Origin of the sequence: Streptacidiphilus melanogenes, from assembly GCF_000787835.1 — a bacterium.
Taxonomy (GTDB): domain Bacteria; phylum Actinomycetota; class Actinomycetes; order Streptomycetales; family Streptomycetaceae; genus Streptacidiphilus; species Streptacidiphilus melanogenes.
This window is the reverse complement of the sequence record NZ_BBPP01000049.1, coordinates 18,258-59,510: the sequence shown is the minus strand read 5'-3', so window position 1 is coordinate 59,510 and position 41,253 is coordinate 18,258. Positions and strand designations below refer to the sequence as shown.

The 41,253-nt window shown below is 73.3% G+C and carries 36 protein-coding genes and 2 pseudogenes; 27 read left to right on the top strand and 11 right to left on the bottom strand.

Going from position 1 to position 41,253, the window contains the following annotated elements; all coding sequences use genetic code 11:
• Positions 1 to 153: 153 nt before the first annotated feature.
• Positions 154 to 1,074, top strand: coding sequence for a tetratricopeptide repeat protein (locus TR49_RS34065; protein WP_236653649.1), 921 nt, complete (start codon positions 154 to 156; stop codon positions 1,072 to 1,074).
• A 133-nt stretch (positions 1,075 to 1,207) separates the two neighbouring features.
• On the opposite strand, the gene TR49_RS34060 is transcribed toward TR49_RS34065, so the two are convergent.
• The gene (locus tag TR49_RS34060) at positions 1,208 to 2,563 is read right to left on the bottom strand and encodes a DUF1015 family protein (protein WP_152627597.1); all 1,356 of its coding nucleotides are present in this window, start codon (positions 2,561 to 2,563) and stop codon (positions 1,208 to 1,210) included.
• 149 nt (positions 2,564 to 2,712) lie between these two features.
• Here TR49_RS34060 and TR49_RS34055 point away from each other — a divergent pair, with 149 nt between their 5' ends.
• Both TR49_RS34055 and TR49_RS34050 read left to right on the top strand, forming a co-directional pair.
• A complete protein-coding gene (locus tag TR49_RS34055; protein WP_152627596.1) occupies positions 2,713 to 3,246 on the top strand; it encodes a tetratricopeptide repeat protein in 534 nt (177 codons plus the stop codon).
• Positions 3,236 to 4,288 (top strand): HAD-IIA family hydrolase, encoded by a 1,053-nt coding sequence (locus tag TR49_RS34050; protein ID WP_042388772.1) that lies wholly within the window; start codon positions 3,236 to 3,238, stop codon positions 4,286 to 4,288. Before TR49_RS34055 ends, TR49_RS34050 begins: the two co-directional genes overlap by 11 nt.
• A 73-nt stretch (positions 4,289 to 4,361) precedes the next feature.
• Here the strand turns inward: TR49_RS34050 and TR49_RS34045 are convergent, their stop codons facing one another.
• Entirely contained in the window at positions 4,362 to 4,709 is a 348-nt protein-coding gene (locus TR49_RS34045; RefSeq protein WP_042388770.1) for a sterol-binding protein, read from the bottom strand.
• A gap of 119 nt (positions 4,710 to 4,828) precedes the next feature.
• On the opposite strand from TR49_RS34045, the gene TR49_RS40590 reads away from it, so the two are divergent.
• The 7 genes from TR49_RS40590 (at position 4,829) to TR49_RS34010 (ending at position 11,835) form a co-directional block, all read left to right on the top strand.
• A complete protein-coding gene (locus TR49_RS40590) occupies positions 4,829 to 5,704 on the top strand; it encodes a hypothetical protein (protein ID WP_052434892.1) in 876 nt (291 codons plus the stop codon).
• Between the two features lie 193 nt (positions 5,705 to 5,897).
• Positions 5,898 to 6,230, top strand: a complete 333-nt coding sequence (locus TR49_RS34035) for a hypothetical protein (protein WP_052434891.1) — start codon at positions 5,898 to 5,900, stop codon at positions 6,228 to 6,230.
• A 41-nt stretch (positions 6,231 to 6,271) separates the two neighbouring features.
• Entirely contained in the window at positions 6,272 to 7,084 is an 813-nt protein-coding gene (locus tag TR49_RS34030) for a TlyA family RNA methyltransferase (RefSeq protein WP_042388766.1), read from the top strand.
• A gap of 226 nt (positions 7,085 to 7,310) precedes the next feature.
• Positions 7,311 to 8,237 carry an NAD kinase gene (locus TR49_RS34025; protein WP_042388763.1) on the top strand — a complete coding sequence of 309 codons (927 nt, stop codon included), beginning with the start codon at positions 7,311 to 7,313 and terminating at the stop codon, positions 8,235 to 8,237.
• A 119-nt stretch (positions 8,238 to 8,356) separates the two neighbouring features.
• Positions 8,357 to 10,090 carry a DNA repair protein RecN gene (gene recN, locus TR49_RS34020; RefSeq protein WP_042388829.1) on the top strand — a complete coding sequence of 578 codons (1,734 nt, stop codon included), beginning with the start codon at positions 8,357 to 8,359 and terminating at the stop codon, positions 10,088 to 10,090.
• Between the two features lie 91 nt (positions 10,091 to 10,181).
• Complete coding sequence (locus tag TR49_RS34015) at positions 10,182 to 11,384, top strand: glycosyltransferase family 4 protein (RefSeq protein WP_052434890.1); 1,203 nt, start codon at positions 10,182 to 10,184, stop codon at positions 11,382 to 11,384.
• A 37-nt stretch (positions 11,385 to 11,421) separates the two neighbouring features.
• Positions 11,422 to 11,835, top strand: a complete 414-nt coding sequence (locus TR49_RS34010; protein ID WP_042388823.1) for a VOC family protein — start codon at positions 11,422 to 11,424, stop codon at positions 11,833 to 11,835.
• 22 nt (positions 11,836 to 11,857) lie between these two features.
• Here the strand turns inward: TR49_RS34010 and TR49_RS34005 are convergent, their stop codons facing one another.
• The 3 genes and pseudogenes from TR49_RS34005 to TR49_RS46885 form a co-directional block, all read right to left on the bottom strand.
• Positions 11,858 to 12,526, bottom strand: a complete 669-nt coding sequence (locus TR49_RS34005) for an HAD-IA family hydrolase (protein ID WP_042388761.1) — start codon at positions 12,524 to 12,526, stop codon at positions 11,858 to 11,860.
• 57 nt (positions 12,527 to 12,583) lie between these two features.
• Positions 12,584 to 14,224: pseudogene (locus TR49_RS34000) on the bottom strand (glycoside hydrolase family 15 protein); the annotation flags it as partial.
• Positions 14,225 to 14,389: 165 nt separating this feature from the next.
• Positions 14,390 to 14,563 (bottom strand): annotated as a pseudogene (locus TR49_RS46885) (trehalase-like domain-containing protein); the annotation flags it as partial.
• A 355-nt stretch (positions 14,564 to 14,918) separates the two neighbouring features.
• Here TR49_RS46885 and pyrG point away from each other — a divergent pair.
• From pyrG to TR49_RS33945, 11 genes are all read left to right on the top strand, one after another.
• Positions 14,919 to 16,586: a CTP synthase gene (gene pyrG, locus TR49_RS33995; RefSeq protein WP_084725705.1), complete on the top strand. Its 1,668-nt coding sequence runs from the start codon at positions 14,919 to 14,921 to the stop codon at positions 16,584 to 16,586.
• On the top strand, positions 16,583 to 17,224 hold the full coding sequence (locus TR49_RS33990; protein WP_042388754.1) for an NUDIX domain-containing protein: 642 nt from the start codon (positions 16,583 to 16,585) through the stop codon (positions 17,222 to 17,224). The genes pyrG and TR49_RS33990 overlap by 4 nt, the downstream gene beginning before the upstream one ends.
• 188 nt (positions 17,225 to 17,412) lie before the next feature.
• Complete coding sequence (locus tag TR49_RS33985; RefSeq protein WP_152627594.1) at positions 17,413 to 19,476, top strand: tetratricopeptide repeat protein; 2,064 nt, start codon at positions 17,413 to 17,415, stop codon at positions 19,474 to 19,476.
• A gap of 242 nt (positions 19,477 to 19,718) precedes the next feature.
• Positions 19,719 to 20,834, top strand: a complete 1,116-nt coding sequence (ald, locus tag TR49_RS33980; RefSeq protein ID WP_042388818.1) for an alanine dehydrogenase — start codon at positions 19,719 to 19,721, stop codon at positions 20,832 to 20,834.
• 550 nt (positions 20,835 to 21,384) lie between these two features.
• Entirely contained in the window at positions 21,385 to 22,323 is a 939-nt protein-coding gene (locus TR49_RS33975) for a ParA family protein (protein ID WP_152627599.1), read from the top strand.
• The gene (locus TR49_RS33970) at positions 22,320 to 23,021 is read left to right on the top strand and encodes a hypothetical protein (protein ID WP_042388751.1); all 702 of its coding nucleotides are present in this window, start codon (positions 22,320 to 22,322) and stop codon (positions 23,019 to 23,021) included. Before TR49_RS33975 ends, TR49_RS33970 begins: the two co-directional genes overlap by 4 nt.
• Before the next feature lie 68 nt (positions 23,022 to 23,089).
• The gene (locus tag TR49_RS33965) at positions 23,090 to 24,034 is read left to right on the top strand and encodes a segregation and condensation protein A (RefSeq protein ID WP_052434888.1); all 945 of its coding nucleotides are present in this window, start codon (positions 23,090 to 23,092) and stop codon (positions 24,032 to 24,034) included.
• Between the two features lie 953 nt (positions 24,035 to 24,987).
• A complete protein-coding gene (gene scpB, locus TR49_RS33960) occupies positions 24,988 to 25,563 on the top strand; it encodes an SMC-Scp complex subunit ScpB (protein WP_236653648.1) in 576 nt (191 codons plus the stop codon).
• Between the two features lie 70 nt (positions 25,564 to 25,633).
• Complete coding sequence (locus TR49_RS33955; protein ID WP_042388749.1) at positions 25,634 to 26,659, top strand: pseudouridine synthase; 1,026 nt, start codon at positions 25,634 to 25,636, stop codon at positions 26,657 to 26,659.
• A 4-nt stretch (positions 26,660 to 26,663) separates the two neighbouring features.
• Complete coding sequence (locus tag TR49_RS33950) at positions 26,664 to 27,266, top strand: TetR/AcrR family transcriptional regulator (protein WP_042388747.1); 603 nt, start codon at positions 26,664 to 26,666, stop codon at positions 27,264 to 27,266.
• A gap of 120 nt (positions 27,267 to 27,386) precedes the next feature.
• On the top strand, positions 27,387 to 28,883 hold the full coding sequence (locus tag TR49_RS33945; protein WP_042388734.1) for a DHA2 family efflux MFS transporter permease subunit: 1,497 nt from the start codon (positions 27,387 to 27,389) through the stop codon (positions 28,881 to 28,883).
• A 57-nt stretch (positions 28,884 to 28,940) separates the two neighbouring features.
• On the opposite strand, the gene TR49_RS33940 is transcribed toward TR49_RS33945, so the two are convergent.
• Both TR49_RS33940 and TR49_RS33935 read right to left on the bottom strand, forming a co-directional pair.
• The gene (locus TR49_RS33940) at positions 28,941 to 31,085 is read right to left on the bottom strand and encodes a hypothetical protein (RefSeq protein WP_042388731.1); all 2,145 of its coding nucleotides are present in this window, start codon (positions 31,083 to 31,085) and stop codon (positions 28,941 to 28,943) included.
• 162 nt (positions 31,086 to 31,247) lie between these two features.
• Positions 31,248 to 31,586 carry a DUF952 domain-containing protein gene (locus tag TR49_RS33935; protein ID WP_042388729.1) on the bottom strand — a complete coding sequence of 113 codons (339 nt, stop codon included), beginning with the start codon at positions 31,584 to 31,586 and terminating at the stop codon, positions 31,248 to 31,250.
• 133 nt (positions 31,587 to 31,719) lie between these two features.
• Between TR49_RS33935 and TR49_RS33930 the strand changes: the two genes are divergently transcribed.
• The 4 genes from TR49_RS33930 (at position 31,720) to der (ending at position 36,462) form a co-directional block, all read left to right on the top strand.
• Entirely contained in the window at positions 31,720 to 32,844 is a 1,125-nt protein-coding gene (locus tag TR49_RS33930; protein ID WP_042388726.1) for a M24 family metallopeptidase, read from the top strand.
• A gap of 203 nt (positions 32,845 to 33,047) precedes the next feature.
• Positions 33,048 to 34,130, top strand: coding sequence for a prephenate dehydrogenase (locus TR49_RS33925; protein WP_042388724.1), 1,083 nt, complete (start codon positions 33,048 to 33,050; stop codon positions 34,128 to 34,130).
• Between the two features lie 101 nt (positions 34,131 to 34,231).
• Positions 34,232 to 34,930 carry a (d)CMP kinase gene (cmk, locus tag TR49_RS33920; protein ID WP_042388722.1) on the top strand — a complete coding sequence of 233 codons (699 nt, stop codon included), beginning with the start codon at positions 34,232 to 34,234 and terminating at the stop codon, positions 34,928 to 34,930.
• A 68-nt stretch (positions 34,931 to 34,998) separates the two neighbouring features.
• Positions 34,999 to 36,462, top strand: a complete 1,464-nt coding sequence (gene der, locus TR49_RS33915) for a ribosome biogenesis GTPase Der (RefSeq protein ID WP_042388719.1) — start codon at positions 34,999 to 35,001, stop codon at positions 36,460 to 36,462.
• A gap of 3 nt (positions 36,463 to 36,465) precedes the next feature.
• Here der and TR49_RS33910 read toward each other — a convergent pair whose 3' ends face one another.
• Together TR49_RS33910 and TR49_RS33905 are read right to left on the bottom strand one after the other, a co-directional pair.
• Positions 36,466 to 36,750 carry a hypothetical protein gene (locus TR49_RS33910; RefSeq protein WP_052434886.1) on the bottom strand — a complete coding sequence of 95 codons (285 nt, stop codon included), beginning with the start codon at positions 36,748 to 36,750 and terminating at the stop codon, positions 36,466 to 36,468.
• A 163-nt stretch (positions 36,751 to 36,913) separates the two neighbouring features.
• Entirely contained in the window at positions 36,914 to 37,747 is an 834-nt protein-coding gene (locus TR49_RS33905) for a DUF8842 C-terminal domain-containing protein (RefSeq protein WP_042388715.1), read from the bottom strand.
• A gap of 538 nt (positions 37,748 to 38,285) precedes the next feature.
• Between TR49_RS33905 and TR49_RS33900 the strand changes: the two genes are divergently transcribed.
• The gene (locus TR49_RS33900; protein WP_042388714.1) at positions 38,286 to 38,939 is read left to right on the top strand and encodes a LysM peptidoglycan-binding domain-containing protein; all 654 of its coding nucleotides are present in this window, start codon (positions 38,286 to 38,288) and stop codon (positions 38,937 to 38,939) included.
• 189 nt (positions 38,940 to 39,128) lie between these two features.
• Complete coding sequence (locus TR49_RS46600) at positions 39,129 to 39,806, top strand: LysM peptidoglycan-binding domain-containing protein (RefSeq protein ID WP_052434885.1); 678 nt, start codon at positions 39,129 to 39,131, stop codon at positions 39,804 to 39,806.
• Here TR49_RS46600 and TR49_RS33890 read toward each other — a convergent pair.
• Together TR49_RS33890 and TR49_RS33885 are read right to left on the bottom strand one after the other, a co-directional pair.
• A complete protein-coding gene (locus TR49_RS33890; protein WP_042388711.1) occupies positions 39,793 to 40,482 on the bottom strand; it encodes an ATP-binding cassette domain-containing protein in 690 nt (229 codons plus the stop codon). The two genes, TR49_RS46600 and TR49_RS33890, sit on opposite strands and share 14 nt — an antisense overlap.
• A partial coding sequence (locus TR49_RS33885) for an ABC transporter ATP-binding protein (RefSeq protein WP_063770243.1) occupies positions 40,472 to 41,253 on the bottom strand: 782 nt, incomplete at its 5' end. The genes TR49_RS33890 and TR49_RS33885, both read right to left, overlap by 11 nt.

The window sequence follows — 41,253 nt, the reverse complement described above, 5'->3', positions numbered from 1 at the left end:
TCGTACGGTGACCGTGGCCCGCGCCGCGACGACCGTGGTGGGCGGTTCGAGCAGCGTGGTGGGTACGGCGACCGTGACCGGGGCGAGCGCAGTGCGCCGACGCGGCGGATGCCGATCGACGAGGACGTCACGGGGCAGGAGATCGACGCCGACGTGCGCCAGGAGCTGATGACGCTCCCGAAGACGCTCGCCGAGGACGTCGCCAAGCACCTCGTCATGGTCGCGCGCCTGATCGACTCGGACCCGGAGCAGGCGTACGCCTACTCCCGCGTCGCGCTGCGGCTCGCGTCCCGCGTCGCCGCCGTCCGCGAGGCGGCCGGCTTCGCCTCCTACGCGACCGAGCGCTACTCGGAGGCGCTGACCGAGTTCCGCGCCGCGCGTCGGATGACCGGATCCGCGGACCTGTGGCCGGTCATGGCCGACTGCGAGCGAGGCCTGGGCCGTCCGGAGCGGGCGCTGGAGATGGCCGGGGCGCCGGAGGTCAAGCAGCTGGACAAGGCCGGCCAGGTTGAGATGCGTCTCGTCGCCGCCGGGGCCCGCAAGGACATGGGGCAGCTCGAGGCCGCCGTGGTGACCCTGGAGTCGCCGGAGCTGGCGTCGCACTCCGTGCAGCCGTGGACGGCGCGCCTGCGCTACGCCTACGCGGACGCCCTGCTGGCTGTCGGCCGCGAGACGGACGCGCGTGAGTGGTTCGCCAAGGCCGTCGAGGTGGACCAGAACGGCACCACCGACGCCGCCGAGCGTCTGGCGAAGCTGGACGGCATCGAGTTCGTCGACGCGCTCGACGAGGACGACGAGGACGCGGACGACGCGGCCGACATCTCCGGTGACCTTCCCGCCGACGCCGCCGAGGCCGAGGTGGCGGAGGACGAAGCCGAGGCTGCGGCGGACGACGCGGACGACGACGAAGACGCCGACGAGGACGAGGCCGAGATCGGCAACGCCCTCGACATCGACGAGGCCAACGCCGAGGGCGGCAGCCTCTTCGACGGCGGCGACGGCGAGGACTACTACGAGGACGACGAGGAAGAGGACGAGGAGGAGGGCTACAGCCGCTCCGACGACCGTCGGTAAGCCCGTCGCCCTTCGCTGAGCGCAGCACGCACAGCGCAGCGCACGCAGCACGGCGCAGCACACGAGAGGGCCCGTCCCGACGCGTATTCCGCGTCGGGACGGGCCCTCTGTCGTTCCGTCAGCCCGTGCCGTCTCAGCCCAGGCGCAGGTTGCGCAGGACCAGGCCGGTGGCCGGCTTCGGTCCGAACGACGTGGACTTGCGCGGCATGGTGACGCCCTGCTCGGCGAGGCGCCGGACGACGCCCTCCTCGACAGGGTTGAGCAGGACCGCGGTGCCGCCGGAGCGGATGGCCTCGCGGATGGCGGCGCCGGTGTCGTGCAGGTAGCCGATGTGCTCGGGGTCGTCCGGGACCTGCCAGACGCGCTCCAGCAACAGCGAGTGCAGCACGGTGGCGTCGAGGCGCCGGTACTCCTCGGGCAGGTCGGCGGGGACGGCGGCGGCCAGGGCGGCTTCGTCGGGGCCGGTCAGCAGGTGGAAGCCGCCCTCCCCGGCGAGCAGGAACGCGTTGTCGGGACCGGCAGGGTCGCCGTCGGCCTTCGCGGCGGCCAGTGTCTTGAGGGCAGGCTCGGCCTCCTCGCCGAGGTCCGTCACGTGCCAGTCGCCGCCGACCGCGCGCAGACGGGCGAGGGCGTCGCGCAGGGGCAGCCGCTGCAGGACACGGTGGATGGCGCGGACCCGCAGGGGGTACGCGGCGGTGTCGACCAGCAGCACCATGCCCCGGTCCCAGGGGCTCTGGGCCAGGTGGCGGTGCTCGCTCTGGAGGCGCAGGTACATCGCCCAGCGGTGGTGCCCGTCGGCGATCAGCGCGCGGCAGGTGGCGAGGTCGGCGGAGACGTCCGCGAGGTCCCGCCGGTCGGAGACCGCCCAGAGGCGGTGCCGGGTGCCGTCGGTGGTGGTGGTCTCCAGCAGCGGGTCGCGCCGAGCGGCCCGCTCGACGACCGCGGCGGCGCGGCCGTCGCCCCGGTAGGTGAGCAGCAGCGGTTCCAGGTTGGCCTTGGTGGTGCGCATCAGGCCCACGCGGTCGGCGACGGGGCGCGGCATCACGTCCTCGTGGGGCAGCACCATGCCGGCCCTGGCGTCGCTGACAGCCAGGGCGCCGATCAGGCCGCGCTGGAGCAGGCCGCCGTCGGCCTCGGAGGTGCGCTGCTCGTAGACGTAGAGGGCGGGCTCGGGATCGGGCCGCAGCACGCCCTGGCGCTGCCAGGTCTCCAGCAGGGCCGCGGCGTGGCGGTAGCCGTCCTCCGCGGTGGGTTCGGGGCGGGGGAGGATCAGACGGACGACGTTGTGCGGGTCGCTGTCCTCCAGCCTGGTACGGCCGTCGGGGTCGACGACGTCGTACGGGGGCGACGTGACGGCGCCGAGAGAGCTGACCCGGTCGGGGTCGTAGCGCAGCCCGCGGAAGGGCGACAGGGAGAGGCCGCAGGCGGCCACCTTCCCGGCGTCGCCGTAGCGCGTCTCACTGGCGTCGTCAGCACTGACTCGTCTCATTCTGGGCATGTTAATCCGACGGATGTCGTTGTTGATCGTCAATCGACGGATGCAGTAGCCGATCGTCGAAAGTTCGCACCACGAACATGACAAAGGCGACAGAGGTCCACGGCACGGGAGGTCTTGGCCGGATGAGTGAGCAGGGCCGGATGAGTGAGCAGGGGAGACCGGGCGGCGGGGTGTACGACTGGTTCCGGCGCGGGATCGCGATGCTGGCGCAGGGCAATGCCGGCGCGGCGGTGCAGCTGCTGAGCCATGCCGTCGAGGAGGAGCCGCACTCGCGGGCCATCCGCGAGGCGCTGGCGCGGGCGCAGTTCGAGACGCGCGCCTACGCGGCGGCGCTGGAGAACTTCCGTGCTGTCGCGCTGGCGGATCCCTCGGACGACTACGCGCAGTTCGGCTGGGGCCTGGCGGCGGCGCGTCTGGGCGACTTCGAGGCGTCCGCCGAGCATCTGGCCCTGGCGGTGGCGATGCGCCCGTCGTCGGAGCCGTACCGGGCGGCGCTGCGCCAGACACGGGCCACCCTGAAGGCGCGTGCCGGGGGTTTCGGTACGGTCGGGGGTGACCGGCGCCGCCACGACGACGTGCCCGCCGATTCGCAGACGGCCGACTCACCCTCGGCCGAGTCGCTGCGCGCCGACCCGCGCGCCGACCCGCAAGGAGATCCGTCCGATGGCCGCTGAGCAGTCCGACCAGTCGCAGCAGTCCGAGCCGTCCGACCAGTCGCAGCCGCTCCACCTCGCCTACGACACCGCGCTGCTGGACCTGGACGGCGTCGTGTACGCGGGGCCGGCCGCGATCCCGCACGCGGTCGAGGCGCTCGACACCGCCCGCGCGGCCGGCATGCACCTGGCCTACGTGACCAACAACGCCTCCCGCACCCCGCAGGCGGTCGCGGCTCACCTGACCGAGCTGGGCGTCCCGGCCGCGCCCGGCGACGTGATCACCTCCGCGCAGGCGGCGGCGCGGATCGTCGCCGAGAAGGTGCCGGCCGGTTCGGCTGTGCTGGTGATCGGCGGGGAGGGGCTGCGCGAGGCGGTCCGCGAGCACGGGCTGGTACCGGTGACGTCGCTGGACGAGGACCCGGCGGCGGTGGTCCAGGGCTACGACCCCGCCATCGGCTGGCCGCAGCTGGCCGAGGCCTCCTACGCCGTCCAGCGCGGCCTGCCGTGGATCGCGTCCAACACCGACCTGACCATCCCGACCGCGCGTGGCACCGCCCCCGGCAACGGGACCCTGGTCGCGGCCGTCCGCACGGCGACGGGCGTCGAGCCGGAGGTGGCGGGCAAGCCGCTGCCGCCGATGCACCGCGAGACCGTGATCCGCACCGGCGCGAAGCGCCCGCTCGTCGTCGGTGACCGGCTCGACACGGACATCGAGGGGGCGTCCAACGGGGGCGTGGACAGCCTGCTGGTCTTCACCGGCGTGACCCGTCCCGAGCAGCTGCCCGAGGCCGAGCCGAAGTACCGCCCCACCTACCTCGCCGCCGATCTGCGCGGCCTGCTGGCTGTCCCGCCGACCGTCGAGGAGCTGGGCGCGGGCGCCTTCCGGTGCGGCGGCTGGACGGTGGCCCCCCGCGAGGACGGCCGCCTCGGCTTCGCCGGGGGCCGTGGCGCCGACCCCTACGCGGGCCTGCGCGCCCTGTGCGCGGCCACCTGGACTGCGGCGGACGCCGGCAGGCCTGTGCCGGAGTGGCACAAGGCGCTGGCCGAGCTGGGGCTCTGACCCGCCGAGACGGGCTGGCCGAGACAGGGCCGGGACGGGTTCGGGTCGGGCGGGCGGCGGGGGCCAGGGCGGGCTAGAGGAGGCTTCGCAGCTTCAGCAGGTCGAGGATGCTCGCCTCCAGCTTCACCCGACCGGAGCCCCACGCCTTCGCGAAGTTCAGCCGACCGCCGACGAGCGCGACGAGGTCGTCGCCGCTGAGGGCGAGCCGGATCTGTGCCTTGGTCGAGGGCCTGCCCGGGGCCTCGTCCAGGCCCTCGATGTGCCCGCCGCGCAGCTGCCCGGTGAAGGTCAGGTCCAGGTCGCTGATCCAGCAGCTCAGCGAGCGGTCGAGCTGTGCCGCGGCTTTGGCGTTCCCTGTGGCCTTGCCGAGGTTCTCGCTGAAGGTGGTCAGTGCCTCACGGCATTCGAGCGGGGTGGCCATCGCGGGGGCGGACTCCTCTGCCGGGATCGGGACTTCGACCGACGGTACCGCAGCGCCGGGGCCTCACGACGGCGGCGGAGACGGTAGCGTCGGGTGTACGGCGAGCTGTGGAGGGACGTGTGGACGAGGGCGGGATGCGCGAAATGGTCCGTGACTACGTGAAGATCGCCACTGGGATCGCGACGGGCGTGGCGGAGGAGGTGCACAAGCTGCTGCCGACGCCGGTCCGCGAGCTCGCCGACGGCGTGGTGGAACGGGCCCGCGCGGAGGGCGAGAAGGCGTGGCACCGGCTCGGTGACGGGGTCGTCCAGGCGGGCGTCGTCCTGGAGTACCTGGAGCGCCAACTGCGCCAGGTCCAGGGCACGGTCCCGTCGGCTCCGTCGGCCGCTCCTGCGTCCGCGCCGCCGTCCGGCCGTCCGGCGGATGAGGAGCCTGCTGCCGGCCCGTCCCGCGCGGAGCAGGCGTTCCCCCGCACGGAGTCCCGCCCGCGTCCGGTCCGCGTCCCCGTCGACGCGGAGGACGCCGACGCGGCGGCGGCTGCCGCGGCCCGTCGTGCGGCGGCGGTCCCCGCGATGCGCGACCGCGGGAACGGGCCGAAGCCCCCTGCGGCGGCCCCGGCGCACAAGGCGCCCGCGAAGAAGACCGCTGCGGCGAAGAAAACCGCGCCCGCGAAGCAGACGACGCCGCGCAAGCCGGTGTCCGCGTCGGCGGCGACCGAGGGGACCGCGCCGATGATGCCGCCGACCCCGTCGGCGAAGCTGCCCCAGTCGGCTCCGGCCGAGAAGCAGGCCGCGACGAAGCAGGCGACTGCCCAGAAGACCACGGCGAAGAAGGCCACGGCCAAGAAGGCCACGGCGAAGAAGGCCACTGCCAAGAAGGCCGCGGCGAAGAAGACCGCCGTCACGAAGAAGACGGCTGCGGTGAAGAAGACCGTGACGAAGAAGGCCCCGGCCGCCAAGAAGGCCGCGACCGAGTCGGGCACCACCGGTGAGTGACGCCGCCTGGCCCCCGCACCGCCGTCCCCTCACCGCCCCGGGTGCCGGGCAGGACACCCCGCCTGCGGCGCACCCGGCGCCGGACGGCGCGGAGCCCGCACCCAAGCCTTCGGCCCCGCTGCCCGGCCTGGCGGCTCCGCCGCGGCCGGGGCCCGGGGGGATGCCCGGCGCAGGTCGAGCGGTCACTGCGGGCGTGCCCGCCGCGACGCAGGCCGCCCCGGCTCCGCCGCGCTCGGCCGGGCTGCCCGCCGACGTGGCCTCCGCGCCTGCGCCGCCGCCCTCCGGTCTGCCCGCGGCTTCGCCGCCCGGCCCGCCCGCGGCTCCCGCCGCGCCGTTCCCGGTCGTCGTCGAGACCGGGAACGCCGGCGTCGATGCCGCGTTGGCGCGGCTGGAGGACGTCGGGGAGGTGCCGGCCGAGGCGCGGGCCGGGGTGTACGGGGAGGTGCACGACCTGCTCCGGGATACGCTCGCGGGGTTGGACGAGCGGACGGGCGGGGCGCCCACACCGTTGAATGTGGTTCGTTGAGCACGAGCACCGAGCACCGAGCAGCAGGAGCTGAACCGTACGTGGCAGTCGCACGACGCCGTCTGGACGCCGAACTGGTCCGCCGGAACCTCGCGCGGTCGCGTGAGCACGCGAGTGAGCTGATCGCCGCCGGACGGGTGACGGTCGGGGGGACGGTGGCGACCAAGTCCGCCACGCAGGTGGAGACCTCCGCGGCGGTCGTCGTGGCCAAGGACGAGAACGACCCGGACTACGTGTCCCGGGGCGGGCACAAGCTCGCCGGCGCGCTGGCGGCGTTCGTGCCGTTGGGGCTCGCGGTCGAGGGGCGGCGCTGCCTCGACGCGGGGGCGTCGACCGGCGGGTTCACGGACGTGCTGCTGCGCGCGGGGGTGGACCGGGTCCTCGCCGTCGACGTCGGCTACGGCCAGCTCGCGTGGTCGCTGCAGAGCGACGACCGGGTCGTGGTGATGGACCGCACCAACGTGCGCGAGCTGACGCTGGCACAGGTCGGCGGGGAGCCCGTCGATCTCGTGGTGTCCGACCTGTCGTTCATCCCGCTGGGGCTGGTGCTGCCGGCGCTCGCCGCCGTGACGGCGCCCGAGGGCGATCTCGTGCTGATGGTGAAGCCGCAGTTCGAGGTGGGCAAGGAGCGCCTCGGCAGCGGTGGTGTGGTGCGCAGCGCGCAGCTGCGGCAGGAGATGATCGAGAAGGTCGCGGGGCAGGGCGCGGAGCAGGGGCTCGGGGTGCGGGCGGTGACCGCGAGTCCGCTGCCGGGGCCGTCGGGGAACGTGGAGTACTTCCTCTGGTTCCGTCGTGACGCACCCCCGCTGGATCCGGCCGACGCGGCGCGTGCCGTCGCCGAGGGGCCGAAGTAGCCGCAGGGGATTGGCGTGGGTCGAGGCCCGGTCAAGGCGTCCTTGCGAGGGTGTCCAGCGTGTCCGGAGAAGAACGGAACCGGGCCGGAACAAGACCGGGGCAGCGCCGACCGCAGCGGGTAGGGTCGAAGAAAAAGCACCAACACCTGCCAGTCGTCGAAGAAGTCCACGAGGGGGAGGCGCACGGCCCGGCCGAGGTCGTCCGGGCGGGCGCCGAAGGAGGCCCATGCCCGACCAGCCCGTCGACCAGCCGGTCGACCAGTTCGACCGCACGGTCTTCCTCATCGCGCACACCGGGCGCGAGGCCGCGCTGAAGAGCGTCGAGTGCCTCGTCGAGGGCCTGGCCAAGGCCTCGATCAAGATCCGTGTGCTCGCCACCGAGGCACCCGACATGGGGTTCCCCGAGGGCGTGGAGGTGGTGCAGCCGGGGCCCGCCGCAGGCGAGGGCTGCGAGCTGATCCTGGTGCTGGGCGGGGACGGCACGCTGCTGCGGGGCGCGGAGCTGGCGCGCGAGTTCGGGGTGCCGATGCTCGGGGTGAACCTGGGCCGGGTGGGCTTCCTGGCCGAGGCCGAGCGGGACGACCTGCACAAGGTCGTCGAGCGCGTGGTGGCCCGGGACTACGAGGTCGAGGAGCGGATGACGATCGACGTCGTGGTCCGCGAGGACGGCCGCGTCGTCCACACCGACTGGGCGCTCAACGAGGCCAGCGTGGAGAAGGCGGCCCGCGAGCGGATGCTCGAACTGATCATGGGCGTGGACGGCCGCCCGGTCTCCTCCTTCGGCTGCGACGGCGTGGTGTGCGCCACGCCCACGGGGTCGACCGCGTACGCGTTCTCGGCGGGCGGGCCGGTGGTCTGGCCGGAGGTGGAGGCGCTGCTGCTGGTGCCGATCTCCGCGCACGCGCTCTTCGCCCGTCCGATGGTGACCTCCCCGCACTCGGTGCTGGAGGTGCAGGTGCAGCCGGGCACCTCGCACGGGGTGCTGTGGTGCGACGGCCGCCGCACCTACGAACTTCCGGCCGGCGCGCGGATCGAGGTGCGCCGCGGGCACAACCCGGTGCTGCTGGCCCGGCTGCACCGGGCGCCGTTCTCCAAGCGGCTGGTGACCAAGTTCCAGTTGCCGGTGACCGGCTGGCGCGGCAACGCCGAATAACGCCGGCGTGGAGTCGACGGCGATGCGGGGTGAACAGCTGCTGTTTCCTCCGTGTTCGTACTGACGCTCGAACCACGCGCGTACGGGTGGCTCGTCGCGAGAAGGGCCCCGGACCTCGTATCGTCAGGTGCGTGCTGGAGGAGATGCGGATACGAGCCCTGGGCGTGATCGACGACGCCGTCGTCGAACTCGCGCCGGGGTTCAACGTCGTCACCGGTGAGACCGGGGCGGGCAAGACCATGGTGGTGACCAGTCTCGGCCTGCTGCTCGGCGGGCGGGCGGACGCGGGGCTGGTGCGCAACGGCGCCGAGCGGGCCGTCGTCGAGGGGCGGGTCGAGCTGCCCGGCGGATCGCCGGCCGCGGAGCGGGCGCTGGAGGCGGGAGCCGAGCTCGACGAGGGCGCCCTGCTGCTGAGCCGGACGGTCTCGGCCGAGGGGCGCTCGCGGGCGCATGTGGGCGGGCGCTCGGTGCCGGTCAGCCTGCTGCAGACCCTCGGCGAGGACCTGATCGCCGTGCACGGGCAGAGCGACCAGCAGCGGCTGCTGCAGCCCGCCCGGCAGCGCGGCGCGCTGGACCGTTACGCGGGTGACACCGTCTCGGAGCCGCTGACGGCCTACCAGACCGCCTACCGGCGGCTGCGTGAGGTCTCCGCGACGCTGGAGGAGCTGACCACCCGGGCGCGCGAGCGCGCCCAGGAGGCGGACCTGCTTCGCTTCGGTCTGGACGAGGTCGCCGCCGCGGAACCGCTGGCGGGCGAGGACGAGGAGCTGGCGGGCGAGTCGGAGCGGCTCGGCCACGCCGACGCGCTGTCCTCCGCCGCGGTCCTGGCCCACGGCGCGCTCGCGGGCGACCCGGCCGATCCGGACGTGGTCGACGCGGGGATGCTGGTCGCGCAGGCCAAGCGGGCGCTGGACGCGGTGCGCTCGCACGACGAGCGCCTCGGGGCGCTGGCGGACCGGGTGGGCGAGGTCTCCTACCTGCTCGCCGACATCGCCCAGGAGCTGGCCGGCTACGCCGAGGACCTGGACGCGGACCCGGTGCGGCTGGCGGCCGTGGAGGAGCGCCGCGCGGTGCTGGCGCACCTGGTCCGCAAGTACGGCGTCGCCACCGAGGGGGTGGAGGGCCTCGCGGCCGTCCTGGCCTGGAACGAGGAGGCGGGGCAACGGCTGGCTGAACTCGACGGCGACGACGAGCGGATCGGTGCTCTCGAAGAGGAGCAGCGGTCGCTGACGGACACGGTGTCCGCGCTCGCCGAGCAGCTGAGCGCCGCCCGCCACACGGCCGCGGAGACCTTCGCCGAGGCCGTCACCCGCGAGCTCAGCGAACTGGCCATGCCCCACGCACGGGTGAGCTTCGGGATCACCCGATCGGCGGATTTCGGCCCGTACGGCTTCGACGACGTCGAGGTCCTGCTCGCCCCGCACCCGGGCGCCGCGCCGCGCCCGATCGCCAAGGGCGCCTCCGGCGGTGAGCTCTCCCGGGTGATGCTGGCCGTCGAGGTGGTCTTCGCCGGCGCCGACCCGGTGCCGACGTACCTCTTCGACGAGGTCGACGCCGGCGTCGGCGGCAAGGCCGCCGTCGAGATCGGCCGCCGTCTGGCCCGTCTGGCCCGCACCGCGCAGGTCGTCGTCGTCACCCACCTTCCGCAGGTGGCCGCGTTCGCGGACCGGCACCTGGTGGTCGAGAAGACCGTCGACGGCACCGTCACCCGGTCGGGCGTCAAGACGCTGACGGACGAGGAGCGGGTGCGCGAGCTGTCCCGGATGCTGGCCGGGCTCGAGGACTCCGAGCTGGGCCGCGCCCACGCCGAGGAGCTGCTCGCCGCCGCCCGCCAGGGCGCGAGCCGACCCTGACCGACCGCCCACCGCCCGACCGCAGGACCGCCCGACCGCCCGCCTCCCGAGGAACGAAGGCCGTGACGACCGAAAGCAGGCGACGCCGACCGTGACCGCCAACGCAGCGCAGACCACCGCCGGGTCGACCGACGAGCTCCGCGCCGTGCTCGTGCTGGCCGGCACGACCGGCGGCATCGGCGCGCACGTGCGCTCGCTCGCGGCGGGACTGAGCGCGCACGGGGTCGACGTCACCGTGTGCGGGCCGGCCGAGACCGACAAGCTGTTCGGCTTCTCCGGCGCCGGGGCGCGTTTCCACGCCGTGGAGATCACCTCGACGCCGGGTCCGCGCACCGACGCCGCGGCCGTCGGCGAGCTGCGCCGGGCCTTCGCCCGTGCCTCGCTCGTCCACGCCCACGGCCTGCGGGCGGCGCTCCTGTCCGACCTGGCGCTGCGCACCGCCCGCACGCAGGAGATCCCGCTGGTGGTGACGTCCCACGCGGCCAATCTGGCCACCGGCATGGAGCGGCGGCTGCTGCGGATGATGGAGCGTCGGGTCGCCCGCGGCGCGGACCTCGTCCTCGGGGCCTCCTCCGACCTGGTCGCCCGCGCCAGGGACCTGGGCGCGACCGACGCGCGACTCGGCCCGGTCGTCGCCCCGCCGCTGCCGCCGGCCGTCGCCGACCGGGAGCAGACGCGGCGTCAGCTGCTCTCGGAGAAGGGCCGCCGCGGCGCGGCCAGGGAGGCTGCGGCGAGGGAGGCTGCGGGCAAGGAGGCGGGCGACCGCCCGATCGTGCTGGCGATCGGGCGGCTGACACCGCAGAAGAACTTTCAGCTGCTCCTCGACGCCGCCTCCGGCTGGCGCGCCGGTGAGGACCATCCGCTGCTCGTCATCGCGGGCGTGGGCGCGGAGGAGGCGGCGCTCAGGGCCCGGATCAAGGCGGAGCGCCTGCCCGCGAAGCTGCTCGGCTACCGCGAGGACGTCGCGGAGCTGCTCGCCGCCGCCGACGTGGTGGTGATCTCCTCCCGCTGGGAGGCGCGTCCGCTGGTCGCCCAGGAGGCGCTGCGGGCCGGCGTCCCGGTCGTCGCGACCGCCGTCGGCGGCCTGCCGGAGCTCGTCGGCGACGCGGCCGTGCTGGTCCCTCCAGGGGACGCCACGGCGCTGGCGGCGGCCGTCTCCTCGCTGCTCGCCGACCCGGCCCGTCGCGCGGAGCTGGCGGCCGCCGGCCCGCTGCAGGCGGAGACCTGGCCGACCGAGGCGGACACGGTGGCGCAGGTCCTCAGCGTCTACGACGAGCTGATCTCGGAGCGCTGACCGCCCTTCGGGCCCGGCCGGGCCTACCGTGGACGGCATGGACTGGACTCTCGAGGTCGTCATCCTGCCCGTCTCCGACGTGGACCGGGCCAAGGCCTTCTACCGCGAGCAGCTCGGCTTCCACCTCGACGTGGACCGGCGGCTGAGCGAGCACATGCGCGTCGTCCAGCTCACGCCTCCCGGCTCCGGCTGCTCCGTCACCGTCGGCGAGGGGCTGACGCAGGTCGCCCCCGGCACCTACCAGGGTCTCCAGCTCTGCGTCAGCGACATCGAGGCCGCCCGCGCCCAGCTGGTCGAACGCGGCGTCGAGGTGGACGGAGTGTTCCACTTCGGGCCGAACGGCCGCGAGGAGGGGCGCGGAGGGCCGTGGAACAGCTTCCTGGCGTTCAGTGACCCGGACGGGAACGGCTGGGTGGTCCAGGAGGCGCCGAGGGACCGCTCGCAGCGCTGAGCGGTCCTTTTCGCCGGGTGGGCTACCGCCGGGAGATCCGCAGCACGATGCCGCCGTCGGGGCCCGGCTCGACGGCGACCTGCGTCAGGTCGTCCACGGTCACCGTCGCGCCGTAGCCGGCCGTGGCCGCGCCGACGCCGACGACGCGCATGCCCGCGGCCAGGCCCGCCGCGACGCCGGCCTCGGAGTCCTCGAAGACGACGCAGTCGCCCGGCTCGAAGCCCAGCTCGGCCGCGCCCTTGAGGAAGCCCTCCGGGTCCGGCTTGCTCGCGCTGACGTCCTCCGCGGTCACCCGCACGTCCGGCATACGCAGGCCCGCCGCACCCATGCGGGCGGTGGCCAGGGCCACGTCCGCAGAGGTGACCAGCGCGTGCGGGGCGGCGGCGATCGCGGTCAGGAAGACCGGCGCACCGGGGATCGGGACGACGCCGTCGAGGTCGGCGGTCTCGGCGGCCAGCATGCGCTCGTTGTCGGCGAGGTTCTCCGCGACGGGGCGGTCGGGCAGCAGGATCGCCATGCTCTCCTGGCCCTGGCGGCCGTGCACGACCTCCTCGACGCGCTCCATGTCCAGACCGTGCTCGGCGGCCCACCGGCCCCAGACGCGCAGCACGACGGCGCCGGAGTCGACCAGCGTGCCGTCCATGTCCAGCAGCAGTGCGCGGGCGTGGAGGGATATGGGCGGCTGAGACATGGCGGTCTCTCCAAGGGGTGGCGACAGTATTTTGTGCCGCCAGTCTACAAAAGGGCGCTACATGCCCGGCAGCCCGCCCACCGCGGTCAGTCGCAGCGCGGTGTCGATCAGCGGGACGTGGCTGAACGCCTGCGGGAAGTTGCCCACCTGGCGCTGCAGCCGCGGGTCCCACTCCTCCGCGAGCAGCCCGACGTCGTTGCGGATCGCCAGCAGCCGGTCGAACAGCTCACGGGCCTCGCCCACCCGGCCGATCATCGCCAGGTCGTCCGCCAGCCAGAACGAGCAGGCCAGGAACGCGCCCTCGTCCCCGGGAAGGCCGTCGCCGCCCTCCTGGTCGCCGTTGGTCGCGTAGCGCAGCACGAAGCCGTCGGGGGTGAGCAGCTCGCGCTGGACCGCCTCGATCGTGCCGATGACCCGCTTGTCGTCCGGCGGCAGGAAGCCCACCTGCGGGATCAGCAGCAGCGAGGCGTCCAGCTCCCGCGAGCCGTAGGACTGCGTGAAGGTGTTCCGCTCCGCGTCGTAGCCGTACTCGCAGACGTCCGCGTGGATGGTGTCGCGCAGCTCGCGCCAGCGCTCCAGCGGGCCCTCGTGCGGGGTCTGCTCGATCATCCGGATGGTGCGATCCACCGCGACCCACGCCATCACCTTGGAGTGCACGAAGTGGCGGCGCGGACCGCGCACCTCCCAGATGCCCTCGTCCGGCTTGTTCCAGTGCTGCTCCAGCCAGGAGATCAGGCGCAGCTGCAGCATGTGGGCGTGGTCGTTGCGGGCCAGGCCCGTCATGTGGGCCAGGTGCAGCGCCTCGACGACCTCGCCGTAGACGTCGAGCTGGAGCTGGTCGGCGGCGCCGTTGCCGATGCGGACCGGCGCGGAGCCCTCGTAGCCCGGCAGCCAGTCGAGCGTGGTCTCGGTCAGCTCCCGCTCGCCCGCGATCCCGTACATGATCTGCAGGTTCTCCGGGTCGCCGGCCACCGCGCGCAGCAGCCACTCGCGCCAGGCCCGCGCCTCGTCCCGATAGCCGGTGCGCAGCAGCGAGGAGAGGGTGATGGTCGCGTCACGCAGCCAGGTGTAGCGGTAGTCCCAGTTGCGCACCCCGCCGATGTCCTCGGGCAGCGAGGTCGTCGGCGCGGCCACGATGCCGCCGGTCGGCGCGTAGGTCAGCGCCTTCAGCGTGATCAGCGAGCGGACCACGGCCTCGCGGTAGGGGCCGTGGTAGGTGCACTGGGCCACCCAGTCGCGCCAGAACTCCTCGGTGAACGCCAGGGCCTCCTCCGGGTCCGGCTGGTCGGGCGCGCCGAGGTGGGAGGGCTGCCAGGTCAGCGCGAAGGCGATGCGCTCCCCGGCGGCGACCGTGAAGTCCGCGTACGTGGTCAGGTTGCGGCCGTAGGTCTCGGCCTCGCCGTCCAGCCACACCGAGTCGGGGCCCGCCACGGCCACCGTGCGGTTCTGCCCGCCGTCCTCGACCCGGTGCACCCACGGCACCACCCGCCCGTAGGAGAAGCGCATGCGCACCGCCGAACGCATCCGCACGGAGCCGCTCAGGCCCTCCACGATGCGGACCATCTGCGGGACCGCGCCACGCTCGGGCAGGCCACGCGGCGGCATGAAGTCGATGACGCGGACGGTGCCGCCGGGGGCGTCCCACTCCTGCTCGAGGATCAGCGAGTCGCCACGGTAGCGGCGCCGCGCCGACGGCGGCGCGGGCGCGGCGGCGGTCGGCGGAAGGACCTTGAAGGAGCCCGTGTCGTCGAAGGACACCGCCTGGAAGGTCGAGGCGTCGAACGACCCGCCGTCCAGCGATCCGGTGTCGAACGGGTCGGACTCCTGCGGCGCGGCGGCGTCCCCCTCCGGGGACGGCATCGGCTCGGCCGGGCCGATCCGCCAGAAGCCGTGCTCGTCCGTGCCGAGCAGGCCGGCGAAGACGGCGGGGGAGTCGAAGCGGGGCAGGCACAGCCAGTCGACGGCGCCGTCCCTGCTGACCAGGGCGGCGGTCTGCATGTCGCCGACGAGCGCGTAGTCCTCGATGCGGGCGGCCACGTGGTTCTCCAGTTCGCGGTGAAGGACTGCGGTGGCGGTCGGGGGAGGGACGTGCCCCTGGGACCGCCGGGGCTCCCGAGCAGACGGTGTCCGTGCAGAATACTTCGGATCATCCGTTGCCCGGGAACAGTCCCGGAATGCGGCGTGCCGATTCGTTCCTGCCGCGACAGCTTGTGCGGCGCGCCTCGAGGGTCCGCCGAGCGCGGGTCGGCGAACGCACTGATACCCTGGTACTCCGTGGATTGGTACTGAGTCCGCCCGCGAGGGCTCGGCTCAGGGACCCTTCGATCCACCACCCGGCACCCCCTCGGCGGCCGGTGCGGGTGATGTTGACGCGACCCACGGGAGCCCCCTCTTGGCACAGCCCCATTCCGGTAAGGCCGGCACGACGACCAAGCACCTCTTCGTCACCGGGGGCGTCGCCTCCTCGCTGGGCAAGGGGCTGACCGCCTCCAGCCTCGGGGCCCTGCTCAAGGCCAGGGGTCTGCGGGTCACCATGCAGAAGCTCGACCCGTACCTGAACGTCGACCCGGGCACGATGAACCCGTTCCAGCACGGCGAGGTCTTCGTCACCGACGACGGCGCCGAGACGGACCTCGACATCGGCCACTACGAGCGCTTCCTCGACACCAACCTGCACGGCAGCGCCAACGTCACCACCGGTCAGATCTACTCGACCGTCATCGCCAAGGAGCGACGCGGCGAGTACCTCGGCGACACCGTCCAGGTCATCCCGCACATCACCAACGAGATCAAGTCCCGGATCCGCCGCATGGCGACCGAGGACGTGGACGTCGTCATCACCGAGGTCGGCGGCACCGTCGGCGACATCGAGTCGCTGCCGTTCCTCGAGGCCGTCCGCCAGGTCCGCCACGAGGTCGGCCGCAGCAACGTCTTCTTCGTCCACGTCTCGCTGCTGCCCTACATCGGCCCCTCCGGCGAGCTGAAGACCAAGCCGACCCAGCACTCGGTCGCCGCGCTGCGCAACATCGGCATCCAGCCCGACGCGATCGTGCTGCGCGCCGACCGCGAGGTCCCGGCCGCGATCAAGCGCAAGATCTCGCTGATGTGCGACGTCGACGAGGAGGCCGTGGTCGCCGCCATCGACGCCCCCTCCATCTACGACATCCCGAAGGTGCTGCACAGCGAGGGCCTCGACGCCTACGTGGTGCGCCGCCTCGACCTGCCCTTCCGCGACGTGGACTGGACCCAGTGGGACGACCTGCTGCGCCGCGTCCACGAGCCCAGCCGCCACGTGAAGATCGCGCTGGTCGGCAAGTACATCGACCTGCCGGACGCCTACCTGTCCGTCACCGAGGCGCTGCGCCACGGCGGTTTCGCCAACAACGCCAAGGTCGAGATCAAGTGGGTCACCTCGGTCGACTGCGAGACGCCCGAGGGCGCGGCCGCGCAGCTCGGCGACGTCGACGCGATCTGCATCCCCGGCGGCTTCGGCGAGCGCGGCGTGGACGGCAAGGTCGGCGCGATCACCTTCGCCCGCGAGAACGGCGTGCCGCTGCTGGGCCTGTGCCTGGGCCTGCAGTGCGTGGTCATCGAGGCCGCCCGCAACCTGGCCGGTCTGGCGGAGGCCAACTCCACCGAGTTCGACCCGGCCGCCAAGCACCCGGTCATCTCGACCATGGCCGAGCAGCTGGAGATCGTCGACGGCAAGGGCGACCTGGGCGGCACCATGCGCCTGGGCCTCTACCCGGCCAAGCTCGCCGAGGGCTCCATCGTCCGCGAGGTCTACGGCGGCGAGCAGTACGTCGAGGAGCGCCACCGCCACCGCTACGAGGTCAACAACTCGTACCGCGCCGAGCTCGAGAAGACCGGTATCCAGTTCTCGGGCCTGTCCCCGAAGGGCGACCTGGTCGAGTACGTCGAGTACCCGCGCGACACCCACCCCTACCTGGTGGCCACCCAGGCCCACCCGGAGCTGAAGTCCCGTCCGACCCGCCCGCACCCGCTCTTCGCGGGCCTGGTCGCGGCCGCGATCAAGGTCCAGGACGGCGCGGGCGCGTGACCGAGCCCGCTTCGAGCCGCGAGCTCAGGGACACGGCCGACACGTGGGAGGTGCGCGCCGAGCGCACCTCCTTCGAGGGGCGGATCTGGAACGTCGTCTCCGACGACGTCGTCATGCCGGACGGTCGCACGGCCACGCGCGACTACGTGAAGCACCCCGGCGCGGTCGGGGTGCTGGCCCTGGACGAGCAGGGCCGGGTCCTGCTCGTCCGTCAGTACCGGCACCCCGTCCGGCACCGTCTGTGGGAGATGCCGGCCGGCCTGCTCGACATCCCGGGCGAGAACCCGCTGCACGCGGCCCAGCGCGAGCTGTACGAGGAGGCCCACCACAAGGCGGGCGACTGGCGGGTGCTGGTCGACGTCTACCCCACCTCGGGCGGCTCCGACGAGGCCATCCGCGTCTACCTCGCGCGCGACCTGGCCGAGTCCGACGCCGAGAGGTTCGCCGCGGAGGGCGAGGAGCTGGACCTGCAGGTGCGCAGGTTCCCGCTGGACGAGGTCGTCCGCGGGGCGCTGGCCGGAGAGCTCCACAACGGCGCGCTGGTCGCCGGGGCGCTCGCGCTCCACGCCGCGCTGGCGAGCGGGTCGCTCGACAGCCTCCGCCCGGCGGACGCGCCCTGGCCGGCACGGCCGTTCTGAATCCAGGGGCGCGAGGAACTGCGCGAGCAACCACTGACGCGCGGATGGTCCTGTTCGATCGGGATCTGACCGCCGTCGGTGGCTTGTCTCGCAGTTCCTCGCGCCCCTGACGGGTCGCTGCCCCTGAGCGTGTACTGATTGAATTACGCTGCGTCAGAAGATCGGTCCTGACGACGGGAGCGGCGCTCGTGGCATCGGCACAGACGGAGTCTGCTGCGGCGTCCGCCGTGGCGTTCGTGGGGCGGCGGAGTGAACTCGCGCAGTTGCGCGAGGAGGCCGGGCGGGCCCGCGTCCTGGCCGTCGCCGGACGGCCCGGCTCCGGGCGGACCGAGCTGGCGCTGCGGTTGGCGCAGGAGCCCGACGTCACCGCGGAGCGGCCGGTCCACTACCTCTCCCTCGCCGCGCCCGGCCCCGCGCGGCGGCTGCTGGACCTGCTCGGCCTGCCGCGTCCTGGCGGCGTCCTCGGCGCCGACGGCGCCGAGCAGGCCGCTCGCGAGGTGCTGAGGGCGCATCTCGCCGCGCGGCCCGTCGTGCTGGTCCTCGACGACGTTCCGGCCGAGAACGCCGCCGCCGCGGTGCAGGCGCTGCTGCCGACCCACCCCGACGCGCTGACCGTCGCCGTCACCCACGGACCGCTGACCGGGGTCGCGGACGTGCGGCCGTGCGTGCTGGGCGGGCTCGACTACACCGCCGCCCGGGAGCTGCTCGCGGGGCTCGCGGGGGACACCCGGGTCGTGGTCGACCCGGTCGCCGCGCAGGGGCTGGCCGAGGCGGTGGCCTGCCATGTGGGCGCGCTGCGGCTGGTCGGCGGGTGGCTCGCGGCGCGGCCGCGGGCGTCCGTCAGCGACGCGCTTCGGGCGCTGCGCGCGGTTCCCGCGGTGCCGCATCCGGCCGCGCCGCCGGTGCCGGAGGCCGCGCAGAACCTGGTGGGGCTGACGATCGACGGCCAGCCGGTGCCGCCGATGCCCTCCTACCCGCCGCCCGGCGCGCCGCCGGCTCCGCCGTTGCCGCCGCGCGGCGCGCAGCGCACCGACGACCCGCTGCGGCGGGCGTTCGACCTCGTGCACCAGGACCTCGGCGCCGGACCGCGCGAACTGCTGCGGCTCGCGACGCTGGTGCCGGGTGGTGTGCTGGACGAGCGCGGCGCCGCGGCGCTCGTCGGCTGCCCGACCGCCGCGGCGGGGACGCTGCTCTCCGCCCTCGCCGCGCAGCAGCTGCTGCGTGAGGAGGGAGGCGGCCGCTACCGGGTGCCGCGCAGCCTCGCGCCGGTGCTGACCGCGCTGCGGGAGGCGACCGACAAGCCCGCCGCGGTGGAGCTGGCCCGCGCCCGCTGGCTGGAGCGGCAGGTGCGGCTGCTCACGTCCTGCCTGGTCCGGCTGGCGCCGGAGCAGGCGCCGCCGGATCCGGAGGTGCCGCCCGCGGCGTTGCGCTTCGGCACCCGGGCGGAGGCCTTCGCCTGGCTGGACACCGTCCTGCCCGAGCTGCTGTCCGCCGTCGCCGACGCGGAGGAACTCGGGGGCCTCGACGGGCTCGTCGCCCGGCTCGCGACGGCGCTTGTGCGCGTGCTGCCGGTGTGGGGCGAGGCGACGGGCCGTCCGGTGCAGGCGGAGCTGTACGCACTGCACGGCGCCGTGCAGCGGGTCGCCCACCGCTCCGGCCAGCCGCGCCGGGAGGCGGCCGCGCTGGTCAACCTGGGCGACCTGCACGCCGGGGCGGGGGAACACGCGCGTGCGCTGGAACGCTACCGGGGAGCGCTGGCCCCCGCCCGGGCCGCCGAGGACCATGTGGCGGTCGGGCGGATCCTGGAGGCCACGGCCGGGGCCTACCGGGCCTCGGGGGACCTGGTCCGGGCCGTGGACTTCTACGGCCGTGCGCTCACGCTGCGCCGCAACCGCCGGGAGCGGGCCGACGAGGCGCGCCTGCTGGCCCGGCTCGCCGCGGTGCACAGCGCCCAGGGGCGACACGCCGACGCGCTGCGCGAGTACCGGGCGGCGGTCGCGCTGCACCGCAAGCTCGGGGACGAGGCGGGGGCGGTGGGCGCGATCCTCGGCGCGGCGAGGGTGCAGGAGTTCTCGGGCGGCGTCGAGGCGGCGCTGCGGACCCAGCGCGAGGCGCTGGAGTCCGCCCGCAAGCTCGGTCCGCGGCTGGAACGGCTGGTGCTGCTGAGGCTGGCGGACACCCTGGAGAGGGCCGGTGACCAGGCCGGGGCGCGCGTCCAGCGCGAGCAGGCCGCGGAGCTTGCCGGAGAATAACATCCTGGTTTCGATTGAATGCCCCAGATGCCGGTTTTCTAGGGTTCTGACGGCTTGTAGTGCGCGCAAGCCTACGAATCAGCCAACAGATCAAGAAGTTTTGAACACTTTGGAAGGCTTCCGGATCCTCTGGGCTTCATTACACTCGAAGTTGCCGCGCATAGCAGTGCCGCTGCGCGTGGCTCCCGCCTGCGTTCCCGCAGGGTCGGGAGGAAACCCCATGTGCAAGGGACGTGTTCGTCGTGAAGGTCGGCATCCCCCGCGAGGTCAAGAACCACGAGTACCGCGTGGCCATCACGCCCGCCGGCGTGCATGAGCTGGTCCGTAACGGGCACGAGGTGTTCATCGAGAACAACGCCGGTGTCGGCTCCTCGATCCCGAACGAGGAGTACGTCGCCGCGGGCGCGACGATCCTCGAGACCGCTGACGAGGTCTGGGCCACGGCCGACCTCCTGCTGAAGGTCAAGGAGCCCATCGCCGAGGAGTACCACCGCCTCCGCAAGGGCCAGCTGCTCTTCACCTATCTCCACCTCGCCGCCTCGCGCGAGTGCACCGACGCGCTGCTCGCCTCCGGCACCACCGCCATCGCCTACGAGACGGTCCAGCTCGCCAACAACGCGCTGCCGCTGCTCGCCCCGATGTCCGAGGTGGCCGGTCGCCTGGCCCCGCAGGTCGGCTCCTACCACCTGATGCGTCCGGTCGGCGGCCGCGGCGTCCTGCCCGGTGGCGTGCCCGGCACCCACCCGGCCAAGGCCGTCGTCATCGGCGGTGGCGTCTCCGGCTGGCACGCCGCCACCATCGCCATCGGCATGGGCTACGACGTCACCCTGCTCGACCGCGACATCAACAAGCTGCGCGAGGCCGACCGCATCTTCGGCAACAAGATCAAGGCGATCGCCTCCAACTCCTTCGAGCTGGAGAAGGCCGTCCTCGAGGCCGACCTGGTCATCGGCGCCGTCCTGATCCCGGGCGCCAAGGCCCCGAAGCTGGTCACCAACGAGCTGGTCTCCCGCATGAAGCCGGGCTCCGTGCTCGTCGACATCGCCATCGACCAGGGCGGCTGCTTCGAGGACTCGCACCCGACCACCCACGCCGAGCCGACCTTCCAGGTCCACAACTCGGTCTTCTACTGCGTGGCCAACATGCCGGGTGCGGTGCCCAACACCTCCACCTACGCGCTGACCAACGCCACCCTGCCGTACATCCTCGAGCTGGCCAACCGCGGCTGGCAGGAGGCCTGCCGCCGCGACGCCGCGCTGGCCAAGGGCCTGAACACGCACGAGGGCCAGATCACCTACGCCGCGGTCGCCGACGCCTTCGGCCTGCCGCACGTCGAGCTGGCCGACGTCCTCGCCTGAGGCACGCCGCAGCACCAGCCCCTCAGCAGGGCCCAGGAGGGCGCCGCACGTTCCGTGCGGCGCCCTCCTGGCGTGTCGTCAGCTCCCGGGCAGCACATCGTGCGTGCGTTCGTCAACCTGGGGCCCTGGGATCTCACCCTCGGCAGAGGAGTGAACGGGGGTGGCGAAGGGTGTCCCCGCAGGCCGAACGGCGGTTTCGTACAGTGCCCACGGGCCGCGGTCGGCAATTGTCATATCGACATGTTGGTTAGTGCATCACCGGTGTGCTGGTTGACGCTACTGTGTCGTTGCTAGGCTGCGGTGCGGTGAATGCCGCCCAGTGGAGGGGGCAGAGCCCCGAAGCCCGGTCACTACGGCGGTCGCCAAGGAGGTTAGACGACTTGTGAATGAGTCGACAATTGCTCCCGGGAGTGGCGGCCCGCGCACTTTTGACGCACGTCAGCAGCAGCCCGGCTACCCGAGCCTGGAGTACCCGATTTCCGATCACGAGGCGCTGCGCTACGCGAGCGCGCTGGACGCCCCCGTCGAGCCTGGCCTGGTCCAGTCAGAGATGGCGGACGGTCAGTTCTACGACCCAGATGCCGAATACGAGCCGGACCCGGAGTACGCCGCCACGCTTGCTCCGGACGCGGCCCGTCAGCGCCGCGAGCGGGTCGGTCCCACGGGCCGGCCGCTGCCGTACTTCCCGATTCCCTCGCCCCCGAGCGAGCACGGGCCGGCGCGCATCATCGCGATGTGCAACCAGAAGGGCGGGGTCGGCAAGACCACCTCGACCATCAACCTGGGCGCGGCGCTCGCGGAATACGGTCGGCGCGTCCTCCTGGTCGACTTCGACCCGCAGGGGGCCCTCTCGGTCGGCCTCGGCGTCAACCCGATGGAGCTGGACCTCACCGTCTACAACCTGCTCATGGAGCGGGGCCTGACGGCCGATGAGGTGCTGCTGAAGACGGCCGTGCCCGGCATGGACCTGCTCCCCAGCAACATCGACCTGTCCGCCGCCGAGGTGCAGCTGGTCAGCGAGGTGGCCCGGGAGTCCGCGCTGGCGCGCGCGCTCAAGCCGCTGATGAACGACTACGACTACGTCATCATCGACTGCCAGCCGTCCCTCGGCCTGCTCACCGTCAACGCGCTGACGGCCGCTCACAGCGTCATCGTGCCGCTGGAATGCGAGTTCTTCGCGCTGCGCGGCGTCGCGCTGCTGACCGAGACCATCGAGAAGGTCTGCGAGCGGCTCAACCCCGAGCTGCGCCTGGACGGCATCCTCGCCACCATGTACGACTCGCGCACGGTGCACAGCCGCGAGGTGCTCGCCCGCGTCGTCGAGGCGTTCGGCGAGCACGTCTTCCACACCGTCATCGGCCGTACGGTGCGGTTCCCGGAGACCACGGTCGCCGGCGAGCCGATCACCACCTACGCGTCGAACTCGGTCGGCGCCGCCGCCTACCGCCAGCTCGCCAGGGAGGTGCTCGCCCGGTGCCACGTCGAGTGAGTCTCCCGGGGGCGGACGAACTGTTCCGGACCACCGGGGGGACCACACTCACGCCCGTGCCGCGCGCACCGGACTCCGCCGGGTCCCAGGCGCCCTCGCCGGCCTCGGCCCCGGACGAGTCCGCGCCGTCCGCCACGACGGCTCAGGCGACCCCCGCGGGCCCCGCCGCGTCCCAGCAGGGCCGCCCGGCCGATCCGGCCGGGGAGCACGGCGCGGTCGCCGCGCCCGGCGGCGCCCCGCAGGTCCCGCCGGCCCGTGGCGCGGCGCAGCTGGGCGGGATCGCCCGCGCTGAGGTGTCCCGCACCGACGCGCAGCGCGGCGAGACGTCCCGAGGTGATACGTCCCGCAGCGAGGCCTCCCGCGGCGCGGCCGCCGAGAGCGCCCGCCCCGTCTCCGCCGCCACCAGGGCGGCCCAGGCGGCCTCCGACGCGGTCTCCCAGCCGACAGCGGCCCGACGCAAGCCGCGCGCGCCCCGCTCCCGCCCCACCGGCCGTGAGCGGCACGAGGAGAAGATCACCGTCTACGTCTCCGCCGAGGAGCTGTTCGACCTCGAGCACGCCCGCCTCGTGCTGCGCGGCGAGTACGGCCTCGCGGTCGACCGCGGCCGGATCGTGCGTGAGGCGGTGGCCGTGGTCCTGGCGGACCTGGAGCAGCGCGGCGAGGCGAGCATCCTGGTGCGGCGGCTGCGCGGCCGCTGACGCGCGCCGAGGCGCGCCGAGGCGCGGCGCTCGCCCGTCGGGTGGGGGACAGGGCACGATAGGGCCCGATGACCACCCTGCCCGACCCCTCGCCCGCGCTGCCGCCCGAGCCGCCCGTAGCCGAGCCTCCCGCCGAGGAGGAGCCCTCCGGTGGCTTCCTGGTGCGCCTGGACAACTTCGAGGGCCCCTTCGACCTGCTGTTGAGCCTCATCGCCAAGCACAAGCTGGACGTCACCGAGGTCTCCCTGTCGAAGGTGACGGACGAGTTCATCGCCCACATCCGGGCCATGGGCCCGGACTGGGACCTCGACCAGGCCAGCGAGTTCCTCGTCGTCGCGGCGACCCTCCTCGACCTCAAGGCGGCCCGGCTGCTCCCCGCCGCCGAGATCGAGGACGAGGAGGACCTGGCCCTGCTCGAGGCCCGCGACCTGCTCTTCGCCCGCCTCCTGCAGTACCGCGCGTACAAGCGCGTCGCGGAGATCTTCGCCGCGCGCTGGGAGGCGGAGCAGCTGCGCCGCCCGCGCACGGTCGGCCTCGAACCGCAGCACGCGGAGCTGCTGCCGGAGGTCGTCATCTCGATCGGCCCGGAGGCCTTCGCGAAGCTCGCCGCCAAGGCGATGGAGCCGAAGCCCAAGCCGGTCGTCTACGTGGACCACATCCACACCCCCAGGGTCTCCGTCCGCGAGCAGGCGGAACTGGTCGTCGCGCTGCTGCGGGAGCGCGGCGAGGCGCACTTCGCCGAGCTGGCGGCGGACGCACCCGACGTGCTGACGGTCGTGGCGCGCTTTCTCGCACTGCTCGAGCTCTACCGTGAGAAGCTCCTCGCCTTCGACCAGCCGGAGGCCCTGGGGGACCTCCTGGTCCGCTGGGTCGCCGCCGGCGAGGTCGAGGTCGCCGCGGACCTCGGCGACGAGTTCGACGCGCCTCCGGCGCCGCCGGACGACGAGGACGACAAGAGCAACCGGACCGGCAAGAGCGACACGAGCGACAAGGGCAAGGAGCGGCACCCGTGACGGACGACTCGACGGAGTTCCCCACCGCCCCGTCCCCGCGCCGCCGCCTGGGCCTTCCCGGCCGGCCCCGCCCCGGCGAGCAGCTGGAGACCGTCTTCCGCGACGAGCTCCCGCCGACCGACGACTCCGCCCCCCTCCCGGGCTACCCGCTCACCCGCGACCAGGCTGCCGCCACCGCCGAGTGGCTCCCCGCAGCCGCCCCTGAGGCTCCGCCGGAGTCGGGCGGGGAGGCGGCGGCAGCCCTGGGCCAGGGGGCCGGGGCGCCCGAGCCTGAGACCCGGAGCGCCTCGGCGGTCACGGCCGCCCAGCCGGAGCCCGCGGAGCCCACGGATGCGCGGGTCGAGCCACTCGCGCGCACGGCCCTGGCCGCCCCCCAGCCCCTGACCGCCGAGCCCCTGACGGCCACGGCGCAGCGGGCGGGCGAGGAGGAGGCGCCTCCGGCGCCGGTGCGTCGCTTCGCCCTGGACGCGACGGCTGAGCCGGCTGGGGCGTCGGACATCCGGATTGCTGCCCCCGGGCAGGACCCGCAGCCCTCGGCGCCCCCGGCGGGGCCGGTGGCCGGGGAGGCGCCTGCGGTTGAACCTCGCGCCGCAGCGGAGTCGGCCGCCGAGCCGGACGTCTGGATCGAGCCACTCGCGCGCACGGCCGTGGCCGCCGCCGAGCCCCTGACGGCCACGGCGCAGCGGGCGGGCGAGGAGGAGGCGCCTCCGGCGCCGGTGCGTCGCTTCGCCGTGGACGCGACGGCTGAGCCGGCTGGGGCGTCGGACGTCCGGATTGCTGCCCCCGGGCAGGACCCGCAGCCCTCGGCGGGGCCGGTGGCCGGGGAGGCGCCTGCGGCGCCGTTCGCGCCTGGGTCTGCGCCGTCCGTGCCTGCGGCGCGGCGGAGTGGGCGGCGGGCCGCCGTCGAGGGGGAGGCGACGGGGGAGGCGGAGGTTCCCGACCCGCTCGCCGAGGTGCCGCTGAAGGCCGCGCTCGAGGCCGTGCTGATGGTGGTGGACGAGCCCACCACCGCCGCGCGGCTCGCGGAGGTGCTGGACCGGCCGAAGAAGCTCGTCGCCGCCGCGCTCACCGAGCTCGCGGAGGAGTACGACGCGCAGCAGCGCGGGTTCGAGCTCCGGTTCGTCGCCGGAGGGTGGCGGTTCTACACGCGCGCGCTCTGCGCGCCCGTCGTCGACCGGTTCGTGCTGGACGGTCAGCAGGCCCGGTTGACGCAGGCCGCGCTGGAGACGCTGGCGGTCATCGCGTACCGGCAGCCGGTCTCCCGTTCCCGGGTCTCCGCCGTGCGTGGTGTGAACTGTGACGGCGTGATGCGTACCCTGGTACAGAGAGGTCTGGTCGAGGAGTCCGGCACGGAACCGGAGACGGGGGCTTACCTGTACCGGACCACTCAGTACTTCCTGGAACGGATGGGGCTGCGCGGCTTGGACGAGCTGCCGGAGCTGGCCCCGTTCCTCCCCGAGGCCGACGACGTGGAGGCGGACTCGCAGGAGGGGTCCGCGATCGCCGAGGCGGTCGCGGCGGCAGAGTGACAGGCAGCAGCCCGACAGGCAGCAGCTTGACAGACGACGGACGACGAACAGACCGGGCAGCGGGTTTTTGATGCGTAGCGGTAACAGCAGGAACAGCAGCGGCGGCGGCGCCCGCAAGGGCGGTCAGGGCCAGCAGGGTGGCGGCGCGCGCCGAGCCCAGAGCGGTGGCCGCGGCAGCGGGAAGGGCACGCCGCGTCCGGAGGAGCGTCGTTACGACCGTCCGGAGTTCGGCGGCGGCCCGGACGCGAAGCCGCGGTACGGCACCGGCCCGCGCAAGGCCGCGCCCTCGCGTCCGCGCGAGCTGCAGGCGCGCGTCGAGGACGCCGTCCGTGCCCGCCACGACCGGCCGTCCAAGCCGACGGCGAAGAGCGAGCTCGAGGGCGAGCGCCTGCAGAAGGTGCTGGCCCGTGCGGGCATGGGCAGCCGCCGCGCCTGCGAGGAGCTGATCGAGCAGGGCCGCGTCATGGTCAACGGCGAGGTCGTGCGCGAGCAGGGCAAGCGCGTGAACGCGAACTCGGACAAGATCGAGGTCGACGGCCTGACCGTGGCCACCCAGTCGTTCCTCTTCTTCGCGCTGAACAAGCCGGCCGGCGTCGTCGCGACGATGGAGGACCCGGACGGCCGCCAGTGCCTGGGCGACTACGTGAACAACCGCGAGACGCGGCTGTTCCACGTCGGCCGCCTGGACACCGAGACCGAGGGCATCATCCTGCTCACCAACCACGGCGAGCTGGCGCACCGGCTGACCCACCCCAAGTACGGCGTGCAGAAGACCTACCTCGCGGCCATCCAGGGCCCGATCCCGCGTGACCTGGGCAAGCAGCTGAAGAACGGCATTGAGCTGGAGGACGGCTGGGCCCGCGCGGACGACTTCAAGGTCATCCAGAACGTCGGCAAGAACTACCTGGTCGAGGTGACCCTGCACGAGGGTCGCAAGCACATCGTGCGCCGCATACTGGCCGAGGCCGGCTTCCCGGTGGAGAAGCTGGTGCGCACCCAGTTCGGCCCGATCGCGCTCGGCGACCAGAAGTCCGGCTGGCTGCGCCGCCTGACCAACCCGGAGGTCGGGCAGCTGATGAAGTCCGTGGGGCTGTGAGCAGATGACGCAGGCGACGGCGCGGCAGGCGACGGCCGGACGCGGCCGGCTCACGCCCGAGCGGGAGGCGGAGCTCTACGAGCACGTCATCGCGCTGGTGCGGGAGCACGGCTACGACTCGCTGACGATGGACGCGGTCGCCGCCCGAGCCCACGTCAGCAAGGCGACGCTGTACCGGCAGTGGCGGGAGGGCAAGCCGGAGCTGGTCGCCTCGGCGATGCGGCACACCAAGCCGCTGCCGTACGAGGGCATCGACACCGGCAGCCTGCGCGGCGACCTGTTCGCGCTGGCCGACGCCGGGACGGACCTCGAGGACGACACCGTCTTCATGAGCGCGGTCATGCACGCGGTGCAGACCAACGAGGACCTGGGCGCCGCCCTGCGGGCGATGCTGGTCGAGCCGATGCGCCGGGTGCTGGAGCAGGTGATCGACCGGGCCGTGGAGCGCGGCGAGGTGCGGGCCGGCGCGGCCGCGGGGAGGTTCCTCGCCCACGCGCTCGTCGGCGCCCTTCCGGCCCGCAAGATCCTGGACGACACCTTCGCCGACCCGGAGTACATGAAGGCCTACGTCGACGCCGTCGTCCTCCCGGCGCTCCTCAACAGCTGAGCCTTCCGAACAGCTGAGACCGCGCTCACATACGCCCATCGAAACGAAACCGTTTCGATGGGCGTATGCTTTTGCCGGAGACGAGTACGAAACCGTTTCGTTCATTCGGTTGGAGGATCCATGTCGCAGACAGCGCTGACCCGCGCGAGCGCTGCCGCGGACCGTGCCCAGCAGGCGCCCGGCGGGCGCCGCTGGTGGGCGTTGGCGGTCATCGGCCTCGCGCAGCTGATGGTGGTGCTCGACGGCACCATCGTGAACATCGCCCTGCCCTCGGCGCAGCAGGCCCTGGGCTTCTCCAACGCGGACCGGCAGTGGGTGGTCACCGCCTACGCGCTGGCCTTCGGCTCACTGCTGCTGCTCGGCGGACGCCTCGCCGACCTGTTCGGCCGCAAGATCGTCTTCCTGGTCGGCGTCGGCGGCTTCGCGGCCGCCTCCGCGCTCGCCGGGGCAGCCGGGGACTTCTCCGTCCTCGTCACCGGCCGCGCGCTCCAGGGCCTGTTCGGCGCGCTCCTCGCGCCCGCCGCGCTGTCGATCCTCAACATCACCTTCACCGAGGCGCGCGAGCGCGCCAAGGCGTTCGGCATCTACGGCGCCATCGCGGGCGCGGGCGGCGGCATCGGCCTGCTGCTCGGCGGCCTGCTGACGGAGCACCTGAACTGGCGCTGGACCCTCTTCGTCAACCTCTTCTTCGCCGCCCTCGCGCTGGCCGGAGGCTTCGCCTTCCTGCGCAACGGACGGCCCGCCGACCGGCCCAAGCTGGACCTCCCCGGCACCCTGCTGGTCTCCGGCGGCCTCTTCGGCCTGGTCTACGGCTTCTCCAACGCCGACTCGCACAGCTGGAGCTCACCGCAGACCTGGGGCTTCCTCACCCTCGGCGGCGTACTGCTCGCCGTCTTCGCCTGGTGGCAGACCCGAGCCCAGCACCCGCTGCTGCCGCTGCGGGTCCTGCTGGACCGCAACCGCGGCGCGTCGTTCCTCGCCTCGGGCATCACCAGCGCGGGCATGTTCGGCGTCTTCCTCTTCCTGACCTACTACCTCCAGGAGACGCTGCACTACAGCCCGGTGCAGACCGGCCTCGGCTTCCTGCCGATGATCGGCGCCTTGATGGTCTCCGCGCAGCTGGCCACGCTCGTGCTGCTGCCGCGCATCGGCCCCAAGCCGCTGGTCCCGTTCGGGATGGCGCTGGCCGCGATCGCCATGGTCTGGTTCACCGGCCTCGGCCTGCACAGCTCCTACACCTCGGCCGTGCTGCCGCCGCTGCTGGTCATGGGCTTCGGCCTGGGCCTGATCATGCCGGTCGCCATGAGCCTCGCCACCGACCGGATCGGCGAGCAGGACGCGGGCGTCGCCTCGGCCGCCGTCAACACCACCCAGCAGATCGGCGGTTCCATCGGCACCGCCCTGCTCAACACCCTCGCCACCAGCGCGGGCACCCACTACATGACGGGCCGCCTGCCCTCGCCGGTGAACCTGGCCGACGCGCAGCTGCACAGCTATGCCACCGCCTACTGGTGGTCGGCCGGCTTCTTCGCCGCCGGACTGGTCCTGTCCGCGGTCCTCTACCGTCGCGGAAAGGTGCAACAGGACGCGAACGCGCCCGTCGCCGTCCACATGTGACGGTGCTTCATGTGAACGGACGACGGGCGCGGATCCCGGTGGAGTCGCCGTCGCGGACTACGCGGCGGCGGCCTGCGCCTGCTCGATCAAGAGGTGGGCCGCCCTGACCAGGCGGTCCGCCGCGGCGTCCGAGATCCGGTGGCGGCCGGTGGCCGCACCGTCCAGGACCGTCGCGATCTGCGCGGCCAGCGCGTCGCGCTCGTTGCCGAGCGTGGTGAGCGTCGCCTCGTCGGCGCGGTAGGTGGCGTCACCGGCGGAGGCGGACGAGACCCCCTTGTTCGACAGCTCCAGCGTCGCCGCGGCGAACGCGCCGACACCCGCGTCGATCTGCTTGTACGCGGCGGCCAGCTGTGCGTACTGCCCCGCGCTCGCCCGCAGCGCGCCGTGCAGGGCCTTCGTGTCCAGGAACGGGGTCAGCACCACGCCGTCGCCACGGTAGTCGCTGCGCAGCCCGGTCAGCGCCAGCAGCGTCGGCCGGATGTCGGTGTGGTCGGACCAGACCCTGTCCGTCACGCCCAGGTGCCGCACGCCCGGACCGGCCAGGCCCAGCCAGGTGGTGTCGATGTCGTTGGCGAAGTCCCCGTGGTTCCACGCGTAGGACGGACCCAGGGCCACGCACGTCGAGTTGCAGTTCGCCGCGGCGCCGTAGACGTAGTAGTCCGGGTTCGCGAACGAGGTGAACGTCGGCGTGCGGGCCGCGTCGCCGGTGACCATGTGGAGCAGCTTCATCTCCGTCCGGTCGGCCAGGTACCGGTTGACGGTGTCGGTCTGCCCGGTGATCGGGTTGACCGCCGTGACCTTGGACCAGGCCTGCTCCAGCGTCCGGGTCTTCGGGTCGCCCTGGGCCGGGTCGCCGGTGACGTAGAAGTTCGGCGCGGAGTCCGCGTGCAGCGCGAACGGCGTGGTCGCGCCCTGCTCGGTGGCGAGCAGACCGTTCGCGTTCGCGTTGATCTCGCCGATCTGCTGGTAGGTGCACGGGACCGTGACGCCGTCGCAGTTCGCCGGGCTCGGCGTGCCGCCCACGAAGTGGTCGTTCTCGTCCGCGGTCACCACGAACTCGGTGTTCCTGGTGGTGATGCCGTCCTTGGCCAGCCGCGAGAAGAAGGCCGCGAAGGCGTTGTCGTACGTCTTCAGCTGCGCCACGTAACCGGCCTCGCCCGGCCCGAACGCGCCGTACGGGGCGACGTGCCGGTCGTGGGCGTCGGAGATGTAGGCGAAGGTGACCGGCACGCCGGACTCCTGCATCTGCGCCACGTAACCCAGCGAGTTGGCCGCGCTCATCGAGTCGAAACCGGGGAAGCCCGGGTTGCCCTTGGCGTCGGTGATCGGCGTGCCGTCGGTCGCCTTCACCACGCCGGTGGCGGAGATCGCCGGATCCACCGACTTGGCGCCGAACAGCGCCTGGTAGCCCTGGTAGCCGTCCGGCTCGTCCGGCAGCAGGTCCGGGGACGCGCCCGTGCCCGCGGACCGGCACAGCTTCGAGCCCTTGGCGCAGTGGATGCCGATGCCCACGTAGTCCGTCTGCGCCTTGCCCGGGTCGGCCTTGGCCTCGGCCGCCTCGGCCGAGTTCGGCCCGAACACCTTGTTGATGTCGACGGTGGTGTTCTCCAGGACCGTGTTGGCCACGGAGACCGCGCCGTAGTCGCAGCCGGCCCGGGTGTAGGAGACCCAGGGCGCCGGGGTGTTCTTGCCCTGCGGCGTCACCATCGTGTAGCTGGGGTCGCTCGGGGTGGGCACCGAGGTGTCGGCCACGCCGTCGGTCCAGTAGGCGAAGCTCGCCGCGCTGTTGCTGGTGCCGTCGGGGTTGAAGTACCGGTACGAGTTGGACACCGCCTGGCCGTGCCGGTCCCCGTACAGACCGGTCAGCGACGTCAGGATGTCGTTGCCGGTGTGCGCGATCAGCGGGGTGTGGTGGTTGGTGTCCACCAGGCCGTTGGACGTCAGGAAGTTCAGCAGATGCGGCATCTGCTCCAGGTCCGACGGCACGTTCGGGTTGTCCCGGGTGAAGTGCACGTTGTCGAACTGCAGGTAGATCACGTGCTTGAGGCCGGGGTTCGCCGTGTCGAGCGTGCAGCTCCCGGCGTGGTGCTGTGGTGACGGCTGCGGGGCCGCGGCGGCCGGGATCGCCGCGGCGCCCCCGATGCCCAGCCCGGTGGCCAGCCCGGCGGCAACCGCCAGGGCCACAACCTTGCTCCTGCGCATCCTGCTCCTTCGTCGTGGTCGTGTGTCCATGACGCGCGTAGAACGTGACGGAACACAGTGACACGCGAGTCGCGAACGCGAAAGAGGGCGCACAGGCACGCCATATGTCCTGCACATGAATTGACGGACAATCACCGCATGGCGCGGGCTGCGGGGCCGGGCTCAGCTCCAGACGGCCAGCGAGGCCCAGCGCCCCTCCGCGTCCCGCCGCACCTCCAGCATCCCGACCACCGCGGCCCGGTTGACCGGCCCGTAGACGTGCGGATACGTGCCGCCGTCCTTGGCCTCCTCCCACCGCACCGGCGGGTCCAGCACGCCCTCGTCGACCAGCAGCACCATCAGCGGCCCGCGCGCGGCCCGGAAGCGGGCGTTGGCCACCTCCAGTGCCTGGTCCTCGTCGGCGGAGCAGTGGATGAAGCCCTCCAGCGCCAGCGAGGGTGTGGTGTACGGGCGGTCCGGATGTTCCAGCCATGCGTCCAGCGGCGTCAGGTGGAAGAGCATGTCCTGTTTGTACCCCAGTCGGAGCCCGTCGAGTAGTGGGTCGACGTGACCACCGACGCGACGTCGACGACCCCGTGCCCACCGACCGCGTGGACCGACTGCGTCGGCGGTTGCGACGTGATGGACTGATGCCATGGCACACGATGCGAGTCACAGCTCACCCGCCGACCGGATCGCCCGCGCACGGATCGCCGCGCGCGTCGCCGGGCTCGACGCGCTGCTCATCACCCCCGGAGCCGACCTGCGCTACCTCACCGGCTACGAGGCCCTCCCGCTGGAACGGCTCACCTGCCTCGCGGTCCCCGTCGAGGGCGAGCCGTTCCTCGTCGTCCCGCTGCTGGAGCAGCCCGCCGCCGAGGCCTCGCCCGTCGGCGCGCTGGACCTCGAGATCGTCGCCTGGCGCGAGACCGAGGACCCCTACGCCCTCCTCGCCTCCCGCCTCCCCTCCGGCACCAAGCGCATCGGCCTGGACAACCACATGTTCGCCGAGAAGGTCCTCGGCTTCCGCAGCGCCCTGCCCGGCGTCGAGCAGGCCCTCGCCGGCGGCGTCCTCGGCGAGCTGCGGATGCGCAAGGGAGCGGCGGAGGTCGCCGCGTTGCTGGAGGCCGCCCAGGCCATCGACAAGGTCCACTCCGCGATGGAGGAGTGGCTGCGCCCCGGCCGCACCGAGCGCGAGGTCGGCCGCGACATCGCCGACGCGATCATCGCCTCCGGCCACACCCGGGTCGACTTCGTCATCGTCGCCTCCGGCCCGAACGGCGCGTCCCCGCACGCGGAGGTCTCCGACCGCGTCATCCAGCCCGGCGAACCGGTCGTCGTCGACATCGGCGGCACGATGCCCTCCGGCTACTGCTCCGACTCCACCCGCAACTACTGCGTCGGCCGCCCGCCCGAGCGCTACGAGACCCTCTACGAGGTGCTCCTGCACGCGCAGAAGGAGCAGTGCGACGCGGTCGCGCCCGGTATCACCGCCGAGCAACTGGACGCGGTGGGCCGCGATCTGATCGCCAAGGCGGGCTACGGCGACTACTTCATCCACCGCACCGGCCACGGAATCGGCCTGGAGACCCACGAGGAGCCCTACATCGTCGCCGGCTCCCCGCTGCCGCTGGAGGCCGGCATGGCCTTCTCCATCGAGCCCGGCATCTACCTGCCCGGCGAGTACGGCGCCCGCATCGAGGACATCGCCGTCTGCACCGAGGAGGGCGGCGAACGCCTCAACCTGACGAGCCGGGAGCTCCGGATCCTCGCCGGGTGACGCCACCTGACCCCCGAGGCCGTCCCGTCTTGCCCAGCGGACAGAAGTTTCCGCACGGTATCCGCCCCGTTACGGTGGCGGTCTGCGGCTTCGCCGATCGGATCGGACTGCGCCACGATCCGATCGGCCGCCGCGACGCCGTCGGCCAAGATCGGCGATGATGTCCACGTAGGGACCACAGAGACCGACAGGACGTACCCCGCATGCGCACCGCCGTCGTGATCGGCACCGGACTGATCGGCACCTCCGCAGCCCTCGCGCTCAGCGAGCGCGGGATGACGGTCCACCTGCGCGACGCGGACCCCGACGCGGCCCGCACGGCGGCGTCGCTGGGAGCCGGCACCACCGAGCCGCCCACCGGGCCCGTCGACCTGGCGATCATCGCCGTCCCGCCCGCGCTCGTCGGACGCGTCCTCGCCGACGCGCAACGTGAGGGCCTCGCCCGCGCCTACACCGACGTGGCCAGCGTCAAGGACGGTCCCCGGCAGGACGTCGTCGCGCTGGGGTGCGACACCACCAGTTACGTCGGCAGCCACCCGATGGCCGGCGCCGAGCGCAGCGGGCCCCTCGCCGCCCGCCCCGACCTCTTCGACGGCCGCACCTGGGTGCTCACGCCCCTGCCGGACACCTCCACCGACACCCTCAACGCCGTGCTCGAGCTCGTCGCCCTGTGCGGGGCCGTCCCCGTCCTGATGGACGCCGCCGCCCACGACCGCGCCGTCGCGCTCGTCTCGCACACTCCGCAGGTCGTCGCCTCCCTGGTCGCGGCGCGGCTGGAGCACGCCGCCGAGAACGCGGTGCGCCTGGCCGGGCCCGGCATCCGGGACACCACCCGGATCGCCGGGTCGAACCCGGCGATGTGGGTGGAGATCCTCAGCGCCAACGCGGGTGCCGTCGCCGACACCCTGGAGGACCTCGCCACCGACCTCACCGGCGCCGTCGCGGGGCTGCGCGCCCTGCAGGCCGCCGACGAGGACAAGCGCGGCGAGGGCGCCGTCGCCGTCGAGGACGTGCTGCGCCGCGGCAACGCGGGGCGGGCCAGGATCCCCGGCAAGCACGGGGCGCCGCCCACCCGGTACGAGGAGGTCACCGTCCTCATCGGCGACCAGCCGGGCGAGCTCGCGCGTCTCTTCGCCGACGCCGGCCGCGCCGGGGTCAACATCGAGGACGTCGCCATCGAGCACTCCACCGGCCAGCAGGCCGGTCTGGTCAAGCTCAGCATCGCCCCGGTCGCGGTACCGGGCCTCTCCGCGGCCCTGCGCGAGCACGGCTGGCACCTGCGCTGACCGGCTTCTGGCGGCCGTGAGCCGGAAGCGGCCGGACGGGTGGTCGCGGACGGTAACCTTGACGTGGACCCACGCCCCCACGTCGTTAAGGAAGCCGCCCCGTGGACAACTCCTCTGCCCCGGTCGTCGTCGTGCTCGACGGCCCCGCCGGCACCGGAAAGTCGACCGTCTCGCGGGAGATCGCCGCGCGCCTGGGCCTGAGCTTCCTGGACACCGGCGCGATGTACCGGGCCGTCACGTTCTGGATGCTGGCCAACGAGGTCGACGTCGACGACGCGGGCGCGGTGGCGGTCGCCGCCGACAAGCCCCACGTCGTCTCCGGCACCGACGCCGACGGCCCCACCATCACGGTCGACGGCGTCGACGTCTCCGGCCCGATCCGCGAGCAGGCCGTCACCGCGGCCGTCAGCGCGGTCAGCGCCGTGCCCGAGGTGCGGACCAGGATGGTCGAGCTGCAGCGCGCCTCCGCGCTCGCCGCGGGGCGCGGCATCGTCGCCGAGGGGCGCGACATGGGCACCGTCGTCTTCCCCGGGGCCGACCTCAAGGTCTTCCTCACCGCGTCCGCCGAGACCCGCGCGTCCCGTCGGGCCGCGCAGCTCGGGGTCAGCGACCCGCACGAGATAGCCGCCATCCTGGCCGACATCAACCGCCGCGACGCCGCGGACTCCGGCCGCGCCACCGCGCCGCTGCGCAAGGCCGACGACGCCGTCGAGGTCGACACCAGCGAGATGAGCCCCGAGCAGGTCATCACGCACATCATCGGGCTGGTGCGCGAGCGCGCCGCCGCCCGGCTGGGCTGAGCCTCTCCGAGGTCACGCAGCCCCCACACGCCACCAGACAGCCGAACACGAGAGTTGGCACCGCGCACATGAGTAACGAGAACGTCGGGCACGTGGCCGGGCACGGCGAGCTGGGCGACGTCGAGTACGCAGAGTTCATGCAGCTCGCCGAGGAGGAGGGCTTCGGTCTCGACGAGATCGGCAACCTCGACGAGGACCACACGCCGATGCCCGTGCTCGCCGTCGTCGGCCGCCCGAACGTCGGCAAGTCCACCCTGGTCAACCGCATCATCGGCCGCCGCGAGGCGGTCGTCGAGGACCGTCCCGGCGTGACCCGCGACCGGGTCAGCTACGACGCCAACTGGAACGGCCGCAGGTTCAAGGTCGTCGACACGGGCGGCTGGGAGATCGACGCGCTGGGCCTGGAGGGCCTGGTCGCCCAGCAGGCCGAGCAGGGCATCGAGGCCGCCGACGCCGTCCTGTTCGTCGTCGACGCCGTCGTCGGCGCGACCGACACCGACGACGCCCTGGTCAAGCTGATCCGCCGCTCCGGCAAACCCGTGGTGCTCTGCGCCAACAAGGTCGACGGCCCCTCCGCCGAGGCCGACGCCGCCGCGCTGTGGAACCTCGGCCTCGGCGAGCCCTACCCCGTCTCCGCCCTGCACGGCCGTGGCTCCGGCGACATGCTCGACGCCGTCCTGGAGGCACTGCCCGAGGCGCCGCAGCAGCAGTTCGGCGTCCAGGTCCTCGGCGGTCCGCGCCGCGTCGCCCTGATCGGCCGCCCGAACGTCGGCAAGTCCAGCCTGCTCAACAAGGTCGCCGGCGAGGACCGCGTGGTCGTCAACGAGCTCGCGGGCACCACCCGCGACCCGGTCGACGAGATGATCACCCTCGGCGGCAAGACCTGGAAGTTCATCGACACCGCCGGCATCCGCCGCCGCGTCCACCAGACCGCGGGCGCGGACTTCTACGCCTCGCTGCGCACCGCGGCGGCGCTGGAGAAGGCGGAGGTCGCCGTCGTCCTCGTCGACGCCAGCGAGTCCCTCGCCGAGCAGGACACCCGCATCATCTCCATGGCCGTCGAGGCCGGTCGCGCGGTCGTCATCGCCTACAACAAGTGGGACCGCCTCGACGAGGAGCGCCGCTACTACCTCGAGCGCGAGATCGAGCAGGACCTGGTCCAGGTCCAGTGGGCGCCCCGGGTCAACGTCTCCGCCCGCACCGGCCGGCACATGGAGAAGCTCGTCCCGGCGATCGAGGCCGCGCTGGAGGGCTGGGAGACCCGTGTCCCGACGGGTCGCCTCAACGCGTTCCTCGGCGAGCTGGTGGCCGCCCACCCGCACCCCGTGCGCGGTGGCAAGCAGCCTCGCATCCTCTTCGGCACCCAGGCCGGCACGAAGCCCCCGCGCTTCGTGCTGTTCGCCTCCGGCTTCATCGAGGCGGGCTACCGACGGTTCATCGAGCGCCGCCTGCGCGAGGAGTTCGGCTTCGTCGGCACCCCGATCTCGATCTCGGTCCGGGTGCGCGAGAAGCGCAACGCCAAGAAGAAGTAGCCCTCACACCGACCCGGGCGGCAGCGAGAGCCGGCTGCGGTGCCGCCCGGGCGCCTGCGGGGTGTGGGGGGAGCCGAAGTCGGCGAAGTAGGGGAGCTTGAAGTTCTCCTCACCGGTGCGGTCCCCGGGCAAGGACCGGAAGAGCCGCCGGAACTCGGCGTAGAGCGCGTCGTAGATGGGCGTGTCCCGCTCGGCGCCGCGCTCGAACGCCGGCCGCATGGCCGGAATCGCGGTCGTGGCGGGCCAGGCGAGGCGGGGAGTGGTGGGGTAGGTCTCGAAGGCTTGCACGCCATGGCCAACGAGACATCAGCCTCCAAGATGCGGGTTCGCTGCAACCTTTAGGGGCGCGGGGCTCTGCCGATTCGCGGCCCCGTCGCATGGGCGCGGGCAGCCACCGGAGTGCGGATGACCCGTGGGTCGAGGACCATCCGCAGGCCAGTGGTTGTTCGGTTCAGGTGCCTGCCAGGGGCAGCGTCGCGCCCAGGAGAAGGCCCTTGCGGGCGCCGTTGTCGAGGGCGTGCCGGAGCAGGTCCTCCCGGGGCTGACGGCCGATCGTGCCGTGCGGTGCGGCGTACATGATGACCTCCGCCTGCTGCGAGGCCGCGCTGCGCCAGGCCTCCGTGACCTGGAGCGGGGCGTGCGCTTGCCACCAGGCGTTCGTGCCGCCGCCGGGCGCGGGCTGGAGGACGGCGTGCAGCTGACCCATCGCCATCAGGACGGACCAGCCCCGCAGCTGCGCGGGGGCGTGCTCGACCTCGGGGATCAGCTGGAAGCCGTGCTCCTGGAGCAGCTCCACGAACGCGTCCTCGCCGATGCTCATCCCGGGGCGGCCCACCGGCCCCGTCGGCTCGACGACCAGCGCGGCGCGCGGCGTGCCCTGACACAGGACCAGGCCGCAGGTGACGCCCAGCACCGCGGGGGCGACCTGGCCGCCCGCGGGGCTCGGCACCGACTCCGGCACGTGCAGCTCGGGCGCGGGCGCCACCGGCTGCTCCACGCCGGGCGCCATCGACGCGCCGATGTTGCGGACGGCGCCCTGCAACTGCTCCTCGGAGACCTCGACCACCTGGGAGGGGATGCACCGGGCGTGGGCGAAGGCCAGCACCGCCGTCTCCTCGCCCACGAACAGCACCGTCGCCGTCGGCTCCTGCGTCACGTCGCCTGGCGCACGGCAGGAGGTGCAGTCGTAGCGGTCTGGGGCGGTGCCACCGCCCAGCAGGCGGTCGGCCTCGTCGTCACCGATCTCGGCACGGACCTCGTCGCTGACGTCGATCATGCGCTGCACGAATGACTCCTCGAATCGCGGGGGCCGGAGCGCGACTGCCCGGCCGTGATGACAAACGCACGGATGTGGTCGGGGTCACGGTTCCGGTGCTCCGAGCACGGGAAAGAGGTGCGATTCGGTCACCCGGGAGCGTCTCGCGGTGACCCTCTGTCTACCGTGTGGGGCACCTCACGCGGGCTCAGAGGGCCTTTTCTGTGAGCCAGGTCACGAATGAACGGATTTGACGCTTCGACAAAATTCCCAATTTGGACATTCAGTACAGGACTTCAAGATTTTTACTTCCGGTAACCAGCGCGTGAGCTGGGACTTCGCTCGGAGGTTTGAGTCGCACCCCGGACCTTTCCTACGGTCGTTGGCGTCGGTGCAACGAGCACCGCCCGGGTTCGCCCGTCTCAGCACAGCCCTTGCCGCGCACCGTCGCGTGGCGATGCGGCAGTGCCCGCCGCCGCACAGGACAGGTCGGCGGCGAGTGACGGAAGCGAGGGCACGGACGCGCAGAGCGCGCAACAGCCCGCCCGGGAGTGTCGAAAGGCTTTTCATGAAGTTCCGCGTTCGTACCGCTGCCGTCGCCGCCACCCTCGTCGCGGCCCCGGTCGCCGGTCTGCTCTGCGCGACCAGCGCCTCCGCCGCCTCGGTCTCCACCTGGGACGCGGTCGCGCAGTGCGAGTCGGGCGGCGACTGGTCGATCAACACCGGCAACGGCTTCTACGGTGGCCTGCAGTTCACCTCCAGCACCTGGGCCGCCTACGGCGGCACCCAGTACGCCGCGGAGGCCAACCAGGCCACCCAGGGCCAGCAGATCGCCGTCGCCGAGAAGGTTCTGGCCTCCCAGGGCCCCGGCGCCTGGCCCGTCTGCGGCCCGAAGGCCGGCCTGACCGCCGGTGGCGCCCCGGCGTCCGTCGACACCTCCTCGAACACCGGCTCCTCGACCAACTCCGCCGCCTCCGTGCAGCAGAGTGCCCCGGCCCCGGTCAAGAGCGCCCCGGCTCCGGCCCCGGCCAAGTCCGCTCCGGCCCCGGTGCACCACACCGCCGGCGCCAAGGGCAACTACACCGTCAAGTCCGGCGACACGCTGAGCAAGATCGCCGCCGCCCACGGCACCAACTGGCACTCCCTGTACGCCGCCAACAAGAGCGTCATCGGTGGCAACCCGAACCTGATCTTCCCGGGCCAGGTGCTGAACCTCGGCTGAGGCTCCGTCTTCGGTCGTGTGACGACAGCAGCGACAGCAGCGCGGTCCACCGCTTCGGCGGTGGGCCGCGCCGTCGTGCTGTTCCCGGTGTGCTGTCCCCGATGTGGGCTGCGCCGAGGGAGTGAGGTCTCGGCGTGGCGATTGATATGACAATCGGACCTGAAGGGAGCCGACATACCGTCAGCTTCCATGGGCGTAGCTCGACGACGTCTTCTGACCGGCGGCGCCATCGGTGCGGCCTCGCTGGTCTGTGTGCTGCCGGTGGTCTCCGACGTCGCGTCCGCTCAGGTTCCGGGCCGCGTCTGGGACCGGCTCGCCATGTGCGAGAGCAGCGGCCACTGGCACATCGCCACCGGCAACGGCTACTACGGCGGCCTGCAGATCTCCCTGGAGACCTGGCGCGAGGCCGGCGGCAGCCGCTACGCGTCACGCCCCGACCGCGCCACCAGGGCCGAGCAGATCGCCGTCGCCGAGGCCATCCTCGCCTGGCAGGGCTGGTCCGCCTGGCCCAACTGCTCCCGCGGCCTGACGGGCCGTCCCCCGGTGGGCGCGACCCACAGCCCGACCCCGAAACCGTCCAAGAGCCCCACCCCCACCTCCAGGCCGACGCCGACCTCCACCTCGACGCCGACGCCGACGCCGACGCCGACATTCGCGCCGACCCCGACACCCACGCCGCCCGTCACACCCACGCCGCCCGTCACGGTCCCGGCCAGCTACGTGGTGCGACCCGGCGACCAGCTCGTGGCGATCGCGCACCGGTTCCGCCTGCCCGGCGGCTGGCCCGCGCTGTACGCGCGCAACCGCGCGCTGATCGGGCCGCACCCCGACGACCTCGTCGCCGGGACGGTGCTCAGGCTCCGCTGAGCGGCGGTGGCGCCTGCCGCTCGCGGGCGGCGACGACATCGCCGCGGCGCAGCTCGTAGACGTAGTCCCAGGCGGCCTCGTCCGGCAGGGCCTGCTCGGCCAGCAGCACCGTGCGGCCGGAGGCGACGAGCGACGCGAGCGAGGCGTGCACGCGGGCCACCACCTCCTCGGCCAGGCCCAGGCCGAACTCGTCCAGGAGCAGCAGCCGGGCGGGCGAGGTGAGCACCCGGCAGAGGGCGACCATGCGCTGCTCGCCGCCGGAGAGGGTGCCGGCCGTGCGCGGCAGCAGCCGGGACAGCTCGGGGAAGAGCTCGACGCCGGCCTCGACGCCGCCGCCGAGCGGCCCGGGGACGACGAGGTTCTCGGCGACGGTGAGCGAGGGGAAGACGGCCTGCTCGGCCGACAGAAGTGCGATTCCGAGACGCGAGCGCCGGTACGTGTCGAGAGCGGTGATCTCGCGCGCGGCCACTGCTCCGCCCCGGCCGTGCCAGAGCACCCGCCCCGCCGCCAGCGGCACCACACCCGCCAGCGCGTGCAGCGCGGTGCTGCGCCCGCTCCCGTTCCGCCCGACGAGCACCGTCATCGCTCCCGCCGGGACCGCCAGGTCCACGCCGTGCAGTGCCTCCAACGGCCCGTACCGCACCCGCGCCCCGCGCAGCTCGATCTCAAGCGCCATGCGGCACCCCGCCCGAACCACTGACCCCGCCCGAACCACTGACCCCGCCCGGCACCCGGCCGCCCTGGAACTGTGCCCGCCCGGCCCGCATCACGTGCACGCCGTTGGCCAGTTCGTCCACCAGCTCCCGATCGTGCTCGACGAGCAGCAGCGCGAGGCCGCCGTCGGCCAGCCGATGCAGCAGCTCCACCAGCAGCGCCGTCTCGCGCTGATCCAGACCGGCCGCCGGCTCGTCCAGCAGCAGCGCCGTCGGAGCCATGGCCAGCGCCCGGCCGAGCTCGACCAGCCGCAGCGTGCCCGTCGGCAGGTCCGCGGCCGCGTGGTCGCGCAGGGCGGCGAGGCCCAGCAGCCGCAGCACCGCATCGGTCTCCTCGACGGCGGAGGAGGTCAGCCGCCCGGAAGCGGCCTGCTCCGCGCCGACGCGGATGTTGTCCGCCACGGTCAGCCCGGGGAAGACGGCGAGCTGCTGGAAGGTGCGGGCCAGGCCCAGCCGGGCACGGGCGTGCTCGGGCAGGCGGGTGATGTCCCGGCCGCCGAGCAGCACCTGGCCCCCGTCCGGGCGACCCGCGCCGCTCAGGCAGTCGAACAGCGTGGACTTCCCGGCCCCGTTCGGGCCGGTCAGCGCCGTGATCCGGCCCGGCGGCACGGCCAGGGTCACTCCGTCCACGGCCGTCACGCCCGCGAAGCGCCGGGTGACGTCCCGCGCCGTGAGCCGCTCGCCCGCCAGCCGCGGCAGTACCGGCAGCGCCGCCTCCGCCGCGGGCGCGGCGG

Bases quoted from the DNA above. Each gene is read 5' to 3' on its own strand.
- TR49_RS34060 (WP_152627597.1), bottom strand. From the start codon at position 2,563: ATGAGACGAGTCAGTGCTGACGACGCCAGTGAGACGCGCTACGGCGAC.
- TR49_RS34055 (WP_152627596.1), top strand. From the start codon at position 2,713: ATGAGTGAGCAGGGGAGACCGGGCGGCGGGGTGTACGACTGGTTCCGG.
- TR49_RS34050 (WP_042388772.1), top strand. From the start codon at position 3,236: ATGGCCGCTGAGCAGTCCGACCAGTCGCAGCAGTCCGAGCCGTCCGAC.
- TR49_RS34045 (WP_042388770.1), bottom strand. From the start codon at position 4,709: ATGGCCACCCCGCTCGAATGCCGTGAGGCACTGACCACCTTCAGCGAG.
- TR49_RS34025 (WP_042388763.1), top strand. From the start codon at position 7,311: ATGCCCGACCAGCCCGTCGACCAGCCGGTCGACCAGTTCGACCGCACG.
- TR49_RS34010 (WP_042388823.1), top strand. From the start codon at position 11,422: ATGGACTGGACTCTCGAGGTCGTCATCCTGCCCGTCTCCGACGTGGAC.
- TR49_RS34005 (WP_042388761.1), bottom strand. From the start codon at position 12,526: ATGTCTCAGCCGCCCATATCCCTCCACGCCCGCGCACTGCTGCTGGAC.
- TR49_RS33975 (WP_152627599.1), top strand. From the start codon at position 21,385: ATGGCGGACGGTCAGTTCTACGACCCAGATGCCGAATACGAGCCGGAC.
- TR49_RS33965 (WP_052434888.1), top strand. From the start codon at position 23,090: ATGACCACCCTGCCCGACCCCTCGCCCGCGCTGCCGCCCGAGCCGCCC.
- TR49_RS33955 (WP_042388749.1), top strand. From the start codon at position 25,634: ATGCGTAGCGGTAACAGCAGGAACAGCAGCGGCGGCGGCGCCCGCAAG.
- TR49_RS33950 (WP_042388747.1), top strand. From the start codon at position 26,664: ATGACGCAGGCGACGGCGCGGCAGGCGACGGCCGGACGCGGCCGGCTC.
- TR49_RS33945 (WP_042388734.1), top strand. From the start codon at position 27,387: ATGTCGCAGACAGCGCTGACCCGCGCGAGCGCTGCCGCGGACCGTGCC.
- TR49_RS33940 (WP_042388731.1), bottom strand. From the start codon at position 31,085: ATGCGCAGGAGCAAGGTTGTGGCCCTGGCGGTTGCCGCCGGGCTGGCC.
- TR49_RS33935 (WP_042388729.1), bottom strand. From the start codon at position 31,586: ATGCTCTTCCACCTGACGCCGCTGGACGCATGGCTGGAACATCCGGAC.
- TR49_RS33930 (WP_042388726.1), top strand. From the start codon at position 31,720: ATGGCACACGATGCGAGTCACAGCTCACCCGCCGACCGGATCGCCCGC.
- TR49_RS33925 (WP_042388724.1), top strand. From the start codon at position 33,048: ATGCGCACCGCCGTCGTGATCGGCACCGGACTGATCGGCACCTCCGCA.
- der (WP_042388719.1), top strand. From the start codon at position 34,999: ATGAGTAACGAGAACGTCGGGCACGTGGCCGGGCACGGCGAGCTGGGC.
- TR49_RS33900 (WP_042388714.1), top strand. From the start codon at position 38,286: ATGAAGTTCCGCGTTCGTACCGCTGCCGTCGCCGCCACCCTCGTCGCG.
- TR49_RS46600 (WP_052434885.1), top strand. From the start codon at position 39,129: ATGGGCGTAGCTCGACGACGTCTTCTGACCGGCGGCGCCATCGGTGCG.
- TR49_RS33890 (WP_042388711.1), bottom strand. From the start codon at position 40,482: ATGGCGCTTGAGATCGAGCTGCGCGGGGCGCGGGTGCGGTACGGGCCG.